This is a genomic window from Cupriavidus sp. DB3 (assembly GCF_020418465.1).
Classification (GTDB): domain Bacteria; phylum Pseudomonadota; class Gammaproteobacteria; order Burkholderiales; family Burkholderiaceae; genus Cupriavidus; species Cupriavidus cauae.
The window spans coordinates 171,848-229,518 of sequence record NZ_JAIZPL010000002.1 but is presented as its reverse complement, the minus strand read 5'-3'; the positions used below and the strand labels follow the sequence as shown (position 1 = coordinate 229,518).

40 protein-coding genes and 3 tRNA genes (1 of these 43 cut by a window edge) are annotated in these 57,671 nt (G+C 68.4%); 21 read left to right on the top strand and 22 right to left on the bottom strand.

The genetic code is table 11. The annotated features are described in order from the left end of the window. Positions 1-188: 188 nt before the first annotated feature. From K7G19_RS06685 to ompR, 4 genes are all read right to left on the bottom strand, one after another. Positions 189-710, bottom strand: a complete 522-nt coding sequence (locus K7G19_RS06685; protein ID WP_006576349.1) for a carboxymuconolactone decarboxylase family protein — start codon at positions 708-710, stop codon at positions 189-191. 109 nt (positions 711-819) lie between these two features. Further along, complete coding sequence (locus K7G19_RS06680; RefSeq protein WP_053823112.1) at positions 820-1,368, bottom strand: peroxiredoxin; 549 nt, start codon at positions 1,366-1,368, stop codon at positions 820-822. A 353-nt stretch (positions 1,369-1,721) separates the two neighbouring features. Then, a complete protein-coding gene (locus tag K7G19_RS06675) occupies positions 1,722-3,071 on the bottom strand; it encodes an ATP-binding protein (RefSeq protein WP_149318870.1) in 1,350 nt (449 codons plus the stop codon). Between the two features lie 15 nt (positions 3,072-3,086). Then, positions 3,087-3,809 (bottom strand): two-component system response regulator OmpR, encoded by a 723-nt coding sequence (ompR, locus tag K7G19_RS06670; RefSeq protein WP_006576352.1) that lies wholly within the window; start codon positions 3,807-3,809, stop codon positions 3,087-3,089. Between the two features lie 206 nt (positions 3,810-4,015). On the opposite strand from ompR, the gene K7G19_RS06665 reads away from it, so the two are divergent. Then, positions 4,016-4,396, top strand: a complete 381-nt coding sequence (locus tag K7G19_RS06665; protein WP_150083054.1) for a hypothetical protein — start codon at positions 4,016-4,018, stop codon at positions 4,394-4,396. Positions 4,397-4,493: 97 nt separating this feature from the next. Here the strand turns inward: K7G19_RS06665 and K7G19_RS06660 are convergent, their stop codons facing one another. The 4 genes from K7G19_RS06660 to hpnC form a co-directional block, all read right to left on the bottom strand. Continuing rightward, the gene (locus tag K7G19_RS06660; RefSeq protein ID WP_149318949.1) at positions 4,494-5,756 is read right to left on the bottom strand and encodes a Zn-dependent hydrolase; all 1,263 of its coding nucleotides are present in this window, start codon (positions 5,754-5,756) and stop codon (positions 4,494-4,496) included. 35 nt (positions 5,757-5,791) lie between these two features. After that, positions 5,792-7,399: an FAD-dependent oxidoreductase gene (locus tag K7G19_RS06655; RefSeq protein WP_226107038.1), complete on the bottom strand. Its 1,608-nt coding sequence runs from the start codon at positions 7,397-7,399 to the stop codon at positions 5,792-5,794. A gap of 224 nt (positions 7,400-7,623) precedes the next feature. Continuing rightward, complete coding sequence (gene hpnD, locus K7G19_RS06650; RefSeq protein ID WP_226106505.1) at positions 7,624-8,460, bottom strand: presqualene diphosphate synthase HpnD; 837 nt, start codon at positions 8,458-8,460, stop codon at positions 7,624-7,626. A 99-nt stretch (positions 8,461-8,559) separates the two neighbouring features. Then, entirely contained in the window at positions 8,560-9,453 is an 894-nt protein-coding gene (gene hpnC, locus K7G19_RS06645; protein ID WP_226107036.1) for a squalene synthase HpnC, read from the bottom strand. Positions 9,454-9,868: 415 nt separating this feature from the next. Here hpnC and K7G19_RS06640 point away from each other — a divergent pair, with 415 nt between their 5' ends. The 5 genes from K7G19_RS06640 to K7G19_RS06620 all read left to right on the top strand — a co-directional run bounded on the left by K7G19_RS06640 (position 9,869) and on the right by K7G19_RS06620 (position 15,893). Continuing rightward, positions 9,869-11,212, top strand: a complete 1,344-nt coding sequence (locus tag K7G19_RS06640; protein WP_226106503.1) for an efflux RND transporter periplasmic adaptor subunit — start codon at positions 9,869-9,871, stop codon at positions 11,210-11,212. Between the two features lie 10 nt (positions 11,213-11,222). Continuing rightward, entirely contained in the window at positions 11,223-14,330 is a 3,108-nt protein-coding gene (locus tag K7G19_RS06635) for an efflux RND transporter permease subunit (protein ID WP_149318866.1), read from the top strand. A gap of 230 nt (positions 14,331-14,560) precedes the next feature. Beyond that, positions 14,561-14,647 (top strand) — tRNA-Leu (locus K7G19_RS06630). Between the two features lie 166 nt (positions 14,648-14,813). Beyond that, positions 14,814-15,155 (top strand): PXPV repeat protein, encoded by a 342-nt coding sequence (locus K7G19_RS06625; RefSeq protein WP_223819567.1) that lies wholly within the window; start codon positions 14,814-14,816, stop codon positions 15,153-15,155. Positions 15,156-15,419: 264 nt separating this feature from the next. After that, a complete protein-coding gene (locus K7G19_RS06620; RefSeq protein WP_149318865.1) occupies positions 15,420-15,893 on the top strand; it encodes an aminoacyl-tRNA deacylase in 474 nt (157 codons plus the stop codon). An 86-nt stretch (positions 15,894-15,979) separates the two neighbouring features. On the opposite strand, the gene K7G19_RS06615 is transcribed toward K7G19_RS06620, so the two are convergent. Next, complete coding sequence (locus K7G19_RS06615) at positions 15,980-16,837, bottom strand: 23S rRNA (adenine(2030)-N(6))-methyltransferase RlmJ (protein ID WP_226106502.1); 858 nt, start codon at positions 16,835-16,837, stop codon at positions 15,980-15,982. A gap of 217 nt (positions 16,838-17,054) precedes the next feature. On the opposite strand from K7G19_RS06615, the gene mnmC reads away from it, so the two are divergent. The 8 genes from mnmC (at position 17,055) to K7G19_RS06575 (ending at position 28,183) form a co-directional block, all read left to right on the top strand. Beyond that, positions 17,055-19,118, top strand: coding sequence for a bifunctional tRNA (5-methylaminomethyl-2-thiouridine)(34)-methyltransferase MnmD/FAD-dependent 5-carboxymethylaminomethyl-2-thiouridine(34) oxidoreductase MnmC (gene mnmC, locus K7G19_RS06610; protein WP_226106501.1), 2,064 nt, complete (start codon positions 17,055-17,057; stop codon positions 19,116-19,118). A gap of 229 nt (positions 19,119-19,347) precedes the next feature. After that, positions 19,348-20,706 carry a trigger factor gene (gene tig / locus K7G19_RS06605; RefSeq protein ID WP_149318862.1) on the top strand — a complete coding sequence of 453 codons (1,359 nt, stop codon included), beginning with the start codon at positions 19,348-19,350 and terminating at the stop codon, positions 20,704-20,706. 83 nt (positions 20,707-20,789) lie between these two features. Next, on the top strand, positions 20,790-21,440 hold the full coding sequence (clpP, locus tag K7G19_RS06600) for an ATP-dependent Clp endopeptidase proteolytic subunit ClpP (protein WP_006575957.1): 651 nt from the start codon (positions 20,790-20,792) through the stop codon (positions 21,438-21,440). A gap of 215 nt (positions 21,441-21,655) precedes the next feature. Beyond that, complete coding sequence (gene clpX / locus K7G19_RS06595) at positions 21,656-22,930, top strand: ATP-dependent Clp protease ATP-binding subunit ClpX (protein WP_226106500.1); 1,275 nt, start codon at positions 21,656-21,658, stop codon at positions 22,928-22,930. 243 nt (positions 22,931-23,173) lie between these two features. Further along, complete coding sequence (gene lon, locus K7G19_RS06590; RefSeq protein ID WP_149318860.1) at positions 23,174-25,588, top strand: endopeptidase La; 2,415 nt, start codon at positions 23,174-23,176, stop codon at positions 25,586-25,588. Positions 25,589-25,819: 231 nt separating this feature from the next. Next, a tRNA-Val gene (locus K7G19_RS06585) sits at positions 25,820-25,895 on the top strand. Between the two features lie 68 nt (positions 25,896-25,963). Continuing rightward, positions 25,964-26,040, top strand: a tRNA-Asp gene (locus K7G19_RS06580). 208 nt (positions 26,041-26,248) lie between these two features. After that, positions 26,249-28,183 (top strand): SurA N-terminal domain-containing protein, encoded by a 1,935-nt coding sequence (locus K7G19_RS06575; protein WP_226106499.1) that lies wholly within the window; start codon positions 26,249-26,251, stop codon positions 28,181-28,183. 184 nt (positions 28,184-28,367) lie between these two features. Here K7G19_RS06575 and K7G19_RS06570 read toward each other — a convergent pair whose 3' ends face one another. After that, on the bottom strand, positions 28,368-29,075 hold the full coding sequence (locus K7G19_RS06570) for an arylesterase (protein WP_149318858.1): 708 nt from the start codon (positions 29,073-29,075) through the stop codon (positions 28,368-28,370). Between K7G19_RS06570 and K7G19_RS06565 the strand changes: the two genes are divergently transcribed. Continuing rightward, positions 29,074-29,772, top strand: a complete 699-nt coding sequence (locus K7G19_RS06565) for an ABC transporter ATP-binding protein (RefSeq protein WP_053823111.1) — start codon at positions 29,074-29,076, stop codon at positions 29,770-29,772. The genes K7G19_RS06570 and K7G19_RS06565 overlap by 2 nt on opposite strands. 21 nt (positions 29,773-29,793) lie before the next feature. Here K7G19_RS06565 and pgi read toward each other — a convergent pair whose 3' ends face one another. From pgi to K7G19_RS06525, 8 genes are all read right to left on the bottom strand, one after another. Then, positions 29,794-31,446 (bottom strand): glucose-6-phosphate isomerase, encoded by a 1,653-nt coding sequence (gene pgi, locus K7G19_RS06560; protein ID WP_226106498.1) that lies wholly within the window; start codon positions 31,444-31,446, stop codon positions 29,794-29,796. 161 nt (positions 31,447-31,607) lie between these two features. Continuing rightward, positions 31,608-32,552 carry a DMT family transporter gene (locus K7G19_RS06555; protein WP_149318856.1) on the bottom strand — a complete coding sequence of 315 codons (945 nt, stop codon included), beginning with the start codon at positions 32,550-32,552 and terminating at the stop codon, positions 31,608-31,610. Beyond that, positions 32,549-34,135, bottom strand: coding sequence for an NAD(P)H-hydrate dehydratase (locus K7G19_RS06550; protein WP_226106497.1), 1,587 nt, complete (start codon positions 34,133-34,135; stop codon positions 32,549-32,551). Before K7G19_RS06550 ends, K7G19_RS06555 begins: the two co-directional genes overlap by 4 nt. 144 nt (positions 34,136-34,279) lie before the next feature. Continuing rightward, positions 34,280-35,554, bottom strand: a complete 1,275-nt coding sequence (locus tag K7G19_RS06545) for a D-amino acid dehydrogenase (protein WP_226106495.1) — start codon at positions 35,552-35,554, stop codon at positions 34,280-34,282. 5 nt (positions 35,555-35,559) lie between these two features. Further along, entirely contained in the window at positions 35,560-36,858 is a 1,299-nt protein-coding gene (locus tag K7G19_RS06540) for a TRAP transporter large permease (protein ID WP_149318853.1), read from the bottom strand. A gap of 43 nt (positions 36,859-36,901) precedes the next feature. After that, positions 36,902-37,414, bottom strand: a complete 513-nt coding sequence (locus tag K7G19_RS06535) for a TRAP transporter small permease (protein ID WP_226106494.1) — start codon at positions 37,412-37,414, stop codon at positions 36,902-36,904. A gap of 167 nt (positions 37,415-37,581) precedes the next feature. After that, complete coding sequence (locus tag K7G19_RS06530; protein ID WP_149318946.1) at positions 37,582-38,571, bottom strand: TRAP transporter substrate-binding protein; 990 nt, start codon at positions 38,569-38,571, stop codon at positions 37,582-37,584. 183 nt (positions 38,572-38,754) lie between these two features. Then, positions 38,755-40,116 (bottom strand): amidase, encoded by a 1,362-nt coding sequence (locus K7G19_RS06525; protein WP_226106492.1) that lies wholly within the window; start codon positions 40,114-40,116, stop codon positions 38,755-38,757. Between the two features lie 468 nt (positions 40,117-40,584). On the opposite strand from K7G19_RS06525, the gene K7G19_RS06520 reads away from it, so the two are divergent. From K7G19_RS06520 to tssA, 6 genes are all read left to right on the top strand, one after another. Continuing rightward, a complete protein-coding gene (locus K7G19_RS06520; protein ID WP_149318850.1) occupies positions 40,585-41,193 on the top strand; it encodes a winged helix DNA-binding protein in 609 nt (202 codons plus the stop codon). A gap of 223 nt (positions 41,194-41,416) precedes the next feature. Continuing rightward, positions 41,417-45,004: a hydantoinase B/oxoprolinase family protein gene (locus K7G19_RS06515; protein ID WP_226107035.1), complete on the top strand. Its 3,588-nt coding sequence runs from the start codon at positions 41,417-41,419 to the stop codon at positions 45,002-45,004. A gap of 338 nt (positions 45,005-45,342) precedes the next feature. After that, positions 45,343-49,389 carry a phosphoribosylformylglycinamidine synthase gene (purL, locus tag K7G19_RS06510; RefSeq protein WP_226106490.1) on the top strand — a complete coding sequence of 1,349 codons (4,047 nt, stop codon included), beginning with the start codon at positions 45,343-45,345 and terminating at the stop codon, positions 49,387-49,389. Positions 49,390-49,554: 165 nt separating this feature from the next. After that, positions 49,555-49,812, top strand: coding sequence for a type II toxin-antitoxin system RelE/ParE family toxin (locus tag K7G19_RS06505; protein WP_149318848.1), 258 nt, complete (start codon positions 49,555-49,557; stop codon positions 49,810-49,812). After that, a complete protein-coding gene (locus K7G19_RS06500) occupies positions 49,809-50,186 on the top strand; it encodes a helix-turn-helix domain-containing protein (RefSeq protein ID WP_149318847.1) in 378 nt (125 codons plus the stop codon). The genes K7G19_RS06505 and K7G19_RS06500 overlap by 4 nt, the downstream gene beginning before the upstream one ends. 102 nt (positions 50,187-50,288) lie before the next feature. After that, on the top strand, positions 50,289-51,386 hold the full coding sequence (gene tssA, locus K7G19_RS06495) for a type VI secretion system protein TssA (RefSeq protein ID WP_149318846.1): 1,098 nt from the start codon (positions 50,289-50,291) through the stop codon (positions 51,384-51,386). A gap of 160 nt (positions 51,387-51,546) precedes the next feature. On the opposite strand, the gene K7G19_RS06490 is transcribed toward tssA, so the two are convergent. The 4 genes from K7G19_RS06490 to K7G19_RS06475 all read right to left on the bottom strand — a co-directional run. Further along, positions 51,547-52,347, bottom strand: a complete 801-nt coding sequence (locus tag K7G19_RS06490) for an OmpA family protein (RefSeq protein WP_265632348.1) — start codon at positions 52,345-52,347, stop codon at positions 51,547-51,549. Positions 52,348-52,349: 2 nt separating this feature from the next. Continuing rightward, complete coding sequence (tagF, locus tag K7G19_RS06485) at positions 52,350-53,375, bottom strand: type VI secretion system-associated protein TagF (RefSeq protein ID WP_149318845.1); 1,026 nt, start codon at positions 53,373-53,375, stop codon at positions 52,350-52,352. Beyond that, positions 53,372-57,385 (bottom strand): type VI secretion system membrane subunit TssM, encoded by a 4,014-nt coding sequence (gene tssM / locus K7G19_RS06480; protein ID WP_226106488.1) that lies wholly within the window; start codon positions 57,383-57,385, stop codon positions 53,372-53,374. Before tssM ends, tagF begins: the two co-directional genes overlap by 4 nt. A 162-nt stretch (positions 57,386-57,547) precedes the next feature. Beyond that, positions 57,548-57,671, bottom strand: the end of a protein-coding gene (locus tag K7G19_RS06475; RefSeq protein WP_226106487.1) for a hypothetical protein. It continues 1,379 nt past the right edge of the window; the window shows 124 of its 1,503 coding nt (coding positions 1,380-1,503); its start codon lies off the right edge, out of view; the stop codon is at positions 57,548-57,550.

Below are 57,671 nucleotides of genomic sequence, written 5' to 3'. Positions count from 1 at the left end.
CGGAGAAATGCGGACGCGGGCGGGGCGCGCGGCGGACGCGGAGTCGGGTTCGCGGGGCCTGAAATGCCGATGGCCGCGCGGGGCGGCCATCGACGAACATGACAAACATCGGCAAGGGCCCGTAGAAAACCCTCGCAAGGACTGCCGTGGCCTGGCGAGGCCTGCAGAAGCCCTCGGCGTGTGCCGCCTTACTCGGCGGCGATCACGTTGGCCGCGGCCGTGATCACGGCGGCGATACGGCCGACATCGCGCAGCTGCTGCGAGGTCATGCCCTGTTCGTTCTTCAGCAGCTCGTAGTGCGAGCGGATGCAGAAGTGGCACTTGCCGACGATCGACGCGGCCAGCGCGTACATCTCGAAACGGCGCTTGTCGACGCCGCCGTGGGTCGCATACGCATTCATGCGCAGGCCGGCGGGCTGGCTTGCCAGATCGGGATCGGCGGCCATCTCGACGTACGGATACCAGACATTGTTCATGCCCATCAGCGCGGCCGCGGTCAGCGCGCCGTTCAGCTCTTCGGGCGACAGCACGCCGGCGTTGCGGATCGCGTCGACGATGATCTTGCTCTTGGCGGCGAAGGCGGCGGCCAGCGCGACGCCCACCGCATCGTTGCCCTCCAGCGAGGAGCGTGCGATGGTGCCGTCCAGGTTCAGGCGGATGTCCTTCGCATAGTCGGGAATGAGATTCTTGATCGTGTTGAGGAATTCCATCAAATTCTCCTATCGCTTTGGGCGAAAAAAACCCGCGTGGGCGGGTTTCGGTGCGCACTGGGGCGCGTTGCCGGCGGCGATGCCGCCGGCAACATCGACAAGGCGCGAATTACAGCGTGGCGCCGCCGACAGCGCGGTTGCACGGGCACAGCTCGTCGGTCTGCAGGCCGTCCAGAATGCGCAGGATTTCGTCCGGGTTACGGCCGACGTTCAGGTTGTTCACCGACACGTGCTGGATGGTGTTGTCCGGGTCGACGATGAAGGTGGCGCGCAGCGCAACGCCGGCATCCTTCTCGCGCACGCCCAGCTGGTCGATCAGCGAGCCGGTGGTATCGGCGAACTGCCACGAGTTCAGCTTGTTCAGGTCCTTGTGTTCACGGCGCCATGCCAGCTTGACGAACTCGTTGTCGGTCGAGCCGCCCAGCACGACAGCGTCGCGGTCGGCGAAGTCCTGGTTCAGCTTGGCGAAGGCCACGATTTCGGTCGGGCACACGAAGGTGAAGTCCTTCGGGTAGAAGTAGATGATTTTCCACTTGCCTTCGAACGACTTCTCGGTGATGTCTTCAAAGGCCGACTGGCCGTTTTCTTCGTGGGCGTTGAAACCCGGCTTGACACCGACGACGTGGAACGGTTCGAGCTTGTCACCAACGGTCTTCATGGACTTCTCCTGGATACGGTTGAACAGACGCCAGCGGGGCATCGCAAACGGCCATCGTCGAAGACGATTTTCTCGGGCCGCTGCGCGTGCCACGCAACGAATGGGAAGTATGCAGCATCCTGTCCGGCACGGCTAATTGAAAATCTCAAAGAGCCCGATAGCCGGCCGAGCTGCGAGGGACGGCGCGAAAGCGGCATGGCACGCCGGCTTGCGCCGTCCGGCAACGATACACGATCGCGATGACGGAACGGCGACGCGGCGCGTTTCGGGCGCTCATCTGCCGTGAGTCAGAAGCGAGTCAGGCGTTCATCAGGTTCGCATCGGGCCTGCATCGGGCCTGCATCGGGCCTGCATCACGCGCGCCGGAAACACGCGCTGACCACCAGGCCGCTGCCCGGCGACGGCCGATTGGTCAGCACCAGGCGGCCGCCGTTGCGCTGCATGATCCGGTTGACGATCGACATGCCCAGCCCCGCGCCCTTGGCCTCGCTGCGCGCCGCGTCGAGCCGGTAGAACGGCCGCGTCAGCAGCGGCAGCTGGGCCTCGGGCACGCCGTCGCCATGATCGGCCACCACCAGCATCGCCTCCTTGTCATGGTTGCGCGTGGTGATCTCGACCTCGGCGATGCCGCTGTCGGGATGCTTGGCATAGCGGCGCGCATTCTCGACCAGGTTGTCGAGGATACGCTGGACCTCCATCCGGTTGGCCATCGCCATCACCGGCTCGGGCGCATGCACGCGGATGCGGATGTCGTCGTGCGCGGCATAGACGTTCACCGCGTCGCGCACCAGCGAGGACAGGTCCACCGGCTCGCTGCTCTCCTGCGCGGGGCGCGCGTAGTTCAGGAACTGGCCGATGATCGCGTCCATCTGCTCGATGTCGGCGATCATCGCCTCGCGCGTGGTGTCGTCGACCGGGGACATCTCGGTCTCGAGTCGCAGCCGCGTCAGCGGCGTGCGCAGGTCGTGCGAGATGCCGGCCAGCATCACCACGCGGTCGTCGTCGAGCTGGCGCAAGTCGCGCACCATCTGGTTGAAGCTGTGATTGGCCTGCGCGACCTCGCTGGCGCCGCGCTCGGGCAGCGGCGGGGGATCGCCCCCCGAACCGATCGCGCGCGCGGCATCGGCCAGCCGCTTGAGCGGCCGGTTGACCCGCGCCGTGATGAAGGCCGAGCCGAAGATGGACAGCAGCACCGCCGCCACGGTCCACCACAGCCATTGCAGTCCGGGCACGCGTTCGAAGCGCTCCGGGCTGATCGCCACCCAGTAGTCGTCGCCCTCGATCTCGAAGCTGACCCAGACGCCCGGAATGTCGTTGACCGTGGTCGCGATCACGGTATCGCCGCCCAGACGGCTGCGGATTTCCTGCTGCACCAGCTGGGTCAGGAAGGGGTTCGCGGTGGGCGTGGTGAAGTCGTCGTCGCGCTCGCGCGGATAGACCTTGATGCCTTCGTTCTGCACCAGGTCGAGCAGCAGGAAGCGACGCCGCGCGGGGTCGGAATAGAGCAGGGCCGCGCGCGTGAGCTTGACCACGCTGACCACCTGCATCGCGATCTGCTGCGCGCGCGGGGCGCGTTCGAACAGCCGGTAGCTCTGAAACCAGATGCCCAGCGAAATGGCCAGCAGCAGCGCGATCAGCATGAAGGTCCGCCAGAACAGCGAACCGAAGAAACGCGTGGCCGTGCGGCGTATCACGGTCGCCACGATAACGGCCGGGACTTACTTCACGCCATCGGGAATGAAGACGTAGCCCAGCCCCCAGACGGTCTGGATGAAACGCGGATTGCCCGGATCGGGTTCGATCAGCTTGCGCAGGCGCGAGATCTGTACGTCCAGGCTGCGGTCGAACACTTCGTATTCGCGGCCGCGCGCCATTTCCATCAGCTTCTCGCGCGACAGCGGCTGGCGCGGATGGCGGGCGAACACCTTGAGCACCGAGAACTCGCCGGTGGTCAGCGTGATTTCCTCGTCGTTCTTGGTCAGCGTGCGCGTGGCCAGGTTCAGCACGAAATCGCCGAAGGCGAAGGTCTCCGGCGTTTCCGACGGGGCGCCGGGCACTTCGGCCGGGCCCTTGCGGCGCAGCACCGCGTGGATGCGCGCGATCAGTTCGCGCGGGTTGAACGGCTTGGGCAGATAGTCGTCGGCGCCCATCTCGAGGCCGACGATGCGGTCCACGTCCTCGCCCTTGGCCGTCAGCATGATGATCGGGGTCTGGTCGTTGGCGCCGCGCAGACGGCGGCAGATCGACAGACCATCTTCGCCCGGCATCATCAGGTCGAGCACGAGCAGGTCGAAACGCTCGCGCAGCCAGAGCTTGTTCATGGCGGTGGCGTTTTCCGCGACCAGCACGGTAAAGCCTTGCTCGCCGAGATAGCGGCGCAGCAGATCGCGGAGACGGGGGTCGTCGTCCACGACGAGAATCTTGTGGCTGGTATTTTCCATGGCGCTAATCTTAGCGAGTCTCGCTAGGGGTCAAAATGGCTTAACAAAAGGTTACATACTTTACCTTGCGGCTCGCCAAGTGCACAGCGGGCAGCGTTTACACTGCGCGCTGCCCGCAAAGGGCAAATCGGTCAGCCTCGATCCGGGAGCCTCTGGCGTCGTCCAGCGGAAGCCCGAACCGGGCAAGCCCCAGACCGCCATTATCAATGAAAGCGAAATCCACCCGGTCCGAACCGCGCCGCGCCTCCGGCGCCCGACGCCGTGTCGCCGGAGCCCTGCTTGCGCTGCTGCTGCCGTCGATGCTGCTGCATGCCGCCAGCGCGTCCGCGCAGTCGCCGGGACTCGGCGCGCTGCTGCAGGGGCACGGGCGCCATCCGGGCCGGGGCGCGGAGGGCTATCCGGGGCATGCGCGCAAGGACCGCGAGCGCCCCCCGCCGCGCGAGACCCGGGGCCGCGCCAACCGCCAGCGCGCCGAGCGCGAGGCCGGCGAGCGGCCGGGCCGCGGCGGCAAGCTGTCGGCCGACGAACGGCGCAAGCTGCGGCAGAGCCTCTACGACATCAGCAGGGAGATGTACCAGGGCAACTGAGCGGCAATGGCATCCGCCCTGCCTTCGCCCATGCCCGCGGTCTTTTCCCTCCCGCGCAAGCGCAAAGCCAGCGATGGCTCCATCCGCGCGGCGCCGATCACCGCGGCTTGAAATGCCGCAGGAAATCGACAAACACCTCCGCCGCCAGCTGCGCATCCTCGGCGGTGATCGTCTCCAGCGGGTTGTGGCTGATGCCGCCGTTGCCGCAGCGGACGAACAGCATCGCCACATCGGTGATCCGCTGCATCATCATCGCATCGTGCCCGGCGCCCGACGGCAGCTCGAAGGCCTGCAGCCCGCGCTTGTTCAGCACCGCCGCGAACTGCGCGCGCAGCCACGGCGCGCACGGCGCGTTGTTGACCGGCGGCACCCGTTCCACCTCCGCACGCACACCGCGCCGCGCCGCGATCGCCTCGATGCCGGCGACGATATCGGCGATCGCGGCCTCGCGCACCGCGTCCTCGCCGGCGCGGATATCCATCGAGAAGTGGCACGCGGCCGGAATCACGTTGCTGGAGCCGTTCGGCACCTGCAGCTGGCCGACCGTGCCGACCAGCGTCGGCGCCTGGCCGCAGCGCGACTCGACCAGCAGCACCATTTCGGCGGCCGCCGCGGCGGCATCCTTGCGCATCGTCATCGGCGTGGTGCCGGCATGGCTGGCCAGCCCTTCGACGCGCACCTGGAAGCGGCTGCTGCCGGCGATCTGCGTGACGATGCCCAGCGGCAGGTCATGGTGCAGCAGTACCGGTCCCTGTTCGATATGCACTTCGACGAAGCCGAGCAGCGTCGCCGGATCGACCGCCGCCGCGCGCAGCGCATCGGGATCGCCGCGGCCCGGCAGGTCGGATTCGGCCAGCGCCTGCGCCAGCGTGATGCCGTCGGCGTCGGCGCGCGCCAGCAGCGCCGGATCGAAGCGGCCGGCGAGCACGCTGCTCGCCAGGAAGCTGGTCTTGAAACGCAGCCCTTCCTCCTCGGCGAAGCCCACCACGTCGAAGTGATAGGGCAGCCGGATGCCGGCCTCGTTCAGCGCGCCGACCACCGCGATCGGCAACAGGATGCCCAGGCGCCCGTCATAGCGGCCGCCGTTGCGCACCGTGTCGAAATGCGAGCCGGTCATCAGCACCTTCGCGTCGGGACCGGCCGACGGATCGGCCTCGTAGCGGCCGATCACGTTGCCGATCGCATCGACGCGCACCTGCATGCCGGCCGCGCGCATGCGCTCGGCGAGCATGGCCGCCGCGGCGCGGTGAGCCGGCGTCAGATAGGCGCAGGTCAGGCCGCCTTCCATATCGGAGAAGCGCGCGAGCGCGTCGGCGGCATCGAGAATGGACTGGCCCAGGGAAGGAGAGGGGGAATGCATGTGCTGGCTCTTCGGTACGTCGGTGAAAAGGGGAGTCATGCCGTCGGGGCGGACGGCACGCGTTCGCGTTGCAGCAGCGCCGCGGCCGCCGAGCCGCTGCGCGTCGCCGCTTCGATGGTGGCCGGGTAGGGGCCATAGGCGCCGCAAGCTCCGCCCGGTTCGGCCCGCCCGTCGGTATAGTCGCCCGCCAGCGCCAGACCCGGCACGCCGATATCGTTGCCGGGACGCGCCAGGCCGGGCACGCAGCGGAACGTGGCCAGGCGTTCGGCGATCACGAACTCGCCGCGCGCTTCGGCAAGGCGCGCGGCATCGGGTATGACGGGCGCCAGTTGCGCGGCAAGTTGCGCGCGCACGCGCCGCGCCAGCTCGCCCTGCGGCAGCGCGGCGGCATCGTCGGCGGCGCTGATGACGACCGACCAGACGTTGTCGCGGGCTGGGTCCTGCAAGGCGCCGTGGTCCTCGCTGGACAGCGCGGCGCGATCGAAGACGAATTGCCCCGGCGCGGCGGCGCTGGCGTCGAGCGCCAGGAAAGGACGCGGCAGACGCAGCGCGCCGACGTTCAGATACAGCGTGACGATCGGCACATGGTCGAAGGCGTGCAGCGTCGCGGCGGCGGCCTTCAGTGCGGCCGCGTGGTGCGCGACCGGGTGCGCGGCCTGGTCCGGGCCCAGCGATATCTGCGCCAGCAGCCGTGCCGCCTGCCGCGGCGCGGTGGCGATGATCAGCTGCGCGACCTCCTGCTGGCCGGAGGCGGTCCGCAGCACCCAGCCGCGCGCGCTCCGCGCGATCGTCTGCACCGCGGCGCCGGTCCGGACCGTGCCGCCCGCGGCCACGATCGCCTGCGCGGCGGCTTCGGGGAACAGCCGGCTCAGGTCCCAGCGCGGCACCAGCATGTCGCTGTCGTCGCGCGCCGCCAGCAGACTGTCGCGCAGCACGCGGCGGAACACGCGGGCATCGGCCTGCTCGGCCGGCGTGTTCAGCGCGGCCACGCACAGCGGGAACCACAGCCGCTGCTGCAGCGCGGGCGGCGCGTGCGCCAACCATGCGGCAACGGTCTCGCCGGCAGAGTCGGTGGAGTCGGCAGAGGGGACGGAGGTCGAGGACGTCGTGGACGTTGTGGACGTTGTGGACGTGGTGGACGTGGCGGGCGCGGCAGAGGCGGCAGAGGCGGCAGAGGCGGCAGAGGCGGCAGAGGCGGCGCCGTCGGCGTGCTCGGCTTCGTCGTCCGCGCGCAGCAGCGACAGCACCTTCGCCAACGCCGCGCGCTCATGCCAGCCGAGCCCGCGCGCGGTCAGGCCCATGCCGACCAGATGCCAGGGCGCGGGCAGGCGCGGCGCCTGCAGCCGCCAGCCGTCGGCGTAGGCCATCTGCAGCGGCAGCCGCAGCAGCGCGGCATCGGGATCGACGCCGGCGCGGCGCATCAGGGCAAGGGTATGGCGATAGGCGCCGAGCAGAAGATGCTGGCCGTTGTCGAGTTCGCCCGCGACCTGCGGATGGCGGCGGGCGACACGGCGCGCGCGGCCGCCCAGCACCGGCGCGGCTTCGAACACATGGACCACGCGGCCGGCCTGCGCCAGTTCGAGCGCGGCGGCCATGCCGGCCCAGCCACCGCCGATGATGCCCACCGAGCCGTCTGCGCCCACCAAGCTCACCGCATCCGCAGCGCCTGCAGCACCCACAGCGCCCACAGCGCCCACAGCGCCCGCAGCGCCCACAGCACCCACAGCACCCACAGCACCCACAGCACCCACCGCACCCACCGCACCCACCGCACCCACCGCACCCACAGCGCCCACAGCGTCGACCGCGCCGCCGGCTTGCGGCGACACTGCGTCGGGCGTGGCGGGGCGTTCTGCCATCGCGGTGCTCAGCGGTTGCGTATCCACGTCTTCCATGCGATCCACAGCTTGCGCATGGGTGTCAGCGAGATGCGCTGGTTCAATACCTGGAAGCCGCTGGCCTCGATCTCGTCGAGCAGGGCGTGGTAGATCGCGCCCATCAGCAGCCCCGCACGCTGCGCGCGGCGGTCGGTATCGGGCAGCAGCGCCAGCGCCTCGCGGTAGAAGGTGCGCGCGCGATCGGCGTGATAGGCCATCAGCGCGACGAAGCGCGGCGAATGCCGGCCCTGCATGATGTCGGCGGCCGGCACCTCGAAGCGCTGCAGCACATTGACCGGCAGATAGAGGCGGCCGCGCCGCGCGTCCTCGCCGACGTCGCGGATGATATTGACCAGCTGCAGCGAACGCCCGAGCTTCTCGGCGAATTCGAGCGTGCGCGGGTCGCGGTAGCCGAAGATGCGCGCGCTCATGGTGCCGACCACGCCGGCCACGCAATGGCAGTAGCGGTCGAGGCCGGCCTCGTCCAGATAGCGCGTCTGCATCAGGTCCATTTCCATGCCTTCCAGCACCTCGGCGAGCATCGGCTGCGTCAGGCCGCAGGAGGCCAGATGCGGCTGCAGCGCCAGCGTGGTCGGATGGGTGGCGGCGCCGGCAAACAGGCGGTTCAGCTCGCCGTGCCACCAGGCCAGCTGTTGCTGGGCGACGGTCAGGTCCTGGGTTTCGTCGACGACGTCGTCGACTTCGCGGCACCAGGCATAGAGCGCGGTGATGGCACGCCGCCGTTCCGGGGGCAGGAACAGGAAGCTGTAGTAGAAGCTGGAGCCGCTCTGGGCGGCCTTGTCTTGGCAGTACTGATCGGGCGTCACCGGTCTCGGGCTCGCTAGGGACACACTCGGGGCTTTATCTGGGCTCAATCCGGCTTGATCCAGCTCTGTCCGGGCTCAGGCGGCGTTCAACGCCTGATCTCAATGAGCGGGCTTGCTCGGCGCGGTGCCGGTGCGGTAGCGCGCTGCCGCCCGCCATGCCAGCAGCAGCCAGTCGGCGGGCCCGAGCGTCGGACGGCGCCGGAAGACATCGTAGCCGACGGCCTCGATGCGTTCCAGCACGCGCAGGCCGCCTTGCACCACCAGCCGCAACTCCCAGCCGATGCGCCAGTCCGCCGTCCGCGGCAGGTCCAGCGCGAGCGAAGCGCCGGATTGTAGCATCGCCTCCGTGCGCATCTTCAGCTCTTCCATCAGCGCCAGCCAGCGCGCGTCGCAGCGGCCCTCGGCCAGCGCGTCGTCGTCGACGCCGTGGCGCGCCATCGCGTCGGCGGGCAGGTAGACGCGGCCGCGCGCGAAGTCGATCGCGACGTCCTGCCAGAAGTTGACCAGTTGCAGGCCGGTGCAGATCGCATCGGCGCGCGCGAAGCGGTCCGGCGTGGCCGCGCCGTACAGATGCAGCATCAGCCGGCCGACCGGATTGGCGGAGCGGCGCGAGTAGTCGAGCAGGCTGTCCCAGTCGGCATGGCGGTGCACGGTCACGTCCTGCCGGAAGGCGTCGAGCAGGTCGTGGAACAGCGGCAGCGGCAAGCGGTATTCGGCGATGACCTCGGCCAGCGCGCGCATCATCGGCGTGCCCGGATCGGTGCCGGCGTCGATGCGGTCGAGCGCATCCGACAGCGCGCCGAGCGCGGCCAGGCGCTCCTGCGGCGTGGCATCGCCCTCGTCGGCGAGATCGTCGGCGGTGCGGGCGAAGCGGTAGATCACCGCCACCGGCCGGCGCAGCCGCCTGGGCAGCAGCACGCTGGCGACCGGGAAGTTCTCGTAGTGGCCGATGGCCAGGCCGTCGGGGGCGGCTGCGGAGGGCGGCGTTGGCATCGGCATCGGGGTCTGGATTGGGATCGTGTCGGCGGCGGCGGGCTCGCCGGGGTTGGACATGGCCGCAGCATTGTAATCACGGGCGCGCCCACGGGCACCTGGAAGCCACGCAAACGCCGCGCATGTGCCGCTTTCCACCCTACCGATAGGGGGCATGCGGGCACGCATCGGACGCCAAATAGCGGGTAAATCCCCGGTTTCGGTCCTCAAATCAGTCCATTCGTCGCGTCGCGTTTGACGCACCCCGAACGGCTGGATATATTGCTGACCGGCCGGTTATTTACTGCCGGGCCCGCCGTCCCAGGGGCGGCGCCATCGTCGTGTCGCGCGGCAGCGCTGCTGCTCGCCGCCAGTCCGGCCGTGCCGGCGCACGTCGCCTCTCGTCATGCCGTTGCACCCGTCTTATCGCCATCCCATGCCAGTGCCTTGTCCCGGGCCGGAAGTCGCGGCCGTCAACGCTTTCAGGACCTCGCCGTCGATCGTCGGCGCGGTGTTGCTCGGTGCCGTACTGGTGCTGGGCGGCTGCTCGCGCGAGCCCGAGCGCGCGCCGGAGGTCCGGCCGGTGCGTCTGCTGCAGCTGCAGTCCGCCACCGGCCAGTCCTCCTACGAGTTCTCCGGCGACGTGCGGCCGCGCATCGAATCCCGTCTCGGTTTCCGCGTCGGCGGCAAGATCGCCGCGCGCCTGGTCGACGTGGGCGCCACGGTGCGGCGCGGGCAGCCGCTGGCCCGGCTCGATCCGACCGATCTGAACCTGGCCGAGCAGGGCTCGCGCGCGCAGTACGAGGCGGCGCGCACCGACCGCGACCTGGCGGCCGCCGACCTGAAGCGCTACAACGACCTGTTCGCCAAGGGCTTTATCAGCGCGGCCGAGCAGAACCGGCGCCAGGCCAGCTACGAGGCCGCGGCCGCGCGGCTGCGCCAGGCGGAGGCCGCGCTGCGCGAGCAGAGCAACCAGACCGGCTATACCGTGCTGGCCGCGGACGCCGACGGCGTGGTCACCGCGATCGATGCCGAAGTGGGGCAGGTGGTCAGCGCCGGGCAGTCGGTGGTGCGGGTTGCGCAGACCGCCGAGAAGGAGGTCGCGATCGGCCTGCCCGAGGATCAGGTCGATTGGCTGCGCGACATCCGGGACGTCAGCGTGCGGACCTGGGCCGAGCCCGACCGCATCCTGCCGGGCCGCGTGCGCGAGATCGCCGCGGCCGCGGACCCGGTCACGCGCACCTACGCGGCGCGCATCACGGTGCCCAATCCGCCCGCCGACCTGAAGTTCGGCATGACCGCGATGGTCACCTTCGTGCGGACCGGCGCGTCGCCCGCGGTGCGCGTGCCGCTGACCGCGCTGCTGCAGCAGCAGGGCACGAACCAGGTCTGGGTCTACGACGGCGCGGCCGGCAGGGTGCAGCCGGTGACGGTCACGCTGGGGCAGCCGATCGGCAACGAGATCGAGGTCAGGAGCGGACTTCGTCCGGGCCAGACCATCGTCACCGCGGGCGTGCATCTGCTCAAGCCGGGCCAGAAGGTGCGGCCGCTGCAGTCGGTCGCGTCCGCGTCGGCGCCTGGCGCGGCCGCAGGCACGGCAGCAGGGACGGCGACGGCTTCGGCGTCGGCGCCGGGATCGACGGGTACCGCGGTTCCGTCCGCTGCGCCCGCCACTGCTCCGGCCAGCGCACCGACCAGCGCGCCGGCAAGTGCCCCGGCCAGTGCGCCGGCCCCTGCGCCCACCAGCGCCCCGGCCAGCGCGCCGACCGCTCGCAGCTAAGGGCGCCGCGATGGAGCATTCCCGATTCAATCTGTCGCGCTGGGCGCTCGAGCACCAGGCGCTGACGCGCTATCTGCTGGTGGTGTTGCTGCTGGCCGGGCTGATGTCGTATTTCCAGCTGGGGCAGGACGAGGACCCGCCGTTCACCTTCCGCGTGATGGTGGTGCAGGCCTTCTGGCCCGGCGCCACCGCCGAGCAGATTGCGGTGCAGGTCACCGACAAGCTCGAACGCCAGCTGCAGGAAGTCCCCTACGCGGACAAGATCCGCAGCTTCTCCAAGCCGGGCGAGACCACCGTGATCTTCCAGCTGCGCGACGACGCGCCGGCGAAGGAGACCGCGCAGATCTGGTACACGGTGCGCAAGAAGATCGGCGATATCGCCGGCACGCTGCCGGCCGGCGTACGCGGTCCGTTCTTCAACGACGAGTTCGGCGATGTCTACGGCACCATCTACGCGCTGTCCGCCGACGGCTTCACCTACAAGGAACTGCGCGAATATGCCGACCTGGTGCGCCAGCAGCTGCTGCGCGTGCCGTCGGTCGCCAAGGTGTCGCTGATCGGCCTGCAGGACGAGAAGATCTATATCGAGTTCAACCAGACCCGCTTCGCGCAGCTTGGGCTCGACCTGAACGCGATCGCCGACCAGATCGCCGAGCAGAACAACCTGACCGCCAGCGGCGTGCTGGTGACGCCCAGCGACAACGTGCAGGTGCGCGTGTCGGGCCAGTTCGCCGATGTCGGCGACCTGCGCAATATGGTGCTGCGCGGCCCCAACGGCGCGGCGAACATCCGTCTCGGCGATATCGCGCGCGTCTATCGGGGCTATGTCGATCCGCCGGCGCCGCGCATGCGCTTCAACGGCAAGGACGTGATCGGCCTGGGCATCTCGATGGAGAAGGGCGGCGACATCATCGCGCTGGGCGAGGCGCTGCGCGCCGAGGCCGACACGCTGCGCAAGCAGCTGCCGGTCGGCATCGAGATGGAGCAGGTGCAGGACCAGCCCGAGGCGGTCAAGCGCTCGGTCGGCGAGTTCGTTCGCGTGCTGATCGAGGCGGTGGTGATCGTGCTGGCGGTCAGCTTCATCTCGCTGGGCCTGCACACCAAGCCGCTGCGGCTCGACGCGCGCCCCGGCCTGGTGGTGGCGCTGACGATCCCGCTGGTGCTGGCGGTCACGTTCCTGTTCATGAACGTGTTCGACATCGGCCTGCACAAGGTCTCGCTGGGCGCGCTGATCATCGCGCTCGGACTGCTGGTCGACGACGCCATCATCGCGGTCGAGATGATGGTGCGCAAGCTGGAGGAGGGCTTCTCCAAGATGGAGGCCGCGACCTTCGCCTACACCTCGACCGCGATGCCGATGCTGACCGGCACGCTGATCACCGCCGCGGGCTTCCTGCCGGTGGGTCTCGCGCGTTCGACGGTCGGCGAATACACCTTCGCCATCTTCGCGGTGACCGCGCTCGCGCTGGTGCTGTCGTGGCTGGCGGCGGTCTATTTCACGCCGTATCTGGGCTATCTGCTGCTGAAGGTCAAGCCGAGCGAGGGCGGCCATCACGAGGTGTTCGACACGCCGTTCTATGCGCGCTTCCGCCGCGCGGTGGACTGGTGCGTGGACTGGCGCAAGACCGTGATCGCGATCACGCTGGGGACCTTCGCGCTCGGCATCTTCGCCTTTCAGTTCGTCGAGAAGCAGTTCTTCCCCGATTCCAGCCGGCCCGAGCTGATGGTCGAGATGTGGCTGCCCGAGGGCGCCAGCTTCGCGCAGAGCGAGGCCGAGGCCAGGCGCTTCGAGGCCGCGCTGCGCGGCGATGCCGATGTCGGCAGCATCACCACCTTCGTCGGCACCGGCGCGCCGCGCTTCTATCTGCCGCTGGACCAGATCTTCCCGCAGAGCAATGTGGTGCAGCTGATCGTGCTGCCAGTCGACGTCGAGGTGCGCGAGCGGCTGCGCCAGCGCATCATCGCGCTGCTGGCAAGCGACTTCCCCCAGCTGCGCGGCCGGGTCAAGCTGCTGCCGAACGGGCCGCCGGTCGCCTATCCGGTGCAGTTCCGCGTGATCGGGCCCGAGGCGGCGGGGGTGCGGCGGATCGCGGATCAGGTCAAGGCGATCATGAGCGCCAATCCGAATACGGTCGGCGTCAATGACAACTGGAACGAGAACGTCAAGGTGCTGCGCCTGGACATCGACCAGGAAAAGGCGCGCGCGCTCGGCGTGACCACCAATGCGATCGCCCGCGTCACGCAGACCGTGCTGACCGGCGCGCCGGTCGGCCAGTATCGCGACGGCGACAAGCTGATCGACATCGTGATGCGCTCGGCCCGGGACGAACGCGAGGCGCTGGCCGATCTGCACAACGTGCAGGTGCCGACCGCCAGCGGGCGCGCGGTGCCGCTGACGCAGGTGGCGCGCATCGGCATCCGTTCCGAGCCGGGCATCGTCTGGCGCGAGAATCGCGATTTCGGCGTGACCGTGCAGGCCGACGTGGTCGACGGCATCCAGGGACCGACCGTGACCGCGCAGATCAACCCGCAGCTCGACAAGCTGCGCGCCGAGCTGCCGGCCGGCTACCTGATCACCGTGGCCGGCGCCGAGGAGGAGAGCGGCAAGGCGGGCGCGTCGATCGCCGCGCAGCTGCCGCTGTGCGTGTTCCTGATCTTCACGCTGCTGATGCTGCAGCTGCACAGCTTCTCGCGCGCGGTGATGGTGTTCCTGACCGGCCCGCTCGGGCTGATCGGCGCCGCGGCGACGCTGTTGCTGCTGCAGGCGCCGATGGGCTTCGTTGCCCAGCTGGGGATCACCGCGCTGGTCGGCATGATCATCCGCAACTCGGTGATCCTGGTCGACCAGATTGAGCAGGACATCCGCGCCGGCGTGCCGGCCTGGACCGCGATCGTCGAGGCCGCGGTACGCCGCTTCCGGCCGATCATGCTGACCGCGGCGGCCGCCGTGCTGGCGATGATCCCGCTGTCGCGCTCGGTGTTCTGGGGGCCGATGGCGGTCGCGATCATGGGTGGCCTGCTGGTCGCCACGGTGCTGACGCTGCTGTTCCTGCCGGCGCTGTACGCCGCCTGGTTCCGCGTGCGCCGGCCGGAGGAGGCCAGCGGCGTGATGGCTTGATCGGGGCTTGATCGGGGCGTGATCGCAGCCTGGTCATGGGCTGCCCGGGGGACTGGATTCGCGCCGAACCATGCGCTACAATCCGCCGTCTTTGCCGGGCAGCGGTGCAACGCCGCAGGCCGGTCGGAGAAGCAGGGGGGCGCATGCAGTTCCGGTCGCCTCCTTTGTTTTTTCGGCCTTGATGCCCGACAGACCGCGGAGCCTCCCGTCAGGGCGGCACCGCTTGGACCGCGAGGGTGGCGAAATTGGTAGACGCACCAGGTTTAGGTCCTGACGCCAGCAATGGTGTAGGGGTTCGAGTCCCCTCCCTCGCACCACACTTCCTGATCGTCTCGTTTCCCGTACGGCAGCGCCCGGCCGCCGTGATTGGTGAAACATTTGCTTACCGACGTTTCACCGGATGTCTCGCCGGTGATCCGCGCCGGCGCTAAGCTCCTCGACAAGAAGAACGCCGTCGCGCCCGCCCCGAATCGGGACAACATCATGACCCTTACAGCAAAAACCCTCTGTCTCGCCGCCTTGCTCGCGCTGCCGCTGGCCGTCCACGCCGATCCGTGGAAGGACGAAAGCGGCCATGGCAAATGGCGCGGTCATCACCATGGCGGCGACTACAAGGAAGAGTACTGGGACGGCAACTGCAAGGTCGAACGCAAGTTCAAGGGCAACGGCGACTACAAGGAAGAACGCAAGTGCAAGGGGCCGCGCTACGGGTACTACGGCCCGGCGCCGGTCTATGTCCAGCCGGCCCCGGTCTATGTCGAGCCGGCCCCGGTCCATGTGCCGCCGGGCGTCACCGTCCACGGCACCGTGACGTTCCCGCGCTGATCCGCCGCGGTTCCCCGCTGACTCCTCGCTGATTCGCCGCTGATTCGCCGCTGGTTCGCCGCTGGTTCGCCGCGGCTTTCCCGTTCCAGCGTGGCGGCGCCATCGCGGCCGCCCGCGTTCCGGGCGTCCCCGCGTCCCGTCCCCCGCGTCCTATAGTAGATACCCGCAGGCCAGCGTTGCACCGGCGCCCCCCATTCGCGGACGGCGCGCCACGCGCCTCACGCCAGTGCGCGCCATCCCTGTATCTCGAAGAGGGGAACCATCATGGCACTGGCAACCACCCTGGCGACTTGCCTGAGCAGCAAGAACAGCCATTTCGATATCATCCGCCACCCGTATGCGCTGGGCAGCATGGCGACCGCGCAAGCGGCCCATGTGCCGGGCGATCGCCTGGTCAAGACCGTATTGCTGGAGGACGAGGCGGGCTATGTGGTGGCGGTGATGCCGTCGACCCGCCTGCTCGATCTGTCCGAGCTATGCGAACGCACCGGCCGCCGGCTGACGATGGCCAGCGAGGACGAGGTGCGCGAAGTGTTCAAGGACTGCGTGCTGGGCGCGATCCCGCCGGTCGGCATGGCCTATGGCATGCGCACCTATATCGACGAGAGCCTGCTTGGCCAGCCCGAGGTCTATTTCGAGGCGGGGGATCACGAGGAGCTGATCCACATGACCACGGAGGCCTTCCTCGACCTGATGGCAGGCGCCGAGCGAGGGCAGTTCACCCGCCGCATGATGTAGCGGAAACGGGCAGGCCGCCGTGTGCGAACGGTAGCTGTCGGCGCGCTGCACGGCGCCGGTGATGCGAAACGCCGCCGCGCCGTCGCTCAGGGCTGCTCGCCTTCCAGCGTGAAGGTCGCGCCGGCGTCCTGGCCGAGCAGTTCGACCAGCGCCGGCAGCGCCGCCTCCAGCGCCGCCCGCAGCGTCCAGGGCGGATTGGCCACGAACATGCCGCTGCCATGCAGGCCGAGCCCGCCGGGCACCGGGTGCTTGACCGTCAGCGTGGCATGCAGCCAGCCCTTGAACGGCAGCGCCTTCATCTGGACCGGCAATTGCGCGGACTCGCGCCGCTGCACCTGCGGATACCAGACCGCATAGGTGCCGGTAGCGAAGCGCTGCAGCCCATCGCGCAGGCACTGCACGGTGCGCGCGTAGTCCTGCTTGTCCTCGTATGATGGATCGATCAGCACCAGCGCGCGGCGCGGCGGGGGCGGCAGGATGGCCTTGATGCCGCCGAAGCCGTCGCCGTCGTACAGCATCACGCGGCGTCCCGCGCCGCGGAAGTTCTCGCGCAGCACCTGGATCTCGGTGCTGTGCAGTTCGAACAGCCGCAGCCGGTCCGCGTCGCGCAGCATCTGCCAGGCGAGCCACGGCGAGCCGGGATAGTGCCGGAGGCGGCCGTCCGGGTTCAGCGTGCGCACCTGGTCCAGGTATTCCTGCAGCAGCGGCGGCAGCGCGCGGCCTTCCGCGGCGGCCCGCCACAGCGGAGCGATACCGGTCTCGAACTCCGATTTCTTGGTCGCATAGCCCTCGTCGAGCGCGTAAAGGCCGGCGCCGGCGTGCGTGTCGATGTACCAGAACGGCTTGTCCTTCTGCGTCAGGTAATCGAGCAGATGGGTGACGATGGCGTGCTTGAGAACGTCGGCGTGATTGCCGGCGTGGAAGGCGTGGCGATAGCTGAGCATGGCAGGGGCGGGCGGAGCAGGGCGCCATGCTACCATCCGGCCGACCTTCCGCGGCGCCCGCGGCCGTCATGCAGCCTTTTGCGCTCGTTTTGGGCCGGCTTTGCGCCGTTTTTTGCGCCGTTTTTTGCGCCGTTTTTTGCGGCGATCGTGCGCCGGTCCTGGCGTGCCGTGAAGCGTCTTGCCGCGTCGTCCTCCGTCCTGTTTTTCCGTTCTTCCGATGCCCCGCGCCCTCGATCCCGCCGAGCCGATCCTGTCCGACCAGGGTACGCCGTACTCGCCCCGCTATGACGACGTCTATCACAGCGTCGAGGGCGGGCTGGCGCAGGCGCGGCATGTCTTTCTCGGCGGCAATGGCCTGCCGCAGGCGTGGCAGGGGCGGGAACAATTCGTCATCGTCGAAACGGGCTTCGGCCAGGGGCTCAATTTCCTGGCGACGTGGCAGGCCTGGCGCGACGACCCGCGCCGCTGCGCGCGCCTGCATTTCGTCTCGATCGAGAAGCATCCATTTACCCGTGAAGGCCTGGCGGCGCTGCATGCCGACCTCGAAGAGCTGGCACCAATCGCGCAGCAGTTGCAGGCCGCGTGGCCCCTGGCGCTGCCGGGGCTGCATCGGCTCGCCTTCGACGGCGGCGCGGTGGTGCTGACGCTCGCGCTGGGGGACGTGCAGGCACTCTTGCCGCGGCTGGCAGTCGGTGCCGATGCCTTCTATCTGGACGGCTTCGCCCCGGCGCGCAATGCCGACATGTGGGATCCCGTGGTGATGAAGGGGCTGGCCCGGCTGGCGCGTCCCGGCGCCACGCTGGCGACCTATACGGCCGCCGGCTTCGTGCGGCGCGGCCTGCAGGCGGCCGGGTTCGAGGTCAGCAAGGCGCCGGGCTTCGGCAGCAAGCGCGACATGACGGTCGCGCGCGTGCCGGCCGAGCGCCGGCGCCGCCATGCGCCGCCTTCGCCCGGTGCCTGGACGCGGCGCCACGCGATCGTGATCGGCGCCGGATTGGCCGGCTGTGCGGTGACCGAGCGGCTGGCGGCGCGCGGCTGGCGCGTGACGCTGATCGACGCGCACGACGGCCCGGCGCGCGAGACCTCGGCGCATCGCGCGGCGGCCATGCACCCGCATCTGTCGCCGGACGACAGCGTGCTGTCGCGGCTGTCGCGCGCCGGCAATCTCCATGCATTGCGGGCCTGGCAGGCGCTGGCCGAGGCCGGGCATCCGGTCGGCTGGCAGGGTTGCGGCGTGCTGCAGGTCGGTCAGGACGACGAGGACACGGCGCTGCAGCAGCGCGCGCTGGCTGAACTCGGGTTCCCCGCGGAGTATGTACGCTGGATGTCGGCGCAGCAGGCTGCCGACGAGCATGGCGCCACGGTGGCGCGCGGCGGCTTGTGGTTCCCCCAGGGGGGATGGGTCGCGCCGCCCGACGTCTGCCGCGCTCAGTTGGCGATGGCGGGGGCGGCCGTGGAGACACGGTTCGGCTGCCGTATCGCCTCCCTGCGCCGGACCGATGACGGGTGGCAAGTATTCGACGAGGCAGGGCGGCCGGTGGCCGAGGCGCCGGTGCTGGTGCTCGCCAATGCGCACCACGCCAGCGGCCTGCTGCCGCTGCGCCATCTGCCGATCCGGCGCGTACGGGGGCAACTGACCACGCTCGAGCCCGGCGATGTCGCTCGCCTGGGCCGCTGGCCCGACTGCGTGGTAACGGGCAGCGGCTACCTGCTGCCGCGCGACGGCGACGGCAGCGCCAGGATCGGGTCCAGCTACGAGCCGGACGAAGGGCCGCTGGTCGAACGGGTCGAGACCCATGCCGACAATCTGCGCCGGCTGTCGGCGCTGTTGCCGGACCGGAGCGCGGCGGTCAGTGCGCTGGATCCCGCCGCGCTGCACGGATATGTCGGCGTGCGCAGCGTCTCGCACAATCGCTTGCCGTGGGTCGGCCAGGTGGCCGACGAGGCCGAGTGCGAGCGCCGGGCCGCCTCGCTGCGCGGCGCGCATCTGCGCGATCTGCCACGGCTGCCGGGGCTGTATGTGGCGCTCGCGTTCGCCTCGCGCGGGCTGACCTGGGCGGCGCTGGCCGGCGAACTGCTGGCCAGCCGGATCGAGGGAGAGCCGCTGCCGGTGGAAAGCGATCTCGCCGACGCGCTGGATCCGGCGCGGCTGCTGCTGCGGGCGCTGCGGCATGGGCAGCACGGCGGCGACGGGCAGGATGCCGAACGGGATACCGGGCGGGATGCTGAACCGGATGCCGGGCAGGGCGCCGGGCGGCCCGGCCAAGCCCTGTCAGGGTAAAAACTGCCGGAACCGGATCGAAACCGTGCGATAATCCGCGTTTTCCGTTTGCGCGGTGTGTTTGTTTGCGCGAGTTCGCGATCGGGGCTCAGGCGGCTTGTCCGCGTGCCTCATGCGTGGCTGGTGCGTGCGAACCGTTCGACGGCCTGAGGGAGAAAACCCTGCACGCAGGCACGCAAGCGGAACGCGCTGACGAACACAACAACATTTCTGGATTGGATTGACGACCATGTCGAATGTGATTGAAAACCTCGGCAAACTCGACCGCAAGGTGACCCTGGCCATTCCGAAGGCCGAGGTCGAGAAGGAGAAGCAGGAGCGCCTGGTTCGCCTGTCGAAGACGGTCAAGATGGCCGGCTTCCGCCCGGGCAAGGTGCCGATGAAGATGGTCGAGAAGCAGTACGGCCAGCAGGTCGAGTTCGAAGTGCGCTTCGACAAGGCCGCCCGCAAGTTCTTCGACATCACCCAGCAGCAGGACGTCAAGGTCGCCGGCCAGCCCAAGTTCGAGATCAAGACCGAAGGCGTGGCGGACGACGAAGTGGCATTCGACGCCACCTTCGAGGTCTACCCGGAAGTCAAGATCGGTGACCTGTCGGCCGCCGAAGTGGTCCGCACCAAGACCGAGATCACCGACGCCGAGATCGACAAGACCATCGAGATCCTGCGCAAGCAGCGCGTCCACTACCACGCCCGCGGCGAAGCCGGCGAGCACGGCGACGGCGGCGGTGAAGTGGCGGCCAAGAACGGCGACCGCGTGACGGTCGACTTCGTCGGCAAGATCGACGGCGTGGAGTTCGCCGGCGGCAAGGCCGAGGACTTCGTCTTCGTGCTGGGCGAAGGCCGCATGCTGCCCGAGTTCGAGCAGGCCGCGCTGGGCCTGAAGGTTGGCGAGAGCAAGACGTTCCCGCTGGCGTTCCCCGAGGACTATCACGGCAAGGAAGTCGCCGGCAAGACCGCCGAATTCACCATCACGATGAAGCAGGTCGAGTGGGCTCACCTGCCCGAGGTCGACGACAACTTCGCCAAGTCGCTGGGCATCGCCGACGGCAGCGTCGAGAAGATGCGCGCCGACATTCGCGAGAACCTGGAGCGCGAGGTCAAGCGCCGCACGCACGCGATGCTGAAGGACCAGGTCATGGAAGCGCTGATCAAGGCCAGCGAGCTGGACGTGCCCAAGGCGCTGATCGAGCAGGACCAGGAGCGCCTGGTGCAGATGGCCCGCCGCGACCTCGAGCAGCGTGGCATGCCGAACGCCAAGGACATGCCGATTCCGCCGGAGATGTTCGCGCAGCAGGCCGAGCGCCGCGTCAAGCTGGGCCTGATCCTGGCCGAGATCGTCAAGGCCAACGGCCTGGAGGCCAAGGCCGACCAGATCAAGGCCGAGATCGAGGAGTTCGCCAAGAGCTACGAAGATCCGAAGGAAGTCATGCGCTGGTACTACGGCGACCAGCAGCGCCTGGCCGAGATGGAAGCCTACGTGCTCGAAAACAACGTGGTAAATTTCGTGTGCGAGAAGGCCAAGGTCATCGACAAGCCGGTGTCCTTCGAAGAGCTGACGGCCGAAGGCAACGGCGGCCAGCAAGCCTGATCGAAAGAAAAAGCCGCCTTCGGGCGGCTTGTTTGCCTTTCGCCGAGGCCACTGGCCTGCCACCGAATTCTGGAGAACCCTGCATGACCCGCAATGATTTGCTCGATCGTCTCGCCACCACGCAAGCCTCGGCGCTGGAGACCATGGGCCTCGGGCTGGTGCCGATGGTGGTCGAGCAGTCCGGTCGGGGCGAGCGCGCCTATGACATCTACTCGCGCCTGCTGAAGGAGCGCCTGGTGTTCATGGTGGGCGAAGTCAACGACCAGACCGCCAATCTGGTGATCGCGCAGCTGCTGTTCCTGGAGAGCGAGAATCCCGACAAGGATGTCTTCCTCTACATCAACTCGCCGGGCGGTTCGGTATCGGCCGGTCTGGCGGTGTACGACACGATGCAGTTCATCAAGCCGGACGTGTCGACGCTGTGCATGGGCATGGCCGCCAGCATGGGCGCGTTCCTGCTGGCCGCCGGCGCCAAGGGCAAGCGCCTGGCGCTGCCCAACTCGCGGATCATGATCCACCAGCCGCTGGGCGGCGCGCGTGGCCAGGCCTCGGACATCGAGATCCAGGCGCGCGAGATCCTCTATCTGCGCGAGCGCCTGAATTCGATCCTGGCCGAGGTCACGGGTCAGCCGGTCGAGAAGATTGCCCGCGATACCGACCGGGACAATTTCATGAGCGGCGACCAGGCGGTCGACTACGGCCTGATCGACAAGGTGATCGCCCGCCGCGGTTGAGCTTGGCGCGGCGCGCCGGCTTCGAACCCTGATCCGGCCTCAAACGGCCAAGCCTACACCACATAACGAGGCCCTGCGCCTCGTTTGTGGTGTTTGCCCCCACACCTTGGGGGTTCCGCCCGCTGCCCGAAAGGTTTTGGCGTATGATGCGTTTGACGCGTATCGCCAAGGTCCTTTCTGCGCCCTGGCGCGCCCCTGCTAATGTGACGATTCCTATGGCGGACAAAAAAGGTTCATCCAGCGAGAAGCTTCTGTATTGCTCCTTCTGCGGCAAAAGCCAGCACGAGGTCAAGAAGCTGATCGCCGGCCCGTCGGTGTTCATCTGCGACGAATGCATCGACCTGTGCAACGAGATCATTCGCGATGAAGCCGCCGGCGCCGACAAGGGCGCCCCGGCCGCGGCGAAGTCGGATCTGCCGACGCCGCACGAGATCCGCGAAAGCCTGGACCAGTATGTGATTGGCCAGGAGCAGGCCAAGAAGATCCTGGCCGTGGCTGTCTACAACCACTACAAGCGGCTCAAGCATCTCGGCAAGAAGGACGATGTCGAGCTCTCCAAGAGCAATATCCTGCTGATCGGCCCGACCGGTTCCGGCAAGACGCTGCTCGCGCAGACGCTGGCACGCCTGCTCAACGTCCCCTTCGTGATCGCGGACGCGACCACGCTGACCGAAGCCGGCTATGTCGGCGAGGACGTCGAGAACATCATCCAGAAGCTGCTGCAGAACTGCAATTACGAGGTCGAGAAGGCCCAGCGCGGCATCGTCTACATCGACGAGATCGACAAGATCTCGCGCAAGTCGGACAACCCGTCCATCACGCGCGACGTGTCGGGCGAGGGCGTGCAGCAGGCGCTGCTGAAGCTGATCGAAGGCACCATGGCCTCGGTGCCGCCCCAAGGCGGGCGCAAGCATCCGAACCAGGACTTCCTGCAGGTCGATACCACCAACATCCTGTTCATCTGCGGCGGCGCCTTCGATGGACTGGAGAAGGTGATCATGCAGCGTTCGGACAAGACCGGCATCGGCTTCGGCGCGCAGGTCCAGAGCAAGGAAGAGCGCGACGTCAGCGAGGTTCTGCCGCAGACCGAACCGGAAGACCTGATCAAGTTCGGCCTGATCCCCGAGTTGATCGGCCGCTTGCCGGTGGTCGCGACGCTGTCCAAGCTCGACGAGGCCGCGCTGATGCAGATCCTGGTCGAGCCTAAGAACGCGCTGGTCAAGCAGTATCAGAAACTGCTGGCGATGGAAGGCGTCGAACTGGAAATCCGGCCGGCAGCGCTGTCCGCGATTGCCCGCAAGGCCATCAAGCGCAAGACGGGTGCGCGCGGCCTGCGTTCGATACTCGAACAATCGCTGATGGATGTCATGTACGACCTGCCGAATTACAAGGGCGTGCAAAAAGTCGTGATCGACGAAAGCACCATCACGGGCGACGCACCTCCCTTGCTGATGTACGAGGACCAGCCCAAAGTGGCTGGCTCCAACTGACGCGAACGCCGGCGCATGGGCGGATCCCGCGCCGGCAGCCAACCGACAGGCCGTTCGCGAAAAGCGAGCGGCTTTTTTTCTTCATTTCGCCAAACGAACGGGAGGAAACGCGGGTATGCTGTTTGCGCGGGATTCGCAAGTGTCGGGGCCGTCATTTGACTGATGCTGCGAACCGGTGATTGCTGTCTTGTAATCGGTTCGTGCGACCCAATTTACGCCTTAAATGACTGACTGGGGAAACTGATGTCTGGAACACAACTCCTCCCGGCTGAGCCGATTCGCCTCCCACTGTTGCCGCTGCGCGACGTGGTGGTGTTTCCGCACATGGTGATCCCGCTGTTCGTGGGTCGCCCGAAGTCCATCAAGGCGCTGGAAACTGCGATGGAGTCGGGCAAGAGCATCATGCTCGTGGCCCAGAAAACGGCGGCGAAGGATGAGCCCACCGCCGAAGACCTGTACGAGGTCGGCTGCATCGCCAATATCCTGCAGATGCTGAAGCTGCCCGACGGCACTGTGAAGGTGCTCGTCGAAGGCACGCAGCGCGCGAATATCCGCGAAGTGAGCGAGGACGACTCGCATTTCATGTGCGAGGCCGTGCCGGTGCCCCTGGGCCCGGGCGAAAGCGCCGAGACCGAGGCCCTGCGCCGCGCGATCGTGTCGCAATTCGACCAGTACGTGAAGCTGAACAAGAAGATCCCGCCGGAGATCCTGACCTCGCTGTCGGGCATCGACGAGCCGGGTCGCCTGGCCGATACCATCGCCGCGCACCTGCCGATCAAGCTCGAGCAGAAGCAGAAGATCCTGGAGATGGTCAATGTGACTGAGCGCCTGGAGAGCCTGCTGTCGCAACTCGAGGGCGAGATCGACATCCTGCAGGTCGAGAAGCGCATCCGTGGCCGCGTCAAGCGGCAGATGGAGAAGAGCCAGCGCGAGTACTACCTGAACGAGCAGGTCAAGGCCATCCAGAAGGAACTGGGCGAAGGCGAAGAGGGCGCCGATCTCGAGGAGCTCGACAAGCGCATCAAGGCCGCCCGCATGCCGAAGGAGGCCAAGAAGAAGGCCGAGGCCGAGTTCAAGAAGCTCAAGCTGATGTCGCCGATGTCGGCCGAGGCGACCGTCGTGCGCAACTACATCGACACGCTGGTCAACCTGCCGTGGCGCAAGAAGAGCAAGGTCAACAACGACCTGGCCAACGCCGAGCGCGTGCTGGACGAAGACCACTACGGTCTCGAGAAGGTCAAGGAACGGATCCTGGAATACCTCGCCGTGCAGCAGCGCGTCGACAAGGTCAAGGCGCCGATCCTGTGCCTGGTCGGGCCGCCCGGGGTCGGCAAGACCTCGCTGGGCCAGTCGGTGGCGCGTGCGACGAACCGCAAGTTCGTGCGCATGGCGCTGGGCGGCGTGCGCGACGAGGCTGAGATCCGCGGTCACCGCCGGACCTACATCGGTTCGATGCCCGGCAAGATCCTGCAGAGCCTGACCAAGGTCGGCGTGCGCAATCCGCTCTTCCTGCTCGACGAGATCGACAAGATGGGCATGGACTTCCGCGGCGACCCGTCGTCGGCGCTGCTCGAGGTGCTGGACCCGGAACAGAACCACACGTTCCAGGACCACTACATCGAGGTGGACTTCGACCTGTCGGACGTGATGTTCGTGGCGACCTCGAACTCCCTGAACATTCCCCCGCCGCTGCTCGACCGGATGGAAGTGATCCGGCTGTCCGGCTACACGGAGGAAGAGAAGGTCAATATCACCCAGCGTTACCTGCTGCCGAAGCAGATCCGCAACAACGGGCTGAAGCCGGGCGAGATCGAGGTCACCGAAGCGGCGATCCGCGACATCATCCGCTACTACACCCGGGAAGCCGGCGTGCGCTCGCTCGAACGCGAGGTGTCGAAGATCGCCCGCAAGGTGGTCAAGATGCTGCTGCTGAAGAAGGAGAGCGGCACGGTCAAGGTCGATTCGGACAACCTGGACAAATTCCTCGGCGTGCGCAAGTACGACTTCGGTCTGGCCGGCAAGGAAAACCAGGTGGGACAGGTCACGGGTCTGGCGTGGACCGAGGTCGGCGGCGATCTGCTGACGATCGAGGCGGCGCTGATGCCGGGCAAGGGCAATATCACCCGCACCGGCTCGCTGGGCGACGTGATGAAGGAATCGGTCGAGGCAGCCCGTTCGGTGGTGCGTTCGCGCGCCCGCCGGCTGGGCATCACGGACGAGATGTTCGAGAAGCGGGACATCCACATCCACGTGCCCGAGGGCGCGACGCCGAAGGACGGTCCGTCCGCCGGTATCGCGATGACGACGGCGCTGGTGTCGGTGCTCAGCGGCATCCCGGTGCGCGCCGATGTGGCGATGACTGGCGAGATCACGCTGCGCGGCGAAGTGCTGCCGATCGGCGGTCTGAAGGAGAAGCTGCTGGCCGCCCACCGCGGTGGCATCAAGCTGGCGCTGATTCCCGAGGAGAACGTCAAGGACCTCGCCGACATCCCGGACAACGTCAAGAACAATATCGAAATCGTTCCGGTGCGCTGGATCGACAAGGTGTTGGAAATGGCGCTCGAGCGCAAGCCCGAGCCGTTGCCGGAGGAAGTCGCCAGCCCTGCCGAAGTCAAGGACAAGGGCGCGGCTGCCACGCACGAGATGATTCACCACTGATCGCGTGAGGGCGGGGCGGGGCGATCCCGACCGCGCCCGCCGGCACCGCAAAACCGCAGGGTTCGCCCTGCGGTTTTTTTTTTGCGCGCCGCGCGGTGTTCGGCTTGGCAAAGCCAAACGCGCTGTATTACACTTGCGGCCTCGCAGCGCAAACGGCAGTCAACGGCTGATACGTGCGCGGCGATACAGCCTGATTGGCGGCATTGCGGCCACATCGCGGCAACATCGAGCGGGTGCTTAGCTCAGCTGGTAGAGCGGCGCCCTTACAAGGCGTAGGTCGGGGGTTCGATCCCCTCAGCACCCACCACTCACTCGATGGCCCGATCGCCATGCCCCGCGTCATCAGGCCGTGTCGCCGGTGGCGAGACCGACATCGGAGTGGTAGTTCAGTCGGTTAGAATACCGGCCTGTCACGCCGGGGGTCGCGGGTTCGAGTCCCGTCCACTCCGCCACATTGCATCCGGGCACCGCCAGGTGGCCGGCCGAATCAGCCGCCTCCATGCGGCTGTTTTCATTTGTAGCCCGTCTTGTAGCCCGTCTTGTAGCCCGTCTTTTTGCCCAGTCCGCAGCGGCCGCCGACGCCACATCCACAGGGCGACCCTGCGCAGCCTGCTAGAATCGCGGAGTTTGACCTCCGTCCCAACTTGATCCCGAGTCAGCATGCTTGATTTCGTTCGCAACAACCGGCGCCTGATGCTTTTGCTGCTGCTGGTGCTGGTGTTTCCGTCGTTCGTGTTCTTCGGCGTGGAAAGCTATTCGCGCTTCATGGACAGCTCGCACGACGCCGCCAAGGTCGGTGGCCGCGCCATCACCCAACAGGAAGTCGATAACGTGCTGCGCGAGCAGTCGGAGCGGATGCGTCAGGTGCTGGGCGCCGCCTACGATCCGCGCCAGTTCGAAGGGCCCGAGGCGCGCAAGGCCGTGCTCGACCAGCTGATCCTGCAGCGTGTGGTCGCCGACGAAGTCAATCGCGCGCATCTGACCGTGTCGAACGAGCGCCTGTACGAGGCAATCATCGCGATCCCCGCGATCGCACAGCTGCCGAAGAAGGCGGACGGCACGGTCGAGGACAAGGCCTATATCGAACTGCTGGCCTCGCAGGGCATGACGCCCGAACAGTTCGACGCGCGCATGCGCTTCGACCTGGCGACACAGCAGCTCGGCCAGTCGATCGGTGCCACGGCCTTCATGCCGAAGTCGCTGCTCGACCGCCTGATCGCCGCGCGCGACCAGCAGCGCGAGGTCCAGCCGCTGCTGCTGAAGGCGACCGACTACGCCGCCAAGGTCACGGCCGACGACGCCGCGCTGAAGGCGTACTACGACAAGCATCGCCAGGCCTTCAGCGTGCCAGAGCAGGCCAAGGTCGAATACCTGGTGCTGTCCGCCGATGTGCTGGCCGCCGGCATCAGCATCACGCCCGAGCAGCTCAAGTCCTACTACGACAGCAATATCGCGCGCTTCCGTACCGACGAGCAGCGCCGCGCCAGCCATATCCTGATCGCCGCCTCGAAGGACGCGCCCGCCGCCGAACGCCAGGCCGCCAAGGACAAGGCGACCAGGCTGCTGGAAGAGCTGCGCAAGCATCCGGACACCTTCGCCGACGTCGCGCGCAAGCAGTCGCAGGATCCGGGCTCGGCGGAGAAGGGCGGCGACCTCGGCTTCATGGGCCGGGGCGCGCTGGTCAAGCCGTTCGAGGACGCGATGTACGCGCTGCAGCCGAACCAGCTCAGCGATGTGGTCGAGACCGACTACGGCTATCACATCATCAAGGTGACCGAGATCAAGCCGTCGCAGACGCGTCCGCTCGAGGCGGTCAAGACCGAGCTCGAAGCCGAACTGCGCAAGCAGCTGGCGGCCAAGCAGTTCACCGAGCAGGCCGATGCCTTCGGCAATACCGTCTATGAGCAAGCGGATAGCCTGAAGCCGGCCGCCGACAAGTTCAAGCTGACGATCCAGACCGCCGACAACGTGACCCGCGCGCCGAACCCCGCGCTGGGCGCCAACAATCCGCTGAACAACGAGAAGGTGCTGACCGCGCTGTTCAGCGATGACGCGATCAAGAACAAGCGCAACACCGAAGCGATCCAGGTCGGTCCCGAAACGCTGGTTGCCGGCCGTGTCGTCGAGTATCGCCCGGCGTCGGTGCGGCCGTTCGACGCGGTGCGCGACCAGGTCCGCGCGCAGTACGTGGCAGAGCAGGCCGCCGAACTGGCGCGCAAGGACGGCGAAGCGCAGCTCGCCAAGCTCAAGCAGAGCGGTTCGGCCGACGGCTTCGGCGCGGCCGTGACGGTGTCGCGCCAGCAGCCGGCCGGTCTGGCGCCGAAGGCGGTCGAGGCCGTGATGCGTGCCGATGCGTCGAAGCTGCCGGCGATGGTCGGCGTCGATCTGGGCGCGCAGGGCTATGCGATCTATCGCATCGCCAAGGTTTCGCAGCCGGCGCAGGCCAATCCCGCGCAGCGCCAGGCCGATGCCCAGCAGCTGTCGCAGCTGGCCGGCCAGAGCGAGCTGGAAGCGTTCTTCGAGAGCCTGAAGGCGCGGTCGGACGTCGAGGTGCTCAAGCCCGCGGCGCCGGCGGAATCCCAGCCGGCAGGCTGATGGCGATGGACAGGCCCCGCAGGGTCTGCCCGGTAGTCATGGAGAATGCATGGAGGAAAGGGGCCCCGCGGGGCCCCTTTCTCATGCGCCGGTGGTCAGGGCCACCGGGCTGCCGTTCAGGCCGGTGGTCAAGGCCGCCGTGCGGCCGTTCACCCATCCATCCTGCAGGGCACCGTGCTGCGGCTTACCCGCGGCGCTGCTGCGCCTTGCCTTCCTCCGCGCTGCGCCGCTGGCGCTTGAGCAGCGGCTCCAGCTGCGGCCAGACGGTGTCGAGCAGCGCCGGCTGGGCCTGCGCGGTCGGATGGATGCGATCGTCCTGGAACCAGTCGGGCCGCGTCACCACCTTGTCGAGCAGGAAGGGCACCAGCGGCAGCTGATACTCCTTCGCCAGCTTCGGATACAGCGCGAAGAAGCGCTCGGTGTAGTCGGGCCCGTAGTTGGGCGGGATCCGCATGCCGATCAGCAGCACGCTGGCCTTGGCCGCCTTCGCGCTGGTGACGATCTGGCGCAGATTGGACTCGGTGCTCTGCAGCGGCAGGCCGCGCAGCGCGTCGTTGGCGCCGAGCTCGACCACCACGACGGCGGGCCGGTGGCGGGCCAGCAGATCGGGCAGACGGGTCTTGCCGCCCACCGTGGTCTCGCCGCTGATGCTTGCATTGACGACGCTATAATCGAACCTCTCCGCGCGCAGGCGGTCTTCCAATAACTTGACCCATCCTGCGCCGCGCGCGATGCCATATTCCGCCGACAGGCTGTCGCCAAGCACCAGGATGGTGGGCGCGCGTTGCGCCAGTGCCGGCATCGCCGCCAGCGCCAGCAGCCCGCCCAGCACCAGGGCGCGCCAGCGTCCACCGATGTCCCGCCAGAAACCGTTCCGGAAACCCTTGCTCATGTCCTCATCCATTCTTGCTGTCGAATCCTTGGGAAAGACCGTGACGGACGCGACCGGTTCGCTGACGATTCTGCACGACGTGTCCTTTTCCGTCACGCCCGGCGAAACGCTGGCCATCGTCGGCGCCTCGGGTTCGGGCAAATCGACGTTGCTCGGGCTGATGGCGGGCCTCGATCTGCCGAGCCGCGGCACCGTGTCGCTGCACGGGCACGACCTGTTCGCGCTCGACGAGGACCAGCGCGCCGCGCTGCGCGGCCGGCATGTCGGCTTCGTGTTCCAGTCCTTCCAGCTGGTCGGCCATCTGACCGCGCTGGAGAACGTGATGCTGCCGCTGGAGCTGCGCGGCGAGACCGACGGCGTGCGCGAGCGCGCCAAGGCGATGCTGGAACGGGTGGGCCTGGGCGCGCGCCTGTCGCACTATCCGCGCACGCTGTCGGGCGGCGAGCAGCAGCGCGTGGCGCTGGCCCGTGCCTTCGTCACGCGGCCCGACATCCTGTTCGCCGACGAGCCGACCGGCAGCCTCGATACCGCGACCGGCGAAGCGGTGATCGCGCTGATGTTCGAGCTGAACCGCGACGCTGGCTCGACGCTGGTGCTGGTCACGCACGACCGCTCGGTCGCGGCGCGCTGCGGCCGCATCCTGACCATCGAGGCAGGGAAGGTCGCCAGTGACGAGTGGATGGGCGCCGAGGTCTGAGCACGCGGCCAGGGCCGGCGCTCAGCCTCCGCGGGCCAGCGCGCTTCTGGCGCGCGCGATCAGCGCGCTGGTGGACGGATCGTGCGGGCCTTCGCCGCGTCCGTTCAGCTCGGCCTCGATCGGCCGCGCCAGCAGCTTGCCCAGTTCGACGCCCCACTGGTCGAACGAGTTGATATTCCAGATAGCGCCCATCACGAAGGTGCGGTGCTCGTACAGCGCGATCAGCGCGCCCAGCGCGCGCGGCGTGATGCCCTCGATCAGCAGCATATTGCTGGGCCGATTGCCCGCGAAACGCATATGCGCGATGCGCTCGGGCTCGACGATGCCGGCCGCGCGCAGTTCGTCCTCGGTTCGTCCGCGCATCAGCGCCTCGGCCTGCGCGAAGCAGTTGGCCAGCAGCTTGGCATGATGGCCCGGCAGCGTGCGCGGGGCGGACAGCGGCGCGACGAAGTCGACCGGCACGATCTGCGAGCCCTGGTGGATCAGCTGGAAATAGGCGTGCTGGCCATTTGTGCCGGCCGTCCCCCAGACCACGGGCGAGGTGTCGACGCGCACCGGCTGGCCGTCGCGCTGCACCGACTTGCCGTTGCTCTCCATTTCCAGTTGCTGCAGGAAGGCGGGGAACAGTTCCAGCGAGGTCGAGTACGGTGCCATGCAGCTGGTCGGCAGGCCGAACACATTGCGGTACCAGACCCCCAGCAGGCCGAGGATCACCGGCATGTTGCGCGCGAGCGGCGCGGTGCGGAAGTGCTCGTCCATCTCGCGGCCGCCGGCCAGCAATTCGGCAAAGGCCTCGAAGCCCAGCGCCAGCGTGATCGACAGCCCGACCGACGACCACAGCGAAAAGCGGCCGCCGATCCAGTCCCAGAACTCGAACATATTGGCCGGGTCGATGCCGAAGGCGCGCACCGCCTCGAGATTGGTCGAGACCGCGACGAAATGGCGCGCCAGTCCGCTCTCCGGCACGCCGCGCGCGACAAACCACTGGCGCGTGCTGTTGGCATTCGCCATCGTCTCGAGCGTGGTGAAGGTCTTCGAGCAGACGATCACCAGCGTGCGTTCGGGATCGAGCCGCGCCAGCGTCTCGGCCAGCTCGGTGCCGTCGACGTTGGAGACGAAATGCACGCGCGGCCCGGACACCTTGCCACCTTCGCTACCATCGCCGGCGAGGTGCGCCAGCGCGCGGCACACCATGCGCGGTCCGAGGTCCGAGCCACCGATGCCCAGGTTCACCACGTCGGTGATGGTCTTGCCGCTATGCCCCTTCCATTCGCCGCTGCGCACGCGCTGCGAGAAGTCGCGCATGCGCGCGAGCACATCGTGCACCGCCGGCATCACCGGCTTGCCATCGACCTGGAACGGGGCATCGGGCGCGGCGCGCAGCGCCATATGCAGCGCGGCCCGGTCCTCGGTCGCATTGATATGTGCGCCAGCGAACATGGCATCGCGCCGCGCGGGCACGCCGGCCTCTTCGGCGAGCTGGACCAGCAGGCCCATCGTCTCCGGCACGATGCGGTTCTTCGAGTAGTCCAGGAACAGGCCGGCCGCTTCCAGCGAGAACCGGTCGACCCGCTCGCGGGCGTCGGGCGCGGCAAACCAGTCGCGCATCCGCTGGTCGCGGATCGCTTGGTAGTGCTGCTGCAGACGTTGCCAGGCGGGAAGATCAGTAGGCATTGCGAAATACGGGCGGAGTAGGGTCGAACGCAAAAAAGTCGAGCGGACGATGCAAGCGGATCACGAGCGCGGAACGAGCGCAAAAAAAACGAGCGCAGACGACGCGGAACGTGCCGAGTATAGCGTGCACATTCGGCGAAAACTGTCAGACAACGCCGCAATCAGCGCGTTCCGCCGAGGCTCCTGGCCACCAGCCGCAATGCCGATTCGCCGCCCGCGACCCAGACGCCGCCGGCGCAGATCACCGCGATGCCCAGCGCCGTGGTCCAGTCCGGCAGCTGGCCGAAGGCGAGGAAGCCGACCGTGGTGGCCGAGATGATCTGCAGATAGAGGAAGGGACTCAGGAACGATGCGTCGGCGTACTGGAAGGCGCGGATCACGAAGTAGTGGCCGAGCGAACCGGTGATGCCCGCCGACAGCAGCAGCGCGCATTGCAGCGGCGTCGGCATCGCGGTGAACCAGAAGAAGGGCACCAGCAGCGTGGTCAGCGCGGCGCCGGTGATGCCGCTCCAGATCAGCGTGGTCATCGGCGCATCGTGGGCCGCCATGCGCCGCGTCAGCATCTGCAGCAGCGCGAACAGCAGTGCCGAGGTGAGGCCCAGCGCCACGCCGCCGGGCGTCAGCTCGCCGCCGGGGCGTACCACCACCAGCATGCCGGCAAAGCCGATCAGCACGCCGCTCCAGCGCATCAGGCGGGCGTGGCGGCCCGGGCGTTCGCCGAGCAGCCATGGCGACAGCGCGACGACGAACAGCGGCGCGCAGAAGTTCAGCGCGGTGGCCGTCGCCAGCGGCATCAGCTTCAACACCGAGAAGAACACCAGCGTCGAGGCCAGCATCAGGCCGCCGCGCATCCATTGCAGCCGTGGCTGGCCGGTGCGGACCTGTGCCCGGAAGCGCGCCGGGCCGAGCAGCAGGAAGATGGCGACCACATGGCCGACGTAGCGCACCCACGCGACCGCCATGATCGGCAGGCCCTGCTGGGTCAGCGTCTTGCCGGTGGCATCGAGCAGCGTCAGGATCCATTGGCCCAGCACCAGCAGCGCGATGCCGGTCAACAGTTGCCGGCGGCTCGGCGCCGCGCCCTGTATCGGGATCGCGCCGCTCATTGCCGCGCACCCGGCATGACCAGCGCGTTCAGTTCGTACCGCGCGGCGCGGGGCAATTCGCCGGCGGTCAGCCCGGCGGGGCCTTCGCCGCCCGCCACCAGGCGATCGGCGGCACGGCCATGCAGCCAGACCGCGGCCAGCGCCGCGGACTCGGCCGCCATGCCCTGTGCCAGCAGCGCGCCGATCATGCCGGCCAGCACGTCGCCGGTGCCGGCGGTGGCCAGGCCCGCATTGCCGGTCGGATTGATGGTGACCGCGTGCTCGCCCGCGTTCTTGCCGGGACCGGCGATCACGGTGCCCGAGCCCTTGAGCACGACCACCGCCTGCCATTGCGCGGCGAGCGCGCGTGCCGCGGCGAGGCGATCGCGCTGGATCTCCGCCACGGTGCAGCCCATCAGCCGCGCTGCTTCGAGCGGATGAGGCGTCAGCACGCGTGGCGCAGTGCCGGCCCCGGCCATCGCCGCCAGGGCCGTGTCGGTGGCCAGCAGGTTCAGCGCATCGGCATCGAGCACCGTGGGCGTACCGGCCTGCAGCGCGACCCCGAGCCATTGGCGCGCGTCCTCGCCGGTGCCCATGCCCGGCCCGGCGACCAGTGCCGACATCTCGGCCAACTGCAGCCGGTCGACCGGATGCAGCATCAGCTCGGGATGCACCGGATCGAACGGCGGCGCGGGGTCGGCCAGAAAGCCGATGTGCACGCGTCCGGCGCCCAGATGCAGCGCGGCCCGGGCGCCGAGCAGCGGCGCGCCGACCATGCCGATGCTGCCGCCGATCACCGCCAGCGTGCCGAAGCTGCCCTTGTGGGTGGCATGCCGCCGGCCGGGCAGCGCGGCGGCGAAGCGGGCCGGCGTATTGGCCCAGGCCGCCGGCGTGTCCTGCGGCGGATAGCCGAGGCCGAGCGGCGCGATATCGAGCTCGCCGGCGCAGTCGCGGCCGTCGAGCGTCAGCAGCCCGGGCTTGGCGGCGATGAAGGTCAGCGTGCGCGTCGCGCGCACCGCGGGCGCACCGGCACCGGTATCGGGCGACAGGCCGCTCGGCACGTCCAGCGCGAACACCGGCACGCCCTGGTCGGCCAGGGCGCCAAGGCGCGCGATCCATTCGGCGAGCGCGCCGCTGGCGGGACGGTTCAGCCCGATGCCCAGCAGGCCGTCGACGACCGCGGCAAAACGCGGTGCCGTCGCGGGCCAGGGAGGGGCGGTCTGCGGCGAGGCGGCATCGGGCACCAGCACCTGCAGCGGCACGCCGGCGTCGTTTGCCTGCTGCCACGCGCGCGCGGCGTCGGCGGGCAGGCGCGCGGGGTCGGCCAGCAGCCAAGCCTGGATCTCGCGCCCGGCCCGATGCAGGTGCGTGGCCGCGACCAGCGCGTCGCCGCCGTTATTGCCCGGCCCGGCCAGCAACAGCAGCGGTCCGGCCGGGGCGTGGGCGCTCAGCCAGGCGGCAGCCGCGGCGCCGGCAAGGGCCATCAGCGTGAACGGCGACAGGCCGGCGTAGGCGGCCTGTTCGAGCCGGCGGATCGCGGCGCTGTCGAACAACGGGACCGGCGTGGCGCTGGCGGGATCGAAGCGCAGCCAGGCCGCGCTCACGGGGGCTTGAGCCGTTTCGGTGGTTTCGGTGGCTTGGGCGGCGTGGGCGGTATCGGCGGCCGTCCCTGCAGCGGCCGTCCCCGCAGCGCCGGGAGAGGAGAAGGGCGTCATCGGCGCATTATCGCAGCGCCGCCGGCAAGCGGCTCATCGCCGCGGACCGAGGCCGTAGCGGTCCGGCGTCAGCCCTTCCAGGTCGATCTCGGCCGCCGCGCCGGCCACCTGGGCGGCGAGCAGCTTGCCCGAGCCGCAGGCCATCGCCCAGCCGGTGGATCCATGGCCGAGATTGAGGAACAGCCCCGGCACGGCGGTGGCACCGATCAGCGGCGGTCCGTCCGGCAGCATCGGCCGGGCACCGGTCCACAGCGAGGCTTCGCCGTAGTTGGCGGCGCCGGGGAACCAGTCGCGTCCTACCTTCAGCAGCGTGCGCACCGCGGCCTGGCGCAGGTCAAGCTTGCGCGAGCCGAGCTCGGCGGTGCCGGCCAGCCGAATGCGATTGCCCATGCGGGTGATCGCGACCTTGTACGACTCGTCCATCAGCGCGGCCAGCGGCGCCTGCAGGGCATCGCGCACGGGCACCGTCGCCGAATAGCCCTTGACCGGATACAGCGGCACGCGCAGGCCGAGCGGGCGCAGCAGCGCGGCACTGGCGACGCCGGCGGCCACCACGACGTGCGGTGCGCGCAGGATCGACTCGTTGCCCTGGTGCCGGGTCGATACGGACAGCACGCCGTCGCGCGGCGCCCCGATGCTGTGAACGGTGGTGTCCATCTGAAACCGCACGCCCGCCGCCTCGGCGAATTGCCGCAGCCGGCGCGTGAACATCGGGCAATTGCCCGATTCGTCCTCGGGCAGATGCAGCCCGCCGGCCAGCGCGGTGTCCGGAGCGAGGCCGGGCTCGAGGCGGCGGCATTCGGCGGCATCGATCAGCCGGTGGGGCACCGCGTTCTCGCGCAGCAGCGCCAGCGCGGGCCGGGCCATGTCGAGATCGCGCTCGGTCCTGAACAGCTGCAGATAGCCCTGCGACTGCTCGTAGTCGATCTGCAGCTGGTCGCGCAGCTGGTGCAGGCAGGCGCGGCTGTAGAAGGCCAGCCGCTGCATGCGCAGCTTGTTGATGCGGTAGCGTTCGAGCCGGCATTCGCCGAGCCAGCGCGCAATCCAGCGCCACATCGCGGGGTCGGCGCTGGGGCGGAACACCACCGGCGAGGTACTGGCGAAGAGGGTGCGCAGCACCTTGGCCGGCATCCCGGGCGCGGCCCACGGTGTCACATACCCGGGCGCGATCACGCCGGCGTTGCCGAAGCTGGTCTCCTGCGCGGGAGAGGCGCGCCGGTCCAGCACGGTGACCTCGAAGCCGGCCTCGCGCAGATACCAGGCCGAGCACACGCCGATCACGCCGGCCCCGATCACGATCGCACGCATGGCGCCTACATCTTCATCTGCGCGGGCAGGTAGGTCACCAGGCCGGGGAAGGCCCAGATCAGCAGCACCGCCACCACCATCAGCACGAAGAAGGGAAAGGCGGCCCAGGCGATATAGCTGATATTGCGCCGGGTCATCCCCTGCAGCACGAACAGGTTGAAGCCGACCGGCGGCGTGATCTGCGCCATCTCGACCACCAGCACGACGAAGATGCCGAACCACAGCAGGTCGATGCCGACCGCCTGGATGGTCGGCAGCAGCACCGACATCGTCAGCACCACCATCGAGATGCCGTCGAGGAAGCAGCCCAGGATGATGAAGAACACCATCAGCGCGATGATCAGCATGAACGGCGTCAGGTTCAGGCCGACGATCCACTCGGCCAGATGGCGGGGCAGGCCGATGAAGCCCATTGCCAGCGTCAGGAACGACGAGCCGGCCAGGATCAGCGCGATCATGCAGTACAGCCGCGTCGCCGACATCAGCGAATCGCGGAACGTTTCCCACGTCAGCGTGCGTTGCGCCAGCGCGAGCACCAGCGCGCCCACCACGCCGAGCGCGGCTGCCTCGGTGGCGGTGGCGATGCCGGCGTAGATCGAGCCCAGGACCGCGCCGATCAGCAGCACCACCGGGATCAGGTGGCGCGATTCGGCCAGCTTGGCATGCAGGTCCAGCCGATGCTCGGGCACCGGGATCGCATCGCGATGCCGCCAGCCCCAGACCGCGACGTAGCCCATGAACAGCAGCGCCAGCATCAGGCCCGGCAGCACGCCGCCGATGAACAGCTTGCCGATCGACACGTCGGCGGTGACGCCATAGACGATCATGATGATCGACGGCGGAATCAGCAGGCCCAGCGTGCCGGCGCCCGCCAGCGAGCCGATTGCCATCGACTCGGGATAGCCGCGCTTGGCCAGTTCGGGCAGCGAGATCTTGCCGATCGTCGCGCAGGTCGCGGCGCTCGAGCCCGACACCGCCGCAAAGATCGTGCAGCCGATCACGTTGACATGCAGCAGCCGGCCGGGTAGGCGCTGCAGCCACGGCGACAGCCCGCGGAACATGCCCTCGGACAGCCTGGTCTTGAGCAGGATCTCGCCCATCCAGATGAACAGGGGCAGCGCCGTCAGCGTCCAGCTCGACAGCGAGCCCCAGACGGTCAGCGCCATCGATTCGCCGCCGACCTTGTTGGTGAACAGCTCCATCGCCATCCAGGCGACGCCGAGAATCGCGATGCCGATCCAGACGCCGGCGCCGAGCACGGCGAAGATGGCGACGATCAGGAAGAAGGTGATCCAGAGATCCATGTGGTTGCGTTCCTGTGGGGGCTGACCGGTCGATACGTCGGCGTTACTCGGTGCGCGCCATTTCGCCGCTTTCCTCGCGCGGCAGACGGCGCGTGCGCAGCACGTAGACGAACTCCTCGGCGAAGGCGACGAACAGCCCGAACAGGCCCACCGCCATCGACAGCTGCGGAATCCACAGCGGCGTGGCGTCGGTGTTCTGCGAGATGTCGTGATAGATGTACGAGTCGTACGCGAGCTTGCCCGCGTAGTAGGTGAAGTACGCGGTCAGCAGCGTGGCCACCGCCAGGCAGAAGATCTCCACCCAGACACGCGGCCTGCCGTGCAGACGCTGCAGGATCAGCGTCACGCGGATATGGTCGCCCTGGCGCAGCGTCGCGGCCAGTGCAAGAAAGGAGCCCGCGGCCATGAAATAGCCGGCATAGGCGTCGCCGCCGTCGATCTGGAAATTGGCGAAGCGCCCGATGATGATGGCCAGTTCGATCAGCAGCGTCAGGCAGATGAAGACGGCGGCCAGCGCGCCGAGCGCCTGGTAGAACCACTGGAAGCGGGAAGTCATGATGCGTCCGGAAGGCTGGGGGAGGGAAGCGGAGGGCGATGCCGCGCCGGTGTCATGCTGCCGTCCCCGCGAGGGCGAGGACCAGCTGTCTCGTCGCGAGCCGCTGTCGTCCCTGCCTTCGCAGGGACGACGGGAGTCACGGGCTGGCCGGCACCACCTTGTTCGCCTTACTTGCGATACGCCGCGATGATCTCCTTGCCCTCGGGTCCGGCCTTCTTTTCCCACTCGGCCAGCAGCTCGTCGCCGATCTTCTTCATGTCGGCCTGCAGTTGCGGCGTGGGCTTGACGATGGTCATCTTGTTCTTGGCCAGCGTGTCGAGCGATTGCTGCGTGTATTCGCGCATCCGCTGCCAGCCGCGGGTCTCGGCGGCCTGCGCGGCCTTCAGCAGCGCCTCCTGCGACGGCTTGTCGAGCTTGTCGAACTCGCGCTTGTTGACGATCACCATGTTCTTCGGCAGCCAGGCATCGACCGTATGGAAGTGCGACAGGCTCTCCCAGACCTTGCTGTCGACGCCGGTGGCGCCCGAGGACATGAAGCTGTCGACCACGCCGGTGGCCAGCGCCTGCGACAGCTCGGCCGCCTGGATCGTCATCGGCTGCGCGCCGACGGCCTGCGCGATGCGCGTGGTGGCCGGATTGTAGGCGCGCCATTTCAGGCCCTTCATGTCGGCGCCCGAGCGGATTTCCTTCTTGGCGTAGATGCCCTGCGGCGGCCACGCGACCGCATACAGCAGCTTGATGCCCTGGCGGTCCAGCAGGCGGTCGATCACCGGGCGCTGCGCCTGCCACAGCTTGTACGAGGCATCGAAGCCGGTGGCGAGGAAGGGCACCGCGTCGACGCCGAACAGCGCGTTCTCGTTCTCCAGCAGCGACATCAGCACCTCGCCCGCCTGGGCCTGGTTGCTCTGCACCGCGCGCTTGATTTCGTTGGCCTTGAACAGCGAGCCGTTCGGATGCAGCGTGATGGCCAGCTTGCCCTGCGTGGCGGCGCTGACCTCCTTGGCGAACTGGTCCAGGTTGACCGTGTGCGGGTTGTTGGCCGGATAGCCGGTCGGCAGATCCCATTTGACCTGGGCCTGCGCCAGCGGCGCCATCGCGAAGGCGCAGGCGAGCAGCCCGCACGCAGACATCGACTTCAGCAATCCCTTGCGCTGCATCATTTCTCTCCTGGTTGTGTCTTTACCGCGTCGTTGCGCGTCGTCTTGGCGCCTGATCGGTGCGCTCGATCGTTGCGCGCGCGTGCGTGGATCTTGCGCCGCCAGCGGTGGCTCGTCCACTGGGTCGTCCACTAGGTTGTCCTGCGGGTTGTCGCGTGCCGTCACCCCGTCCGGGATCCCGGCTCAGGCCTGCGGCCCCGGCGCGAGCACGGCTTCCAATGCAAGCGCCGTGCCCAGCAGCGGCGCGTCGCGCATCGGGCCGTGCGCCAGCATCAGTCCGACCGGCAGTTCGTCGGGCTGGTGGCACGGCAGCGAGATCGCGCAGCCGTCGAGGAAGTTGATGGTCGAGGGATTGCGCAGCAGCAGCGCATTGGTGCGCGTAAACAGCGCGTCATCGGCGACCAGCGGCGCGATCGGCGGCGCCACCACCGGCACGGTGGGGCAGGCCAGCGCGTCGTAGCCGTCGAGCCGCGCCATCACGCGCGCGCTCCAGGCGGCGCGGGCGCGCACCAGATCGACATAGTCGGCCGCGCCGATCGCGGCGCCGCGATCGATGCGGGCCGCCACGCGCGGGTCGTACAGCGCGCGCCGCGACGCCAGCGTGCCGCGGTGGATCGCATAGGCTTCGGCCGCGGTCAGTCCGCCCTGCGCGTTCAGCGTCGACAGTTCCAGCAGCTCGGGCACGTCCACATGTTCGATCTGCACGCCGGCGGCGGACAGCCGCCCGAGCGTGCGATCGAAGGCGCGCGACACGGTCTCGTCGAGATCGTCGAGCAACAGCTGGCGCGGGACCGCCAGCCGCAGCGCGCCGGCGGCCTTGCGCACGGGGACCAGCGCCTGGTCCGCGATCACGCCGTCGACCAGCACGCAGTCGGCCACTGTGCGCGCCATCGCGCAGGCGGTATCGAGCGAGAAAGACAGCGGAAAGGCGCCCGTCAGCGGCACGCGCCGGGCGGTAGGCTTGAAGCCCGTCAGGCCGCACAGCGCGGCCGGGATGCGGATCGAACCGCCGGTATCGCTGCCCAGCGCCGCGACAGAGAGGCCGAGCGCCACGGAGGCCGCGGCGCCCGACGACGAGCCGCCGCAGATGCGCGCCACCGCGCCGTCGTGCGGATTGACCGGCGTGCCGTAGTGCGGGTTGATGCCGACGCCGGAGAAGGCGAACTCGGTCATGTTGGTGCGGCCGACCAGCGCGGCACCCACCGCGCGCAGCCGTGCGACGACCGGGGCGTCTTCGCTTGCCGGCGCCGCATCGGCGCGTGCCGTCGAGGCGGCGCGCGTGATTTCGCCGCCGATATCGAACAGGTCCTTGATCGATACCGGCAGCCCGGCCAGCGGATGCAGCGGCTTGCCGGCGAGCGCCGCGGCATCGGCGGCCTGCGCCGCGCTGGCGGCGCTATCGAAGCTGGTCTGCAGGAATACCGCCTGCGCCGCTGGTTCCCTGGCACGCGCCTGCGCCTGCTGCAACAGCGCCGTGCGCGAGAGCCGGCCATCGCGGGCCAGTCGGTTCAGCGTGTCGATATCGGGAAGCAGTGTGGCGGGCATCGTCATCGGGTGCAGGCTCGGGCGGTGAGATCGGGCGGTGAACAACGTCGGAAACGAGTCGGAAACGGTAATGCGCATCGACACCGTACGTTCGCTGCAAGCAGACAACGATAAGGCAAACAATGCAGACAAGGGAAAGCGTGAAGACGCAGGCAGGCGCGCGCCCTGAATGTCGTTGCCGCTTGCCCCGCGACAGTGCGCGGCGCGCCGGATGCCCAGGATTCGTGCGCAAATTGCACACGGAAGCGGTCGCTGCAGTGCCGCGCAATCCCCATCGTTACCGGGTACTCATGCTCATAATTTGTCGATAAACTGTCAAGCTGAAATTACCGCCGCGGCCTCCGGGAAATCCCTAGACGGCGCCCGTGATCGAAGATTCGCGATCAGGAATCCGCGATCCGCAAACCACGCGATCCGCGACGCGCCAAGCCGTTCGTTCTCCGCTGTCCCACTGCAGGAGTCCTGTCCATGGCCCGAAAGCCGAGCCGCCGCGACGATGTTGCTTCTCCCGACATGCCTTCCGCCGTGGTGGTGTCCACCGATGCCGCGGCCGCCGAAGGTGTCGCGCGCCAGGCCGGCGCCGGCATCGTGTCGTCCGCGCATCTGGTGTCGTCGCGCAGTCCCGAGCTGTCCGAATTCGAGTTCGGCCTGAACACCGCCTACAACGCCTATAGCCGCTGGGTGGTGCGCTGCATGGGCGCGGCCGGCGTGCGCGACCTGACCTTTCTCGACGTGCTGGTGCTCCACCACGTCAACCACCGCGGGCGCGCCAAGCGGCTCGCCGACATCTGCTTCGTGCTGAACGTCGAGGACACCCATCTGGTGACCTACTCGCTGAAGAAGCTGCAGGGCATGGGCCTGGTTGCCGGCGTGCGCGTCGGCAAGGAGGCGACCTACAGCACCACCACGGCAGGCACCGAGGCGTGCGCCCGGTATCGCGAAATCCGCGAGCAATGCCTGACCAGCAATATGACCCCGGGCAGCGCGGAGAACGCCGAGATCGGCGAACTGGCACGGCTGTTGCGCGTGCTGACCGGGCTGTACGAGCAGGCGGCGCGTTCCGCGACGTCGCTGTAGCGCCGCACGAATTCACCGCGTCGAGCTCACGTGCGGCTGCACGCCCGACGACTATCCTCATTTCCTTCCGAGGTACTTCCGCGTGTCCCATTCCGAGTCGCAAGCCACATCGCAGTCCGCCGCATCGCAGTCCGCTTCGCAAGCCGAAACGCAAGCCGAAACGCAAGCCGAAACGCAAGCCGAATCGCAAGCCGCCACGCCCGACCCTCGCTGGCAATTCTGGATCGATCGCGGCGGCACCTTCACCGATATCGTCGGCCTGCGCCCGGACGGCACCGTGGTCACGCACAAGCTGCTGTCCGAGAACCCCGAGCAATACGCCGACGCGGCGGTGGCCGGCATCCGCCATCTGCTGGGTCTGGCCCCGGGCGAGCCGATCACGCCGCGCCTGGTGTCCGCGGTGAAGATGGGCACCACGGTGGCCACCAACGCGCTGCTCGAGCGCAAGGGCGAGCCCACCGCGCTGTTCATCACGCGCGGCTATCGCGACGCGCTGCGCATCGCCTACCAGAACCGGCCGCGGCTGTTCGACCTGAACATCGTGCTGCCCGAGCTGCTGTATCGCGAGGTGGTGGAAGTCGACGAACGCATCGGCGCGCATGGCGAGGTAGTACAGCCGCTGGACGAGGCGGCGCTGCGCGAACAGATGCTGCGCGTGCGGGCCGACGGCATCCGCGCGGTGGCGATCGTGCTGATGCACGGCTATCGCCATGCCGATCACGAGGCCCGCGCCGCCCGGATCGCGCGCGAGCTCGGTTTCGCCCAGGTCTCGGTGTCGCACGAGGTATCGCCGCTGATGAAGCTGGTGCCGCGCGGCGACACCACGGTGGTCGACGCCTACCTGTCGCCGATCCTGCGCCGCTATGTCGAGCAGATCGAGCGCGAGATGCCGGGGGTGAACCTGCAGTTCATGCAGAGCAGCGGCGGCCTGACCGATGCGCATCGTTTCCAGGGCAAGGATGCGATCCTGTCGGGACCCGCCGGCGGCATCGTCGGCATGGTGCGCGCCTCGCAGCGCGCCGGCTTCGACCGCATCATCGGCTTCGATATGGGCGGCACGTCGACCGATGTGTCGCACTTCAGCGGCAAGCACCCGAACGACTTCGAGCGCGTGTTCGAGACCAGCGTGGCCGGCGTGCGCATGCGCGCGCCGATGATGAGCATCCATACGGTGGCGGCGGGCGGCGGCTCGGTGCTGCATTTCGACGGCAGCCGCTATCGCGTCGGCCCCGATTCGGCCGGCGCGAATCCCGGGCCGGCCAGCTATCGCCGCGGCGGCCCGCTGGCGGTGACCGACTGCAACGTGATGCTGGGCAAGATCCAGCCCGCGCATTTCCCGGCGGTGTTCGGCCCGCGCGCCGACGCGCCGCTCGATCGCGATGCCGTGGTCGCGCGCTTCGAGGAGCTGGCCGCGCAAATCGCCGAGCAGACCGGCGACCGCCGCACGCCGGAGCAGGTCGCCGAGGGCTTCATCGAGATCGCGGTCGGCAACATGGCCAACGCGATCAAGCAGATCTCGGTGCAGCGCGGCCACGACGTGACCGGCTACACGCTGACCACCTTCGGCGGCGCCGGCGGGCAGCACGCCTGCCTGGTGGCCGATGCGCTGGGCATGCAGACCGTGTTCGTCCATCCGCTGGCCGGCGTGCTGTCGGCCTACGGCATGGGCCTGGCCGACCGCACGGCGATGCGCGAGCTGTCCATCGAAGCGAAGCTGGACGAGGCCGCGGTGCCGATGCTGGCGCAGCGGCTCGACGCGCTCGCGCAGCAGGCGCGCGACGAGCTGCTGGAGCAGGGCGAGGACGCGGGCCGCATCGAGGTGCTGCGGCGCGTCCATCTGCGCTACGAGGGCACCGATTCGGCGCTGGTGGTGCCGTTCGGCGACGCCGCCGCGATGCGCGCCGGCTTCGAGGCCGCCTACCGCCAGCGCTATGCCTTCCTGATGCCCGACAAGAGCCTGATCGTCGAGGCGGTCTCGGTGGAGGCGGTCGGCGTCGCGCAGGCGCCGCAGGAGCGCCCGCCCGCGCTGGCGCCACGGGAAGGTCCGCCGCAGCCCGCCGAGACGGTGCGCATGTTCAGCGGCGGCGCCTGGCACGAGACCGGCCTCTACCGGCGCGATACGCTGCGTCCTGGGGACCGCCTCGCCGGTCCGGCGATCATCGCGGAGCAGAACGCCACCACGGTGGTCGAGCCCGGCTGGCAGGCCCTGCTGACCGAGCGCGACCATCTGGTGCTGACGCGCGCGGTGCCGCGCCCGCAGCGGCGCGCAATCGGCACCGAGGCCGATCCGGTGATGCTCGAGGTCTTCAACAATCTGTTCATGTCGATCGCCGAGCAGATGGGCCTGCGGCTGCAGAACACCGCGTACTCGGTCAACATCAAGGAGCGGCTCGACTTCTCCTGCGCGATCTTCGACGCCGAAGGCAATCTGATCGCCAACGCGCCCCATATGCCGGTGCATCTGGGCTCGATGGGCGAGAGCATCAAGACCGTGATCGCGCGCAATGCCGGACGGATGAAGGACGGTGACGTCTATGTGCTGAACGACCCGTATAACGGCGGCACCCATCTGCCCGACGTGACGGTGATCACGCCGGTGTTCGATGCCGACGGCCGCGAGGTGCTGTTCTACGTCGGCTCGCGCGGCCATCACGCCGATATCGGCGGCATCACGCCGGGCTCGATGCCGCCGGACTCGACCGTGGTCGAGGAGGAGGGCGTGCTGATCGACAACTTCCTGCTGGTCGATGGCGGCGTGCTCGACGATGCCGGCATGCGCGCGCTGCTGGCCGGCGCGCGCTACCCCGCCCGCAACGTGGACCAGAACATGGCCGATCTGCGGGCGCAGGTCGCGGCGAACGCGAAGGGCGTCGAGGAGCTGCGCAAGATGGTTGCGCACTTCGGCCTGCCGGTGGTGCGCGCCTATATGGGCCATGTGCAGGACAACGCCGAGGAAGCGGTGCGGCGCGTGATCACGGCGCTCACGGACGGCAGCTATGCCTATCCGCTCGACAATGGCGCCCAGATCCGCGTGCGGGTAACGGTGGACCGCGAGCGCCGCGAGGCGACGGTCGATTTCACCGGCACCTCGGACCAGCTGCCCAACAACTTCAATGCCCCGCGCGCGGTCTGCATGGCCGCGGTGCTGTATGTGTTCCGCACGCTGGTCGACCAGGACATCCCGCTGAACGCCGGCTGCCTGAAGCCGCTGCATGTGGTGATACCGGAAGGGTCGATGCTCAATCCGCGCTATCCGGCCTCGGTGGTGTCGGGCAATGTCGAAACGTCCTCGTGCATCACCAACGCGCTGTACGGCGCGCTCGGCGTGGTCGCGGCCAGCCAGGGCACGATGAACAATTTCACCTTCGGCAATGCGCGCTACCAGTACTACGAGACGATCTCGGGCGGCAGCGGCGCCGGCAACGGCTTCGACGGCTGCGACGTGGTGCAGACGCATATGACCAACTCGCGGCTGACCGATCCCGAGGTGCTGGAGTGGCGCTTCCCGGTGCGGCTGGACAGCTACGAGATCCGGCACGGATCGGGCGGGGCGGGGCGCTGGCACGGCGGCAACGGCGGCGTGCGCAAGGTGCGCTTCCTCGAGCCGATGACGGCGTCGATCCTGTCGAACAACCGGGTACATGCCCCGTTCCGCATGGCGGGCGGCGAGCCGGGCGCGACAGGCCGCAACCGCGTGATCCGCGCCGATGGCCGCGAGGAGACGCTGCCCCACGTGGCGCGCACCGAGATGGGCGTGGGCGATGTGTTCGTGATCGAGACGCCGGGAGGCGGGGGATACGGGGCGGCGTAGGCCGGGCGGGGGGGGCGTGTTGCCCTCGCCCTCAGCCCCTCTCCCGCAGGCGAGAAAAACGAGCCCCGGGTGGGTTGCGACGATGACAGATTGGTCTGCTGGTTTTCTCCCCCTGTCCCGCACGGCGGGACAGGGGCCGGGGGAGAGGGCAGCCCCGGTGCGCCGATCCCCCAATCCCCCCAATCCGCCCGATACTGCACTGCAAGAAATCCCCCTCGGCAGGGTACAATAGCGGTTTTCGCCGGCGCCGCCCGGCTGGCTTGCGGCCCGTCCGGCCGGACGCCACGGCCGGGTCCCGGCCGCAGTCCCACCTCCATCGCCCTCCGACCGCTCAGATCATGGCGCATTTCTCGTGCTTCCCCGGCGCATTGGCCCTGTCGGCCTTCCGCCAGCAACGCCTGCTCACCGCCCTGCAACAGATCGACGCCGACATCGAGTCGGTGCACGGCCAGTTCCTGCACTTCGTCGACACCGACCAGCCGCTGGACAAGGGCGATACCGACCGCATCCGCGCATTGCTGACCTATGGCGCGCCGTTCGCGGAGCAGCCCGAGGGCGACCGCTTCGTCGTGATTCCGCGTTTCGGCACGATCTCCCCGTGGGCCAGCAAGGCCACCGATATCGCGCACAACTGCGGCCTGTCGCATGTGCACCGGATCGAGCGCGGCATCGAATTCACGGTGATCTGCAAGAAGGGCCTGCTGCGCGGGCGCAAGACGCTGGACCCGCTGACGCGCGACGCCGTGGCGGCGCTGCTGTTCGACCGCATGACGGAGACCGTGGTCGCCACGCGCGACGCCGCGGCCGGGCTGTTCGACGAACTGCCGGCCAAGCCGCTGCGCTTCATCGACCTGGCGGGTGGACGCGCCGCGCTGGCCGAGGCCAACGTCGCGATGGGCCTGGCGCTGTCCGAGGACGAGATCGATTATCTGGTCGATGCCTACGCCAAGCTCGGCCGCAACCCGACCGACGTCGAGCTGATGATGTTCGCGCAGGCCAACAGCGAACACTGCCGCCACAAGATCTTCAACGCGACCTGGACCATCGACGGCGAGGAACAGGACAAGTCGCTGTTCGCGATGATCCGCAATACGCACCAGCTGAACCCGCAGGGTTCGATCGTCGCGTATTCGGACAACTCGGCGGTGATGGAGGGCGATGTCGCCGAACGCTGGTTCCCGCGGGGCGACGCGCACCAGTATGGCCGCCATCAGGCGCTGACCCACACGCTGATGAAGGTCGAGACGCATAACCACCCGACCGCGATCTCGCCGTTCCCCGGGGCCTCGACCGGCGCCGGCGGCGAAATCCGCGACGAGGGCGCGACCGGCCGCGGCGCCAAGCCCAAGGCCGGCCTGACCGGCTTCACGGTGTCCAACCTGATGCTGCCCGGCGCGGTCGAGCCGTGGGAGAACGCGCGCGACGCCGCCCAGCCGCTGGCCTTCCGCAATCCCGACGAACGGCCGGCGGTGACCGGCAAGCCCGAGCGCATCGCCTCGCCGCTGCAGATCATGATCGAAGGCCCGCTGGGTGGCGCCGCCTTCAACAACGAATTCGGCCGCGCCAACCTGGGCGGCTATTTCCGCGTCTACGAGCAGAACGTCGGCGGCACCGTGCGCGGCTACCACAAGCCCATCATGATTGCCGGCGGCATCGGCAATATCGACGCCTCGCATACGCACAAGGAGCCGCTGCCGGCCGGTTCGCTGCTGATCCAGCTGGGCGGCCCGGGCATGCGCATCGGCATGGGCGGCGGCGCGGCCAGTTCGATGGCGACCGGCGCCAATACGGCGGACCTCGATTTCGACTCGGTCCAGCGCGGCAACCCGGAAATGGAGCGGCGCGCCCAGGAAGTGATCAACGCCTGCTGGCAGCTCGGCGACGAGAACCCGATCCTGTCGATCCACGACGTGGGCGCGGGCGGCCTGTCCAATGCCTTCCCCGAAGTGGTCGACGGCGCCGGCCGCGGCGCGCGCTTCGAGCTGCGCCAGATCCATCTGGAAGAGTCCGGCCTGTCGCCGGCCGAGATCTGGTGCAACGAATCGCAGGAGCGCTATGTGCTGGCGATCGCGCCGGACAGCTTCCCGCGCTTTGCCGCGATGTGCGAGCGCGAGCGTTCGCCGTTCGCGGTGGTGGGCGTGGCCACCGAGGAAAAGCAGCTGCAACTGGTCGATGCCAGCGTCGATCAGGCGCTGAAGGAGCACTACGCGGTCGACATGCCGATGGACGTGCTGCTCGGCAAGCCGCCGCGCATGCATCGCGACGTCAAGCGCGTCGAGCAATCGCTGCCGGCGGTGGACGTCACCGGCATCGCGCTGGAGCAGGCGGTGCGCGACGTGCTGCGCCACCCGACCGTCGCCAGCAAGTCCTTCCTGATCACGATCGGCGACCGCAGCGTCGGCGGCATGAACGCGCGCGACCAGATGGTCGGCCCGTGGCAGGTGCCGGTGGCCGATGTCGCGGTCACCACGCTCGACTACCAGGGCAAGGCCGGCGAGGCGATGACGATGGGCGAGCGCACCCCGCTGGCCGTGATCGACGCCCCGGCATCGGGCCGCATGGCGATCGGCGAGGCGCTGACCAATCTGGCCGCGGCCCCGGTCAAGGACCTCGGCAAGGTCAAGCTGTCGGCCAACTGGATGGCTGCCTGCGGCGTCGAGGGCGAGGACGCCAGGCTGTACGACACGGTGCGCGCGGTCGGCATGGAGCTGTGCCCGGCGCTGGGCATCAGTATTCCGGTCGGCAAGGATTCGCTGTCGATGCGCACCAAGTGGGACGATGCGGGCGTGGCCAAGGAAGTGGTCGCGCCGGTGTCGCTGATCATCTCGGCGTTCGCCGCGGTCGACGATGTCGACCGCACGCTGACGCCGCAGCTGCGCACCGACCTGGGCGATTCCGTGCTGATCGCGATCGACCTGGGCCGCGGCAAGAACCGCCTCGGTGGCAGCATCCTGGCACAGGTCACGCAACAGGTCGGCGACAGCGTTCCCGATGTCGACGACGCGGCCGATCTGCGCAACTTCTTCAATGCGATCCAGCGCCTGAACCGCGAGGGCAAGCTGCTGGCCTATCACGACCGCTCGGACGGTGGCCTGATGGCGACGCTGGCCGAGATGGCGTTTGCCGGCCATTGCGGCCTGTCGCTGAACGTCGACATGCTGACGCTCGATCCGACGCAGGAGCAGGATTACGGCGACGCCAAGAACTGGGCCCAGCAGATCGCCGAGCGCCGCAACGACCAGACGCTGCGCGCGCTGTTCTCCGAAGAGCTTGGCGCGGTGATCCAGGTCAGGCTCGAGGATCGCGACGCCGTGTTCGCCGCGCTGCGCGAGGCCGGCCTGTCGGCCTGCAGCCATGTGGTCGGCAAGCCCAACGGCAGCGACCAGATCGAGATCTACCGCGACGCCAAGAAGGTGTTCGGTGCTCCGCGTGCCGAGCTGCAACGGGTCTGGAGCGAGGTCAGCTGGCGCATCGCCCGGTTGCGCGACAACCCCGCGTGCGCCGACAGCGAATACGAGCTGCTGCTCGACGCCGCCGACCCCGGCATCACGCCGAGCCTGACCTTCGATCCGGCCGAGGACATCGCCGCGCCGTTCATCGCCAGCGGCGCCAGGCCGCGCGTGGCGATCCTGCGCGAGCAGGGCGTCAACTCGCAGATCGAGATGGCGTACAGCATGGACCGCGCGGGCTTCGATACCTACGACGTCCATATGAGCGACCTGATCGCGGGCCGCGCGAAGCTGGACGACTTCGTCGGCTTCGTCGCCTGCGGCGGCTTCAGCTACGGCGACGTGCTGGGCGCGGGCGAAGGCTGGGCCAAGACCATCCTGTTCAACGGCGCGATGGCCGAGCAGTTCGCGGCCTTCTTCAACCGCACCGACACCTTCGCGCTGGGCGTCTGCAACGGCTGCCAGATGATGAGCAATCTCGCGCCGATCATCCCCGGCGCCGGTGCCTGGCCGAAGTTCACGCGCAACCAGAGCGAGCAGTACGAAGCGCGCTTCGTCACGGTCGAGGTCCAGCAATCGCCGTCGATCTTCTTCGCCGGCATGGAAGGCAGCCGCATCCCGATCGTCGTCGCGCACGGCGAAGGCTACGCCGACTTCTCGCAGCAGGGCGACAAGAGCAAGGTCGACGTCTCGCTGCGCTTCGTCGACAACCGCGGCGCGGTGACGCAGACCTACCCGCTGAACCCGAACGGCTCGCCGGACGGCATCACCTCGGTGACCACGGTCGACGGCCGCTTCACCGTGCTGATGCCCCACCCGGAACGCGTGTTCCGCACCGCCACGATGAGCTGGGCCCCCGACGCCTGGAAACAGATCCCCGACGGCGCCAGCCCGTGGATGCGCATGTTCCGCAATGCGCGGAAGTGGGTGGGGTAAGCCGTTCCGGTTTCGATTCCGGTTTCGATTCCGGTTGAGGTTCGTTTGAAGCAGAAGGCCCGCGTGATGCGGGCCTTTTTTTGCTTTGTCGGGGCGACACGAATTGTCACCTTTCCGTAGCTAACTTTATTAGCTACAATATTAGCTGGCCGCTAACATGCGGCCATGTACTCCGTCGAATTCACCAAACAGGCCGCCCAGGCGCTGAGGGCAATGCCGACGAACATGGCCGTCAATATTCGGGCAAAGATAGAAGCGCTTGCCGCCGATCCTTTTGCGCCGAATCGCAACGTCAAGAAACTGGTAGGCCGCGACGGCTACCGCTTGCGCGTCGGCGACTGGCGAGTCTTGTATCAGATCGAGGATGGCCGGCTGGTTATCGTGGTGCTGGCTGTAAGACCACGCGGAGGTGCATACCAATGACCCAGATCCAATTCATCCAGCGCGACGGCAAGCCGGAGTTTGCCGTCGTACCCATCGAGGTATGGGAGCAGGTCAAGCATTTGATGGAGGACCTGGACGATGTAGCCCTGTTCGACCGTGCGAAGTCGCAGGACGACGGCTTTCGTGTTCCGGCGGCCGTACTGGACGCCGAACTGGCTGGAGACCATCCCGTAAAGGCGTGGCGCGACTATCGCCGGCTGACACAGGATGCACTGGCCAACGCCGCGGGCCTGAGCAAGCCCTATCTCAGCCAGATCGAGAGCCGCAAACGGGGCGGCAGCATCGATGTGTTGCAGAGCCTTGCCGATGCGCTCAACGTACCGATCGAACTGTTGCTCGAACGACGCGACTGAGTCTTCCAATGCGGCATCCGTTTCCGCGGCGATGGCTTTGGCATTGGTTGTCATGATGTCCACGCGCTACACTACCCGCCATTCCATTTCCTGCGGGCTGATATGGCGACTCTCTCCTTCGACCGTTTGCTGCAACCTGTTCCGGGCGACGACCCTTGCGGCGAGGATCTGCTGTTCTCGGCCGAATTCGACCGCATTCAGGAGGCGCGCCGTTTCGACGATCCCTCGCTGGACCAGGGCGAGTGGGTGACCGAGTTGAAGGAGGCGGACTGGCGCCAGGTGGTCGAGCTGTCGACGCGGCTGCTGTCCGAGCGGACCAAGGATCTGCGGCTGGCGGTGTGGCTGACCGAGGCGCTGGCCAAGACGAGAGGATTTGCGGGCTTGCGCGACGGCTATACGCTGGCCGCGCAGCTGTGCGAGGCGTTCTGGAGCGGCCTGCATCCGCGCGCCGACGAGGAAGACCTCGAATATCGCACCGGCAGCGTGGCCTGGCTGGCGACGCGCTCGCGCCAGCTGATTCGCGAGATTCCGCTGGTCGACGAGGCCGCCGGCGGCTATGGCTATGTCGACTGGGAGGTCGCGACCGCGCTGACCGAGGCGATCCGCCGCGATCCCGATCACGCCGACGAACTGGCCGAAGGCAAGGTCACGCAGGAAGCGTTCGAGGCCGCGCGCAAGGCGACGCCGGCCGACTTCCATGTCGCGCTGCTGCAGGACGTGGTGTCGTGCCAGCAGGCGCTGGCCAGGCTCAGCGATGTGCTCGACGCCAAGGCGGGCGAGCATGCGCCGAGCTTCCGGCAGGCGCGTGAAGCGCTGGAGGCCGTGCGGGCGCTGGTCGAGCGCTTCGTCGGCAAGCCCGCCGCGCCGGCTGCCGGTGCGAACGAGGCCGGGCAGGCGGCCATACCTACCGCAGTCGGTCGTGCCGAAGCGCCCGCCGTCAGCGGGCAGGGCGCGGCCGCGGTCAGCGGTCCGATCCGCACGCGCCAGCAGGCCCTGGCGCAGCTGCGCGAAGTCGCCGATTTCTTCCGCCGTACCGAACCCCACAGCCCGGTCGCGTACCTGGCCGCGCGCGCGGCCAAGTGGGGCGAGATGCCGCTGCACGCCTGGCTGCGCACCGTCGTGAAGGACGACGCCACGCTGTCGCAGATCGAGGAATTGCTGGGCGTGATGCCGGACGCGGAGAGCGATTCGAGCCATTGAAGGAGACGGCGAGGCAGACGCCACGCCGACACCGTCGTCCCAGAAAGACGGTGGGGGCAAACACCCCGCCGAAACCGTCGTCCCCGGAAGTCGTGGGCAGGCGCCCCCGACACCGTCGTTCCCGCGAAAGCTGGGACGACACAGCCAGTGCCGCCAGCCCTTACTGACTCGCCCTGAACTCGATGCGCCGATTGCGCGCCCGGTTCTCTTCCTTGTCGTTCGGCGCGATCGGCTGATCCGGTCCCACGCCGACCGCCGACAGCACCGACGGTTCGATGCCCTTGCCGGCCAGATAGCTCTTGACCGTCTCCGCGCGCGACTGCGACAGCGCGAGATTGAGCGCGCGGCTACCCGAATTGTCGGTGTGCCCGACGATCTCGATCTTTCGTCCCGACAGCTTCGGCAGCACCGCCGCCATCTCGTCGAGAATCACGCGGCCCTTGGGCGTCAGCGTGGCGCTGCCGGTCTCGAATTCGATGATCCGGTTCGCCAGCGTGCGGTCCAGCAGATCCTGCCCCGAGGCCGGCACGCGCAGGCCGTTCTTGACCGTATAGTTCTGGCCCAGCCCGCTCGACATCGTGGTGGCGATCTGCTGCCGCTGGCCCTCGTCGGCGACATCGCCGTACAGCGCGATCTGCGTGCCGTCAATGCTCAGCTGGCCCCGTTTGACCTGCTTGATCTGCGGCGACAGCACCTTCTGCACGTTGGCGGTCCAGTTCGGTGGCGACACCACGCCGCCGACCTCGATCTGATCGACGACATTGGCCGCGCCATACAGCTCGCGCAGCCGCGCCAATACCTCGGCCTTGGTGGCCTCGTCCGGCACCGCGCCGCCGGCCACCACGCGGCCTGCCGCTGCATCCGCACCGGCAGGCGTCTGGGCGGAGGCGGGCGCCGCCAGCAGCCAGGTCAGGGCCGTCGCCAGCGCAACAGCGCGGCAGGCCGGGAAAACCGAACGCATGATCATTCTCCGATGAAGACTTCGCGGAAGGTGTCGAGTGCCGCGCGCAGCGACAGCTGCGGCTGCTCGAGATAGCTGGCCAGCTTGGCGACGCCATAGCGCGAGCCGGCATGCTGGTCCACCCACTGCGGGTCGTCGATGTCGATATTGACTTCGCCGTACGCCAGCGGCGACATGATGCCGTGCAGCGTGCGCGACGAGGCCCCGTTGAAGCCGATCACCAGCCGCTCGCTGCGGCCGCGTTGTCCTTGTCCCTGTCCCGTGGTCTCGTTACCCACGCGGCCGAGGAACAGCGACAGCTCGAAGTCGCCGCGCTTCAGGAAGCCCGACACCAGGTCGAGCCAGAAGCTTGCCACCAGGCTGCGATAGACGGGGTCGGACGGCAACGGCAGCGTCAGGCCCTTGTCCAGCCGCGACGTGCCGGCGCTCATCACCGGTTCGAGCAGGATGCCGAGCGCGACCAGCGTGCGGCGCAGGCACAGCGTCTGCCCGTCGGCGCGCAGCATCTGCTCCAGGCCGGCCACGGTCTGGAATTCGATGAAGTCCTTGAAGCTGGCGTCGTAGGCCTGCGCGCCCGCGCCGATCTCGACCGCGAACTGGGTCTGCGCCAGATTGCGCAGGCCCTCGGCCGGATCGGCGGCGGAGACCAGCTCCTGCATCTGATGGCTGGCGCGCGTCCACAGCCGCGTCAGCGCCAGCGGGCTGCGCGCGATGAACGGCAGCGGCTGGTCGATTTCCAGCGCGGCGGCGGCGAGGAAGGGGAAGCGGCGCGACGACTGGTCGTTGCTGGCCATCACCGTGCCGGCGATCGCCAGCCGGCTCTGCGAACCGAGGAAGGCGAACTGGACCGGCTGCCACGCGTCATAGACCGTCTTCCAGCCCGGGTCCTCGGCCAGCATCTCCATCGCCTGCGACAGCCAGCGATCGAGCGTATCGAGCAGCTGGGTCTGGTTCGGACTCTTGACGAAATCCCCGCGCGACGGAAGCTTGCCGAAGTACGCGAGCTGCAATTGCGCTGCCTGGCTCATTGCGCACCTCCTGCACGCACGGGCGCGCCGGGCTGCGCACCGGGCTGTGCACCTGACTGTGCGACGGGCGCCGAGGCGGCGGGGGCGGGCTGCGCCGCCTCCGTGGCGGTGACCGGCGCCGACGCGTCGGCGATCGCGGGCGGCAGCTTCAGGCCGCGCAGGCCCTGTCCCTGCGGCGAGTCGGCGGCCGCGGTGGTGGTCTGCGGGCTGCTGACGATGCGCAGCGCCACCGCGACGGTGGTGCGGCCCTGTGTCCACGACAGCTCGAACGCGCCATCCGGACGGCGCTTGCGCGAGGCCGTGGCGATCAGCCGCTCCAGGCCGAAGCGGCCCGGTTCGCTGAGCACCTCCACCGTGCGGCCATCGAAGGTCGTCGCGGTGATGCGCGCGCCCGGCGTGCCCTGCGGATTGGGCCAGACGAAGTTGGTCCACTGCGGCGGCGTATTGCGATAGCGCAGCTGCTGGCCGTCGATCTCGATCGTGTACTCGGTGGTGCCGGCCGCCGGCGACGGCAGGATCTGGAACACCGTCTGCGGGGCCGCGGCGGCGGCACCGCCGGCACCGGCCGCCGCGCCGCCAGTCAGCGGCGCGATCCAGCGCGTGAAGTTGGTGGTGAACTCCGGCGCGAAGGTCACGCCCAGATCGCCCCAGGTGCGCGCGGCGATCATGTCGCCACGGCGAACCGACAGCGGCCCGATGGTGGTGCCGGCGAACTTGGCGATGGCGCCGTCCGGACCGAACACCTGGCCGATCTCGGCCGCGCTGGCCTCGATCTTGGCATCCGAGGCAAACGGGTACTTGGTCGCCAGCGTCTGCATGAAGGGCTGGTAGACCTGCGCGTTCCACACCTTGTTGATCTCCACGCTGGCAGGACGGATCGTCACCGCATACGACTGCAGCAGCGGACGCACCAGCAGCGGACGCAGCGTCTGGCGCTGGCTGTCGGTCATGCCCGTCAGCATCTGCTCGTCGACGTACTTCAGCGCGTCGGCCAGCTCGGAGCCGTTGCCGTCGAGCGTCTGCTGCATCAGCTGGCGCGCGCCGGGGCCGGGGTCGCCCTGGTTCTTGATGGTGTTGAAGCGCGTGCGGACCTTGGACAGCGCCTCCATATAGCCGCGCAGCAGCGAATTGTTGTCGCGCATCACGGCGATCTTGGCCAGGCCCGAGAACTCCTTGCCGACCGGCCCCATCGGGATGTTGCCGGCGTCGGACGCGGAGGCCAGGCTCGCGCTGTCGACATTGACGCTGACGCCGGACGGCGTGCCCCGCGAGACCCAGCGCTTGAACCATTCGATCACGCCGGTCTTCGCCTGCTTCAGGCCGGCGTTGACGATCGACGGGTTGTCCCACGAGGTCTGCTCGTAGGCGGCGTCGAACAGCTTGCGGATCGGCGAGTTGACCGGATCGCCCAGCAGGTTCATCGCGGTCACGGCCTGGTCGAAGCTCTTGAACTCCTGCACGGCCACGCCCTGCATGAAGCGCTGCCACTCCTTGGCGTATTCGTTCTTGTACATCGACACCAGCGTCTTCTGGATCTGCTCGGGGCTGCCCTCGAGCGTCAGGTCGTCGCGGGCGGCGACGTTCAGCACCCAGTCCTTGCTCTGCAGCTCCTTGCTGGCCGCCTCGCGGATGGCCGGCTGCACGTATTGCAGCCAGGCTTCCCGGGTGAAGGTGCCGGGCACCGCGTAGCTGCCGGCGACCACCGTCGCGCCGGCGTCGCCGACGATGCGGGCCACCGTCATCGGCGCGAAGCGGGTGGCCGCGCGCGCCTTGATCTCGGCATAGGCGCGCTCGCGTGCCGGCATGCCGCGCACCACGCGGCGCAGGTTCTCGCGGGTCTGGTCGATCAGCGACAGGTTGCTCTCCAGCAGCGGCCAGTTGTCGTCGTTGACGCGCGCCAGGTAGAACGAAATGTTGCGCTCGGCCGCGCGGATCAGCTGCTCGCGCGGCATGCTGCCGCGGTTCTCCTCGAGCCAGCCGCGCCAGAAGCGCGTGACCTGGTCGGTCAGGTGCGCGACTTCGACATGGCGCTTGTCCGCCAGCATCAGATAGGTCTTCAGCGCGTTGTAGGCGTCCTCGACGTTGGTCGGGGAGGCATCGGCATAGCGCTTGGCGTTCGGCGATTCGGTGTTGAGCGCGGCTGTCATGTCGACAGCGGACGGGGCGGTCGCGGCGACCGTGGCTGCCGTGCCCGTAGCCGTAGCCGTAGCCGGTGCGGCCGCTGCCGCTGCCGCGCTCGCGCCTGCCGCGCCCGCCGCGCCCGCCTGGGCCGAGGCCGGCACCACCGCACCATTGGCGGCCGGGGCACGCACGTTCTGCGCGAGCTGGTCCGGATGCGCGTTGACCTCGGCCAGGAAGCGTTCGATCGACGTGCCGACGGGCTTCAGCATGACCTGGCGCAGGCCGTTGTAGTACTCGTCCAGCAGCTTGTGCTGCAGCGTATCGCCCTGGTAGAGGCCCAGCGACAGCGCGATCGGATGATCGGCGCGGAAGCGCTCCAGCTGCTCGATGCGGTCCTGCAGGATGTCGAGCGCTTCCAGCCGCGATTGCAGGTCGATGCGGTTCTGCTGCAGCTTGACGATCTTGTCGAGGTCGGCCTGCACATTGGCGGTCAACTGCCGGTTGCCGATGAAGGACCAGGTCCACCCGCCCAGCAGCAGGCCCAGCACCAGCACCAGGCCGAAGAAGGTGACGAAGCGCATCCGCGTCTTGGCCGGGCTCGAGAACTGCCGCACGGTCTTGCGGTCGGCGAACACCACCTTGGAGAACAGGTCGCGCAGGAAGAAGCCGTTCTTCGAGAACACCTCGCGGCTATGCGCGGCGCTGTCGAGCTTCAGGCCGAAGCGGCGCGCGATCCGTTCGGCGGAGGCGCTGGTAGTACTTGCCTCCTGCACCGCGCTGGTGAAATAGAAGCCGCGGAACACCGGCTTGTACTGGAACGGATTCTCGTCGAACAGCGTCACCAGGAAGGCGCGCAGCGCCGGCTTGATCGACGCGAATTCGAGCGGGAAGCTCAGCAGCCCCGGCGACAGCTTGCCGTTGCGGTGCTGGGCGATCTGCGCCACGCTGATTTCCTTCAGGCCGTCGTACAGCTCGTCGAAGCGCTCGTCGAACATCGCGGCGGCATCGCGCTTTTCGCCCGGCTCGAAGGGCAGGGTGGCGCCCCAGACGCGGTCGCGCTCGTGCTTGTCGCTGTCGCCGAAGAACTCGGTGAAGCCGGTGATCAGGTCCGCCTTGGTGAACATCACGTAGACCGGCGCGAACACTTCAAGCCGTTCGGTCAGGTCCTGCACGCGCTGGCGCAGGTTCTTGGCCAGCTGGATGGCGAACTCGGGGCGGTTCTGCGTCAGCTCGGGAATGCTGACGGTGACCACGATGCCGTTGATCGGCGCGCGCGGACGGTAGCGCTTGAGCAGGTCCAGGAAGCCGAGCCATTCCTTGCGGTCTTCCTCGTGCACCGAATAACGGCCCGCGGTATCGAGCAGGATGCCCTCGGTGGTGAAGAACCAGTCGCAGTTACGCGTGCCGCCGATGCCGTGGATGATCGCGTTGTTCTTGTCGGCGAACGGGAATTGCAGGCCCGAGTTCAGCACCGCGGTGCTCTTGCCCGCCGCCGGGTTGCCGATCACGATGTACCACGGCAGTTCGTACAACGCCTCGTTGCCCGACAACTGGCCAAGCTTGGAGGTCTTGATCGTCTTGACCGCATCGACCAGCCGCGTACGCAGGGCCTCGACCTCGCCACGCTTTTCCTGCGGCGCTTCCTGGGCGGCCGCATTCGCCTGCTGCTCCAGCAGCGCGCCGAGCTTGCCGCTGGCTTGTCGCGCGCGATAGTGCCGCCACGCGAAGGCGATCAGCCACGCCACCACCAGCAGGCCGAGCACGATGCCGACCCAGGTCAGCCCGACCTCGAAGGTATCGGCCGCCAGCAGCAGGAAGAGCGTCAGCGCGACGACGCCTATCACGGACAGCGTGCGCGTGTTGGTCAGGAAACTGAGGAATCGGTGCATGTTGGCCTGCGGTTTGCGAATGCGTGTGCTGGTTCTGGTGCGTTTGCTGGTGCGTGTGCTTGTGCTTGCCTGGCTTGGGCTTTGGCTTGTTCTGGCTTGTTCGTGCTGGTTCGTGCTGGTTCGTGCTTGTTCGTGCTTGTTCGTGCTTGGCGAGGATGTCCGCTAGGCGGTGGCCGGCGGCACCACCGCGATCGCGCCGCGCTGCTGCGGATCGGCCGCGGTCAGCGCCAGCGCCGGGCCCCGGCGCTCGGCGCACTGCTGATGGGCGAGCACGATGGCCAGCAGT

What these genes read in the sequence shown, in the direction of transcription:
- clpX (WP_226106500.1), top strand. Translation starts at nt 21,656, where the DNA reads ATGGCGGACAAAAAAGGTTCATCCAGCGAGAAGCTTCTGTATTGCTCC.
- K7G19_RS06685 (WP_006576349.1), bottom strand. Translation starts at nt 710, where the DNA reads ATGGAATTCCTCAACACGATCAAGAATCTCATTCCCGACTATGCGAAG.
- K7G19_RS06640 (WP_226106503.1), top strand. Translation starts at nt 9,869, where the DNA reads ATGCCAGTGCCTTGTCCCGGGCCGGAAGTCGCGGCCGTCAACGCTTTC.
- ompR (WP_006576352.1), bottom strand. Translation starts at nt 3,809, where the DNA reads ATGGAAAATACCAGCCACAAGATTCTCGTCGTGGACGACGACCCCCGT.
- tagF (WP_149318845.1), bottom strand. Translation starts at nt 53,375, where the DNA reads ATGAGCCAGGCAGCGCAATTGCAGCTCGCGTACTTCGGCAAGCTTCCG.
- K7G19_RS06520 (WP_149318850.1), top strand. Translation starts at nt 40,585, where the DNA reads ATGGCCCGAAAGCCGAGCCGCCGCGACGATGTTGCTTCTCCCGACATG.
- K7G19_RS06660 (WP_149318949.1), bottom strand. Translation starts at nt 5,756, where the DNA reads ATGCATTCCCCCTCTCCTTCCCTGGGCCAGTCCATTCTCGATGCCGCC.
- K7G19_RS06635 (WP_149318866.1), top strand. Translation starts at nt 11,223, where the DNA reads ATGGAGCATTCCCGATTCAATCTGTCGCGCTGGGCGCTCGAGCACCAG.
- K7G19_RS06545 (WP_226106495.1), bottom strand. Translation starts at nt 35,554, where the DNA reads ATGCGTGCGATCGTGATCGGGGCCGGCGTGATCGGCGTGTGCTCGGCC.
- K7G19_RS06540 (WP_149318853.1), bottom strand. Translation starts at nt 36,858, where the DNA reads ATGGATCTCTGGATCACCTTCTTCCTGATCGTCGCCATCTTCGCCGTG.
- K7G19_RS06530 (WP_149318946.1), bottom strand. Translation starts at nt 38,571, where the DNA reads ATGCAGCGCAAGGGATTGCTGAAGTCGATGTCTGCGTGCGGGCTGCTC.
- K7G19_RS06535 (WP_226106494.1), bottom strand. Translation starts at nt 37,414, where the DNA reads ATGACTTCCCGCTTCCAGTGGTTCTACCAGGCGCTCGGCGCGCTGGCC.
- purL (WP_226106490.1), top strand. Translation starts at nt 45,343, where the DNA reads ATGGCGCATTTCTCGTGCTTCCCCGGCGCATTGGCCCTGTCGGCCTTC.
- tssA (WP_149318846.1), top strand. Translation starts at nt 50,289, where the DNA reads ATGGCGACTCTCTCCTTCGACCGTTTGCTGCAACCTGTTCCGGGCGAC.
- K7G19_RS06570 (WP_149318858.1), bottom strand. Translation starts at nt 29,075, where the DNA reads ATGAGCAAGGGTTTCCGGAACGGTTTCTGGCGGGACATCGGTGGACGC.
- lon (WP_149318860.1), top strand. Translation starts at nt 23,174, where the DNA reads ATGTCTGGAACACAACTCCTCCCGGCTGAGCCGATTCGCCTCCCACTG.
- tig (WP_149318862.1), top strand. Translation starts at nt 19,348, where the DNA reads ATGTCGAATGTGATTGAAAACCTCGGCAAACTCGACCGCAAGGTGACC.
- K7G19_RS06615 (WP_226106502.1), bottom strand. Translation starts at nt 16,837, where the DNA reads ATGCTCAGCTATCGCCACGCCTTCCACGCCGGCAATCACGCCGACGTT.
- K7G19_RS06665 (WP_150083054.1), top strand. Translation starts at nt 4,016, where the DNA reads ATGAAAGCGAAATCCACCCGGTCCGAACCGCGCCGCGCCTCCGGCGCC.
- K7G19_RS06625 (WP_223819567.1), top strand. Translation starts at nt 14,814, where the DNA reads ATGACCCTTACAGCAAAAACCCTCTGTCTCGCCGCCTTGCTCGCGCTG.
- pgi (WP_226106498.1), bottom strand. Translation starts at nt 31,446, where the DNA reads ATGCCTACTGATCTTCCCGCCTGGCAACGTCTGCAGCAGCACTACCAA.
- K7G19_RS06680 (WP_053823112.1), bottom strand. Translation starts at nt 1,368, where the DNA reads ATGAAGACCGTTGGTGACAAGCTCGAACCGTTCCACGTCGTCGGTGTC.
- tssM (WP_226106488.1), bottom strand. Translation starts at nt 57,385, where the DNA reads ATGCACCGATTCCTCAGTTTCCTGACCAACACGCGCACGCTGTCCGTG.
- hpnC (WP_226107036.1), bottom strand. Translation starts at nt 9,453, where the DNA reads ATGCCAACGCCGCCCTCCGCAGCCGCCCCCGACGGCCTGGCCATCGGC.
- K7G19_RS06620 (WP_149318865.1), top strand. Translation starts at nt 15,420, where the DNA reads ATGGCACTGGCAACCACCCTGGCGACTTGCCTGAGCAGCAAGAACAGC.
- K7G19_RS06555 (WP_149318856.1), bottom strand. Translation starts at nt 32,552, where the DNA reads ATGAGCGGCGCGATCCCGATACAGGGCGCGGCGCCGAGCCGCCGGCAA.
- K7G19_RS06500 (WP_149318847.1), top strand. Translation starts at nt 49,809, where the DNA reads ATGACCCAGATCCAATTCATCCAGCGCGACGGCAAGCCGGAGTTTGCC.
- K7G19_RS06490 (WP_265632348.1), bottom strand. Translation starts at nt 52,347, where the DNA reads ATGCGTTCGGTTTTCCCGGCCTGCCGCGCTGTTGCGCTGGCGACGGCC.
- K7G19_RS06575 (WP_226106499.1), top strand. Translation starts at nt 26,249, where the DNA reads ATGCTTGATTTCGTTCGCAACAACCGGCGCCTGATGCTTTTGCTGCTG.
- K7G19_RS06565 (WP_053823111.1), top strand. Translation starts at nt 29,074, where the DNA reads ATGTCCTCATCCATTCTTGCTGTCGAATCCTTGGGAAAGACCGTGACG.
- K7G19_RS06505 (WP_149318848.1), top strand. Translation starts at nt 49,555, where the DNA reads ATGTACTCCGTCGAATTCACCAAACAGGCCGCCCAGGCGCTGAGGGCA.
- mnmC (WP_226106501.1), top strand. Translation starts at nt 17,055, where the DNA reads ATGCCCCGCGCCCTCGATCCCGCCGAGCCGATCCTGTCCGACCAGGGT.
- clpP (WP_006575957.1), top strand. Translation starts at nt 20,790, where the DNA reads ATGACCCGCAATGATTTGCTCGATCGTCTCGCCACCACGCAAGCCTCG.
- K7G19_RS06525 (WP_226106492.1), bottom strand. Translation starts at nt 40,116, where the DNA reads ATGCCCGCCACACTGCTTCCCGATATCGACACGCTGAACCGACTGGCC.